Raw genomic sequence first — 55682 nt, 5'->3', positions numbered from 1 at the left:
TTGCTTGGTGGAAAATGCGATCCCTATGCAATAATAGCAATTATTTCATACAATAAGGTACGCTTCAAGAGAGTTTATGTAGAAAAAGCAAAAAGGATGGAAACAGAGATATACGAGGTTTAAAATGTCTATAGAATAAAATTAAAAGTCAAAGAATCTCCCGAATTGCCTTTTCAATTTTCTCCGTACTTGGCATCCACTCTTTTTCTAGAGCTGGGCTGAAGGGAACTGGTGTAGCTGGAGCTGTAACAAGCTTAACTGGAGCTTTTAAGCTCTCAAAAGCTTTACTAACGGCTAAGGCTGCTATATCCGTAGCAAAGCTGCACCTTGGATAGGCCTCATCCACTACAACAAGCTTTCCAGTTTTCTTTATGGAATTGAGAATAGTTTCGGCATCTAACGGTACAAGAGTTCTTGGATCGATGACCTCAACGCTTATTCCCTCCTCTTCAAGTTTGTTCGCAACTTCTAGGGCTCTGTGAACCATTAAAGCTGTTGCTACAACTGTGACGTCTTTTCCCTCTTTCTTAACATCAGCCTCACCAAGAGGAATTGAATAGGCTTCCTCTGGAACCGGCCCTTTAATTCCATAGAGCATCTTATGCTCGATGAAAATCACTGGATCATCATCTTCAATTGAAGATATTAGCAACCCCTTGGCATCATATGGAGTGGAGGGCATAACCACCTTTAATCCTGGGACATGGATGAAGAGCGCATGCAACGATTGAGAGTGTTGTGCTGCAGCGCTTGCTCCTGCTCCAGAGACTGTTCTAATCACTATTGGAATCTTGGCCTTTCCTCCAAACATGTACTTCATTTTAGCCGCTTGGTTGTAAATCTGATCATATGCTACCCCAAGAAAGTCTATGAACATTAGCTCCACAACAGGCCTTAACAAACCTGCCGCAGCGGCTCCTACTCCTGTTCCTATAAATCCGCTTTCTGCTATGGGTGTATCTTTAACTCTTTCCTCCCCATACTTATCAATGAGTCCCTTTGTAACACCAAAGATACCTCCATATCTTCCCACGTCTTCACCCATCACAACAACCTTTGGATCCTTGGACATTTCATAGTCTAGCGCTTCATTAAGGGCTTCTGCAAAGGTGATTTCCCTTACCACTGCCATACCAACACCCCCTTTGTTGGGGTTGAGAATACATCTTCAAGAACTTCTTCCGGTTTGGGCCATGGGCTTTCCTCAGCAAACCTTATGGACTCTTCAATTTCATTCTTAACTTTCTCTTTGATCCCCTCAAGTTCTTCTTTGCTTAAGAGGCCTTTCTCCAGAACGGTTCTCTCGAAAATCACTATGGGATCTTTGTTCTCTCTCCACCACTTTACCTCGTCTCTTGATCTATATATTTCAGGATCTCCCTCAAAGTGTCCCCTGAACCTGTAGGTTTTTGCCTCTATTAGAGTTGGTCCCTCTCCCCTCCTAGCTCTCTCTATTGCTTCTTTAGCAACCTCATAAACTGCAAAAACGTCTTGGCCATCTACACTAACTCCAGGAATTCCATAGGCTGCTGCCCTTTCAGCAACACTTTTTATCACTTGCTGCTTTGAGTAGGGAAGAGAAATTTGATAGAGGTTGTTTTCACATACAAATACAACCGGAAGTTTCCAAATCGCAGCAAGGTTTATTGCCTCGTGGAAGTTTTGCTGGTTAGATGCTCCATCTCCAAAGAACGCCACAGCGACACTGTCTAAACCATTTAGCTTTATCCCTAATGCTGCGCCTACCGCATGAGGAATTCCACCGCCGACTATACCATTTGCTCCTAGCTCGCCGACATCCAAATCAGCTATGTGCATTGATCCTCCTTTTCCTTTGCATATCCCAGTAGCTTTTCCAAATAACTCCGCCATTGAGGCCTTAATGTTGCCCCCTTTTGCAATAAAATGTCCATGCCCTCTGTGAGTACTCGTTATAAAATCGTCCTTTCTTAGGTGAGCCATTACTCCCGTTGCTACTGCCTCTTCTCCAATGTATAAGTGAACGAACCCTGGTATCTTGCCTTGAGCGAAAAGTTCTGCAACCCGCTCTTCATGTTCCCTTATCTTAACCATTGCTTCATATATCCACAACAGTTTTTCTTTTGGGATCTCAGCCATCTCCCTCCCCTCTAATCATTATAGATTTGAAGAAGAGCTTATTTTGTAAGGAGGTTATTGAACCACAACACAACTAAACATTGTGACTTTCTTAAAGAGGAAGTATATATACTTTTCTATTTTTATTCCAAAAGTTTATTAAGATCAAGTTAAAATAGCGATATGGTGATATCTATGTCAAGTGTAAATGTCATTATGCCAAAATTAGGTATGACCATGAAAAAAGGGACTATCATAGAGTGGAAAAAGAAGGTTGGAGAAAAAGTAGAGAAAGAGGAAATAATCGCTATAGTGGAGTCTGAGAAGTTAACCGGAGAAGTGAAAGCTCCAGCTTCTGGGGTTTTGGTGCAGATCCTTCATGATATCGGTGATGAAGTTTCTGTAGGTGAAGTTATAGCAATAATAGAAACCGAGGGGAGTTGAAGTGGTGAGGGAAGAAGTTAGAATGATCGCTGAGCAATATGATATAGATCTCTCAAAGATACAAGGCTCAGGACCCAACGGAGAGGTTACACTTGAAGATCTTGAGAAATACATAAAAGAGCACTTCTTTCCAAAAGTAAAAGAAGAAAAAAGAGTGTTTGGAATAAGAAAAGTCATAGCAGAGAGACTCTCAAAAAGCTACAGAGAGGCTGTTCACGTGACCCTAAATATGGAAACCGAGATGGACAATCTCATCGAGATGAGAAAAAAGCTTACTGAAAAACTCAACACAAAGCCCTCCTATACTGTTTTAATGCTCAAATGCATTGCAAAAGCCCTTAGGGACTTTATAGAGATTAATGCAACAATGGAAGAAGGAAAAATAGTAATTTACGAGAACATAAACATAAACGTGGCCGTAGATAGCCCAATAGGTTTAATAACTCCAGTGATCAGAGACGTCGATAAAAAATCACTTGAGGAGCTCCTACAGGATTATGCAGACATTGTTGAAAGAGCAAGGAAAGGCGCACTTAAGGAAAAAGATTTTGTCGGAGGAACATTTACTATTACAAATCTCGGAATGCTTGGAGTTGATTCCTTTACCCCGATCATCAACCCACCCCAGATTGCGATTCTGGGCCTTAACAGAATAGCCCAAAAACCGGTAGTTAAGAGCGGAGAGATCAAAATAGCAAATACAATGATGCTTTCCCTAACCTTTGACCACCGGGCCATAGATGGAGCACCAGCGGCAAAGTTTTTGGGAAGAGTCAAGTACTACATGGAAAATCCAGAGAAGGTGTTTGAGATTGGGTGAATGGAAAAGATATGTTATTGAAATGGGAATGGGGATAGATCAACATGGACAAGACCCCACAAAAGCTGCGATAAAAGCAGTAAAGGATGCAATAAGCAGGGTCTGTGCTGTTGGACTTGTGGAACTTTTCGATTTCAATCCCAAGAACATAAGAATAGAAAGCATCATCGGTGTTCCTTACCCTGAACGTGTGGCGATAGAGAAAGTGAAAGCTGCAATCCCCTTAGAATGCAAGAAGGATGTGAATATTATCGAAGGAGGTCTAAAAGGACCCGGTATAGCTTTAAAAGAATTTGGAGACAAAACAGATGAAATCCTAATCGCGGTAGCATTTATAACGATTTACATAAGGAGAGGAACCTGATGAGAAAAATTACAGTTGGAATTATAGCAAACCCTGAATCCGGTAGGGATATAAGGCGTTTGATAGCCCATGCAAGTGTATTCGACAATATGGAAAAAGTCAATATAGTGAAAAGGCTTCTGCTCATAATGCAAGAATTGGGTGTTGAGAAAGTTTTAGCAATGCCCGAAACCTTTGGAATAGTACCAGCTGCATTGCATGCTGTAGGGGAGCAAGTATCTTTGGAAGTGGAAATGCTTCCGATGAAGGTTTTTGGAGACTGGAGAGACACATTAAAAGCCACAGAACTCATGAGAGATAAAGTAGATGCCATAATTGTAATTGGAGGAGATGGGACCAATAGGGTGGTAGCAAAGGCCTCTGGAGAGACTCCTTTAATGCCTATATCCACAGGAACAAATAATGTATTTCCATACATGATAGAGGCCACAATAGCTGGAGCGGCGGTTTCAGCCATAGCAACCGGTATAGTTAAAGCCGAGGAGGGTACATACAAAACAAAAAGAATTGAGCTCTACGAGAATGGGGAACTTAGGGATATAGCATTAATCGATGCTGTCGCAACGTTGCACTCTTTTAAAGGCTCCAAAGCTGTTTGGAAGCCGGAATATCTAAAGGAAGTTGTGGCAAGTGTTTCCTCACCCTACAACATTGGACTAAGTTCAATCCCGGGAATGTTAAGAGAGATAACAGAAAGAGATGATTTAGGGATATATGTAGAGCTTGGTGAAGGGCGATCATTAAAAGCCCCTATAGCCCCAGGTGTATTTAGAAGCATAAGAGTCAAAGAAGTACGAACTCTGGAATTAAACGAAGAAATCGAACTAAAAACATCTCCATCTCTTTTAGCCCTTGATGGAGAAAGGGAGACCGAGATAAAAGGAAAAATAACAGCAAAAATAACGAGAAACGGTCCTCGGGTTATAGATTACAAAAAGACCCTGAAGATAGCAGCAGAGAGAGGCTTCTTTAGCGACTAATGCCACATTTTTTCTATTTTTTCGTTAATTACCCGTTCATTCAGCTGGGGAGGATATGTCAAGTTCCATTCCTTCTTTGAATACTTTTCTTCATAAAGGACCTTAGCTATCTTTAATTCTTCCTTTAAGGGATCATCAAAGGTAGGATTTTCCAGTAACGCCCTGGAATAACCCCATATTAATGCATTTACAACATCTTCCATTTTAATTCCCTTCACAAAAGTGGAGAGATTGGCAACCCTATATTTAACTGGATCAAAAGTGTGCCATTTTGGGATCTTAAGGAAAGAATAAAGTCTCAACAAATCAGAATTTACTAACACAGAACCATGTAGAAAAAGAACCCCCCATCTTATACTTGCAGCAGTCCCGGAAACTTTTCTTTCATTTACAACGACATCGTTAGTGTTCTTTAAATAACTCCTCAAGCCAAGCTTTTTCAATGCGAACAGAGTTCCCCTTAAAAGAACTCCATAAAGGTAATCCAATGGATAAGTTACATCCCTCCTAATTACCAGAGAGTAATTTAAACAACCACTATCATGGTAAACCGTTCCCCCACCCGTAAATCGACGTATTATTGGAATTCCAAATCTCTCAACATTTTGCCAATTAACATCCTCATCAACTTTTCTAAAACGGCCCAGAACAATTGAACTCCCGTTAGTCCATATCCTCAAGGTGTCATTAATAATATCTTTCCCCCTAACCCTTGCAAGGGCTTCTTCAAATGCTAAATTCAAGTATGGATTTGAAAATTCAGTAATCAAGACTCTCAACGGCATAATCATTTTTGGAAAGAAAAATAATTAAAAGTTTTGAAAAAACTAAACCTCTATGAGGGCTATTACCTGGCCTTGAGAAATTTCTTCGTTCTCATGAACCAATATCTTAAGCCTTCCACTAGCTGGAGCCTTTATCGTCTCGATTATCTTCTCTATCATAATCTCCGCTATCTCTTCTCCTTCCTCAACCAGATCTCCATCATGCTTGTACCACTGATTTATCACACCCTTTTTATCCTCCTGGCTAATCTGTGGAACTTTCACCTCTACTTCCATTGTCTCTCCTCCAATGCCAAATCAGATTATGGCCTTCACAGCATTAATTATCTTCTCCTTGTCTGGAAGAACGTATCTCTCCAAAACTCTGCTGTAGGGAACTGGAACGTCTGGGTAAGCTATCCTCACGGGAGGAGCCTCTAAAGATATCCCATTTTCAACAACTGTTGTAATAACTTCCCCACTCATTCCATAGCTTCTGTAGTCCTCATCCACTACAACTAAGCGCCCGGTCTTCTTTACTGAATCCAAAATGGTCTTCTTGTCCAAGGGAACCAAAGTCCTAAGATCAATCACCTCAGCACTTATACCATCTTTTTTAAGCTCTTCTGCAGCCCATAATGCCTCATAAACCATCTTTGCAACTGCCACAATGGTAACGTCGTCTCCTTCTCTAACTATCTTTGCTTCCCCAATAGGCACAGTATAAGGCTCTTCTGGAACTTCAACTGCTGCCTCAGCTGGAGAAGGCATCCATCCAAGGCCCATTAGTCCTTTGTGGAAGAAATACATTACAGGATTGTCATCCCTAATTGCAGAAATCATTAGTCCCTTTGCATCGTAAGAGTTTGAGGGAATTACTATTTTTAAGCCTGGGACGTGAGCAAAAAGTCCGTAAAGGCATTGTGAATGCTGTGCAGCATCACTATACCCGCCACCCATTGCGGTCATTATTACTACTGGCATTTTCACTTGTCCGCCAGACATGTAGTGGGCTTTGGCTATATGGTTGTAAATCTGATCCATGGCAACTCCAAAGAAGTCAACGAACATCAACTCAACTATTGGTCTCATTCCCTTAGATGCAGCTCCTAAGGCTGCTCCTATAAAGGCAGATTCACTTATTGGTGTATCTCTAACTCTTTCAGGTCCAAACTTCTCAAGAAGACCACTTGTTGCACCAAAGATGCCCCCATATGCTCCAATATCCTCGCCCATAACAAATACGTTTTCATCTCTCTCCATTTCTTGAGCTATAGCCTCAGATATGGCCTTATACATGGGAAGTTTTCTTGCCATTTCACTCACCCCCCGCAAAAACGCCCTTTAAAGCTTCTTCTGGTTCTGGATATGGGCTGTTTACAGCAAAATCAATAGCCTCTTGAACTTCCTTAATATTCTCTTCTTTGATCTTGTTGAGTTCCTCCTCTGTGGCAATACCCTTCTCCAAGAGCATCTTTTCAAAGTTCAGAAGGGGATCTTTTTGCTTAGCCAGCTCTAGATCTTCTTTGGGCCTATAGTGTTGAGGATCTCCTTCAAAGTGGCCTCTCAACCTATAAACTTTTATCTCAATTAGACTTGGCCCTTCTCCTCTTCTGGCTCTTTCAACGGCCTCTTTAGCCACCTCATACACAGCTATAACATCCATTCCATCTACACTAACCCCTGGAATTCCATACGCAGCTGCTCTTTCACTGTTCTTTGAAACTGCTGTAGACTTTTCTTTTGGAACTGATATTGCCCAGCTGTTGTCCTCTATTACAAAGATCACAGGAAGTTTCCAGATTGCCGCTAGGTTAAGGGCTTCATGAAAAGTCCCCTGATTCGCTGCACCATCTCCACCTACTGCAACCGCAACATAATCCTCGCCTTTCAGCTTTGCGGCTATTCCAACACCAACTGCTTGTGGAAAACTTGCTCCGACAATTCCACTACAACTAAAGTTGTATTCTGCATCAAAGAGATGCATGTGCCCTCCTTTACCACCTGATAGACCAGTGGCTTTTCCAAAAATCTCAGCGGTCATCTTCTTTAGGTCTACTCCTTTAGCTATCGCAAAGTGGTGGGCCCTATGGGTCCCTATAAGTGCATCCTCTGGCTTTAGGTGCATGCAAACTCCCACAGCAGCAGACTCTTGGCCTGAAGAAAGATGGAGTTCTCCTGGTATTGGGCCTGCAGAAATGTCAAATCGGGGGCTCTTCTCTTTATAATACCACTCTGCAAGTGTTTCCTCGTAAGTTCTAATCTTGTGCATTCTTTTGTATATCTCCAGCAAGGTTTCTTTAGGAATCTCCTCTAATTTCGCCATCCCACACACCTCTGTATACATTAACAAAACAAAAAAAGAAATAAACAAATCATTTATATAGAATTCATTTTGTAAATATATAATTTACGGTGCAAAAAAGTTTACAAATATCAGATAAATCTTCTAAATAATCTCTAACGTTATAAGATCTCCAACCTCTAAGTCTCCACCAATTAATTTAAGTCTATCCTCATTGCAATAAACACCTACGCCTTTAATCTCTCTTCCATTGGCAAATACTCTAAAATCAGTGGTAAAAATTCCCACGTTATTTTCGAGAAGGATATTAGCTCTCACTTTCTTTCCTAAAAGATCTCCTTCTAAATCCCCAAATATAGCTCCATAATGATAATGAGGCATTCCTCCTTCAATATTTCCAAAGGGAGTCATTTTCTTTCTTCCTCTCCTAAGTGGCTTCAGCCAGACATAATGTTCTTTCTTTTCAATAACCTCAAATTCATTGCCTTTGGCCATTGGAACCAATTTTCTTATGATAGGAAAGAATACAATCCCTCCCCTAGCCCTATATCTGTCTTGACACGGCCTAAATTCAAAATGTACATGTTTATCACTCCAAGGTGAAAAGAAACCGGAGAATCTTAACTCTCCAATCTCATCACCAAGAAAAACCTTTTCACCAAGTTTAACATTTGGATTCACATGGAGAACCTTCAGACAAAAATCTTCCACTTCGAATATCAAGAGATAATCCTCACCAACAGGAATGTGCCTCGGAGTTTTTATCCTCCTTATCTCAATTAATTTGCCTTCCTCAAAGGGAAAAAGAGCTTTTTCCTCAAAATAAACATCTACGGCAGTACCCAGTTTATGAGGGACATATGGAGTGTCGAAAAAAGAATATCTTACATTTGGAATTTCAAATGGAAGGCCGTTTACTCGAGCTATTTCCACTTATTTCACCTCTATGAATTCCCATCCTCTCTTGTGGATTTCGATACCCTCTGTTTTTATGTTTAACCCCTTTATAATTTCCATAAGCTCTTTCACAAATTTCCAGAATTTTTCGTCATTAACCATGACTCTGTAACTTTCAGGGAAAGCGTTTTTTAACATCTCTCTGAATTCTCTTCCAGCTGCGCCAAGATTAAGGACTTCAAAGAAGTAATAATCCACAAAACCTCTTGTCTCTTTAACTATGGCCTCTATATCAGTAAGTTCAGGGATTATTGGACTCACAAAGGCATAATTCTTGATTCCTTCATCTTTAAGCTTCTTAAGAGCATCAATTCTAAGCTTCTGTGAAGGTGTAAGTGGTTCTATTAGATGCTTTTCCTTTCCTTCAAAGCTATTTACTGTTAACCCAACTTCAATTTCATTAAAAAGCTTGAAGAGATCGATATCCCTCATAACAAGGGGGGATTTTGTAAGGATGCTGAGCTTATTCCTCTTATTCATCGCCTCAAGAGTCCTTCGTGTAAGCTTTAGCTCTTTTTCTATCGGTTGATAAGGATCACTTATGCTTGACATCATAACTTCTCCATAAACTCTCTTTCTTGCAAGCTCTGGTGCGTTAATCTTTGCCTCCACCCACGTGCCCCACTCCCCATAAGATTTCCATTTGCAGATGAACTTGGCATAACAGTATTTACAAGCAAATTGACAGCCAACGTATTGATTTATAGCATACTCTACTCCAGGAATTCTACTTTTGGTATAGATGTTCTTTGCCCTTGTTTTGATAACTTTCATCTGAACACCTCTATCAATTTGAGAACTCCAAAGAATATTGAAAAAAGTATTAGTCCAAGAAAGACCCTATAAATTGTCAAAAACTTCTCTTCTTCCTCAAATTTTCTGAGTTTAAGCAACATCCAGAACGCCCATATCCAAAGGCCTATTTGAGCAAGAATAAGAGGGAGATCATAAGAGTAGTAAGGAGGTGAAAAAACTGAAGGCACAAACAACATTATACTTAGAAAGAGACTGAGGAAAATTAAGACTGGAAGAGTTAAGACTGAAAGCGAGGGGTTAACCTCTCTGATAATTATAGAGTATGTAAGGAGAAGAGTTACCAGAATATGCATTCCATAAAACCCAAGAAACTTTCCACTAATTTCTCCTCTTGTCATCACTCCATACACAAACAGAAGAATTGTCCCACCAAGATATGATAAAATCCATGTGGTTAAATCTTTATAAAACCCATACGGAGCATCAAAGTTGGCAAAAGCTATAGCCCCAGGCTGTGTCATCATTAAAATTGCCAAAGTGAAAAACACGAGCCTCAGTTCTTTTCTCTCCATGACAACCCCAAACTTAAATAAGCCTTCGGGTTTATATCCTTTGATGTTTGGTAGTGAAATCTACTCAAAACGATTTTGGGAGGTTGACTTTGCAAGAGGAATAGCATTAGTCATGATGCTTATCTCAAATTTCATAACTGACCTCCAGTTCTTTCTTGGCTATTCGGACCACAAACTTTTCTGGAAATTCTTCGCATACGCAACCGCATTTCTATTTGTGTCAATTTCTGGTCTCTCTTTATGGATAAGCTATGCAAGGGGACGAAAAAACTATAAAAAGTATTTACTGAGATTCGGGAAGCTCTTTGGACTTGGGATCTTAATAACCCTCACCACATACATTCTTTTAGAGAGAGGAACGATATACTTTGGTATCCTTCACTTCCTCGGAGTTGCGAGCTTGCTAGTAATTCCATTCTACCGCTTAGGGTGGAAAAACCTTCTCATAGCACCGATATTTATACTGGGAAAAGAAATCACCCAGAGCATGACCACAACAACGCTCTTATTGCTCCCTCTAGGAATAATGCCTCAAAACTTTTTTACCCTAGATTACTTCCCAATTTTTCCCTGGTTTGGTGTCTTTTTACTTGGTACTGGAATAGGGGCTTTGTTTTATCCAAAAGGATACAGGAAAATAGAAATAAAAACCCCAAATAACCCCCTTATAGATTTCATATGCTTCATCGGGAGGAACACCCTAAAGATTTACATTCTTCACCAGCCAGTGTTCGTGGGATTGCTATTCCTAGTTTACGGAGGGCTACCAAACTTAGGGGTGTGAAAGTTGTGAAAACCTACGTTAAAAACACTTTGAAAATACTCAGTATACTCGCAGATGAGATAGTTGTAGGAATCTTCCTATTTCTAATTCTCCCTAGAGCCGGGATTAAGGTACCCTTAAAACCAGCACTGGCTGTAATAGGGTTTCTCATTTTCAAAGATGTTATCGCTGTCAAGTTTCTATGGGAGATTTTTGAGAAGAGAATTGAGGTCGGCCCTGAAGCCCTAGTTGGCAAAGAGGCTGTGGTTATAGAAGAGCTAAACCCCAAGGGTATAGTAAAAGTAGGAAATGAGCTATGGATGGCAGAGTGCATAAATGGAATGGCAAAGAAAAACGAGAGTGTGAGAATAGTCAAAGTGAAGGGCACTAAGCTTCTCGTGGAACACCAAGAGTAGTTAAAATCATTGCAATCTCTTCTGGGTTACGAGTGGTGAAGGCTACATCAAGACCCCTTTTGTGGATGGTGATACATCCCTCTGCGGGAAAGTTGAACCTTATTGGAGCCCAACACCCTATCCAGCCTTCTTTAACCTCAAAGCTCTCGATATCCTCAATTTTTATTGTTTTTCTAATTATAATCCCTAAAGTGCCACGAAGTCTTATTTCCCGCTCGTCTATCTCAATTTTAAACATAAGAAGATCAATAAGGATTAAAATAACAATCGTAGAAATCACGACCATTATCTCAAAGCCCTCTCCCGCAGTATAAGTACCCCAGAGTCCACCAAAAAGACCGACGAATCCAGGAACAGCTAAAAAGAGCATGAGCTTGCTAAATCGTCTTTCTTCATAGAGCATAGGGCATCAAAAAGAAAAAGGGTTAAAATTTAATAAAACTTTCCCATGTCTTAGTATCCTTAAGACCATGTCCCGTAGCTACCACAACTACTCTTTCGTCTTTATCGATTATTCCTTCTTCCCTCATCTGCCTTGCAAGGGCAAGGGCAGTTGAAGAGGATGGTTCAACAAAAAGACCTTCCTTTCCAAGCAATAAACCAGCATTCATAGCTTCTTCATTTGTTACGATACCTAGGTGTCCTTTACTCTCCTCTATAGCCCTTAGAACATTTTCTCCATCTACAGGTGCTTTAACGGCTATTGCTGATGCTACTGTAGGCTTCTTCTCCTTTCTTGGCTTAATAGGCATTTTCTCTTTCCAGGCCTTTACTATGGCATCATAACCTTCCACTTGGACTCCCGCAATCTTTGGCAACCTTTCAATAAGACCCACTTTGTAGAACTCCTTTGCAGCCTTCCAGATAGCCCTTAAATGAGTTCCCGCCCCAATAGGAACAACGATCCAATCAGGAGGATCAAAGCGAAGTTGATCAAAGATTTCAAATGCCGTACTCTTTTGACCCTCGACCCTATAATGATAATTGCCCGTTAAGTAATACTCTTCTTCCTTTGCCATCCTTTCACTCTCTGCAAGGGCCTCGTCATAGGTAGTTCCATGTATCTTTATTTTTGCCCCATAAACCACAGCTTGAACTAATTTACCTACTGGAGTTCCTTCTGGAACTACTATTGTCACCTCAACTCCTGCTTTAGAACCATAAGCAGAGATACTAGCAGCCATGTTGCCTGTGGAAGCAACCACAACTTTTCTTGCGTGAAATTCCAAAGCCTTTGTTATTTCAACACTTGAACCCCTGTCCTTAAAGGCACCAGTTGGATTCTCTCCTTCATTCTTTATGTAAAGTCTTCCAAAACCAAGTTTTTTCTCAAGGTTTTTTACCCTATAAAGCCTTGTACCGCCTTCATTTAAGCTCACAATCTTTCTTAGATTTGAAACTGGATAAAACATCCAATATTTCCATAATCTCGGAGCCTCCCTAAACCATGCATCATTATCCTCTATAAGCTCCCTTATTCCTTCGTAATCGTATTGAACATCAAGTGGAGCTCCACACTCTCTACATTTATAGACACCACTTGCCAGGGAATATTCTCTACCACATTTTGTGCATTTTAACATAGTTTCAAACATTTTAACCACCTCATATTTTACCAGATGAACTTTACATACTAGTCTTAGATGTCTGCATTCTGCCTTAAAGAGAGGCTTTTCTAAGGGATTATAAAGATTGAGCGCTAACAAACGTACGAGCATGCACTTTTATGTGCTCTCAGCTACATAAGAATAGAAATTTGTCTACCTGTACTTCAGCACATGAATATCCCTAACTACTCGATGCCTTTCTTCAAAGTCTGTGTATCTTGCCATAACCTCAAAACCAAGCTTTCCAAGCCATTTTCTTTCTTTTCTATAAATCCTGCCATCATTGAGCTTATAAGCTGGAAATACAAAAACAACCCTTCCATGTCTCTTTAGAACATCACCAAAACTATCAAAGACACTATAGTAAAACCTGTCAAGCTCATTTGCAAGTTTTATTGCTTCTCCCTTAGTGGGGTGATACTTTAAGGGTTTGCCCATATAAGGCTCGGTAACTATTGCATCAAATTTGACTCTAAAGCAATGCTTGAGCTTTCTTGCATCACAAACTTCGAGATGCGCACTCCTCTTAGTTCTAAATTCCTTTTTCAACCATTTTAAGTTCTCTTTGGCCCCATGGATTGCTTTGGGATTGGAATCACTCCCATAAGCATTAAGACCTTGAAGCAAGAACTCCTGCACTATTGTCCCTATACCACAGAATGGATCAAGAAAGTTACCTTGCCTGATTTCGGTTAGATTTACCATTATTCTAGCCAAACGTGGGGGTATTGAAAGAATCGCCCTCTGCACAGGCCTTTCAACATCGAGCTTTTTAAGCTCAAAGGGATCTGCTACAGCAATTGTCTCTCCCACATAGAGATTTCCCCCAAAGATAAAGACAAAGTCCTTAACTTCTGGAAAACCTTTTAAAACAAGTTCCGATGGCATTGCATAGACCTTAGCAGGTTTAAAGAACTTGGAAGAACCTTGAGATTTAAAATGTTTCTTTATCTCACTCCCAAGTTTTCTCCAAAGCTTCCAATCATCTTTTCCGTAAATGCTCACGGTAAAATGCTTGGCATATTCCAGATCCCGTATCGCTTCTTCCTCCTCTCCAATAATCTTCACAAGCTTTAAAGAGCCGCCAAGTCTATGAAAAAGTCGTTCTACGCTTTTACCACTATCAAAAACCATCCAATGTCTAGAACTTTCAATGATTTTAATCTTTAATCCAAATCTCTTTGTAAATGCCCAAAATTCGGCTTCACTGAGCTTTGGGTTCTTTCCATAAATGATTGCATACATGATGGGAACTTTATCGGCGCATTTAAAAATCTTTGGAAGAGGAATGCTTAAATTACTCTTCACTAATAAAATGTGGGATGCCCCATGAGTCTTGAAGAGCTTTACCGATATCTTCGGTGGAGAATGGATCCAGATGATGAAAGAGCAGTAATGAGGTTTTGGAGAATAGTTAAAGCTTTTGAAGTCTTAAAAGAGAAGAATTTACTCCCCACAAATCCAAGAGTCTTAGACATCTGTGCCGGCACAGGAATAGCGGGAGTTGCCATGGCAAAAGCAACGAATGCAAAAGCCCTGACTGTTCTTGATGCGAGAAGAGAGGATCTCAAAAAAGTCGAAAAATGGGTTGAGATAGCTGATTTAGACTTAAAACCTGAAGTCATCGTTGGAGATGCAAGAGAAGTCTCAAAACTCGTCGGTGAGCATGATATAGCTCTTCTCTGGGGCCTGACAATGCCACATTTTGATGCCTTTGATGCCGTAAAATTGTTCATAAATGTCGCCTTAACCCTAAGTGAGGATGGAGTCTTTCTTCTTGAGGAAGCTGACAGAGTTTATGGAATATTCTATCAAGTTGGATACAAAGATATGCTCGTTGAAACCAAAACAGAGGAATACGCTCTTATATCAGTTCACGAAGGTTACGATCCAATTAGAGGTGTTTTCAAAAGAACTTACTACAAGCTTCCCGGCTTTGAAAAAGTAACAGAACAAGAACATAGACTCTGGGACATTGCCTCTCAACTTGCACTTGGGAGCATCTTCTTTAGAGAACACCGACTTATTTCCAAAATGGAACATGGTGTAACAGGAGTCTCTAACATAATATACCTAAAAAACCCCAGAAAGAAAATAGCGAAGGAGCTGGAGGAAGGTTAAATGCTCTTTGAGATAGAAATTCCAACAAGGAAAGAGTTTGAACTTATTGATATAACCTCTCTGATAAATGAAAAAATAAAGGAAGCAAATGTTAAGGACGGAATTGCAGTTATTTTTACTAGACATACGACCACGGCACTCTTCATTAACGAAAACGAAAGTGGCTTAGTTACTGACATTAAAGAGTTTTTTGAAAAGCTAGTTCCAAAGGGACAAGGCTATCACCACGACAGAATAGACAATAACGCCCATTCTCACCTGAGGAGCATAATCTTAAACCCGAGCATTGCAATCCCCATAAAGGACGGAAGACTTTTGCTAGGAACATGGCAGAGCATAATTTTTACCGAGCTGGACGGTCCAAGGAGAAGGAGAATTTTTGTGAAGATATGTGAATGCTAAGCCTACTAGTTTTTGTTTTTATAATTTTCTTGGCTTGAATTATAGCTCCTTAATTATTAAAAATGACCATTTTTGACCACTATTTCCTTGTAATTTGAGCACCCCATTACTAATTGGTGATGTGAGATGGTTAGTTTCGAGAGTTTGAGAAAGTTTTGGGAGCAGGAGAGAAGACCCGAACTTCAGAGAGAACATGCAAAATACGAGGCAATGAACTTCCAAAGAAGAATGCTTTAGCGCTCATAAAAAATTAAGCCAGAGAAAAGGCTCTGGCATGACCTCATTTTTTATTTATCTCAAAGAGATCCAGAGAGGATATTTTGGGACGACGCCTCAATTATCTGCCAACTAGCCGGAAATCCCCCAATTCATCATGCCTAATCCAAAATAACGAACGAAAGTTTTATTATGTCAAAAATCGAACTGAATATAAGATAATATCACTCTAATAAATTATGTTCCTCTGATTACTGATCATTTCTAATCAGAAACCCTATATGGTTTGAGCAATAATAGATAGTAGTGGGATGAAGATGCCAGAAGACCAAGATGTGGAGAAGCTATCAGAAGAGGTCAAAACCCTAAGGAAGGCCCTTAATGAACTTATGAAGAGTTTTGAACTAGTTTCTAGTCTGGCTGAGAACTATCTCCGCCTAATAAACATATACGCTCAATACGGAGGACTAGGAATAGATGTAGTCGTCCCCCAACTACGACATGACCCCATTGCAAGAGAAATTGTGAAGATTCTTTTTGATCTAAAAAGTGCCAATATAAGCCAGATAGCCCAAGAATTAAAGAAAAGAAGAGGGAAAGCATCAAGAAATACTGTTAGAGAGAAACTCCACCACTTGATTGAGCTCAACATTGTCGAAGAAGCTAAAGGAGAGAGAGGAAACACTTATGCCCTTAAGAAAGAAGTGCTCAATAAGTGGTTTGATTTGATCGGAATCCCCATTAAGTTTGACCAAACAAAATAATTATTGAGGTGATTGATATGGAATTTGATGAAAAATTTGGAGAAGAAATAAAGAAAAAAATTGAAGAAGCCATGGAAAGTGAGATAGGAGCAAAGAAATTTATTGAACAAACCATCAGAGAACTCACACGAGAACTTAAAGAAGCAAAAAGTGAAGAAGATATAGAACTTATTGAAAGAAAAATCGAAGTTCTGGATGAGATGCTACGCGAAATGAAAGGTAAAAAGGGAAAAGAAGACGCAGAAGAACTAGAAGAAGTTCTCAGTACAGTCTCAGAGCATTTACCAAAAATAATGGACTCAATTTTTGGTCCCATAAAAGGACTTCTAAACGATGTATATGATCCAGAGAAGGCAGAAAAGTTTGGAAAGAATGTGGCCAACTTTTACAAAGAACTTGTGGGTGCGGGAATGGATCCAGATAAGGCCTTTGAACTTACAAAAGAATACATGGAGAGTATGAATGTTATTAAGACCCTAGTAGGGGCATTCATGAAAGAAAAAATGGGTAAACTCGAAGGGCTCAAAGAGCTCCAAAACCTTGGAAAGAAAAAAAGAAGAGATATAGAAGTTGAGGAGGAGTTTGAGGAGGAACTCTGATGGTTCTTTCGCTCTTTTTATCCTCTCTAAGGTTAATGTTGCTTCTACCTAAAATGCTGTGGCAGTTTGCAGGAATGAAAAGAGCAATTAATAAAGGCAAAAGAAAATTCAGAAAAAGCTTAATTAAAAATGGAATTCCCAAAGAGCTTGCAGAAGAACTTGTAAAAGACTATGCAGTTATGGACGAGTTATTAAACATTAAAGACCTTCTAAAAATTGCAAAGACTACTACTTCCTGGCATATTGAGCATAATATGCCAAAGCCTCCAAAAGCTCGTTAAATCCCTCATATGTGACCAAAGAAAGCATTATCGGTTTTTGTTCAAGTCTTTTCTTGATGAGTTCCCCAAGTTCTTCTACTTGTTCCCTTGGCACCAAGTCTATTTTGTTTACTACCACAATAATTGGTTTTTCATATCTAAACTTTAAGAGGTGATGAAGCTTTTCCATCCCTCTATGCAAGCCATATTGAGCGTCTATCATATGTATAACTACATCAGCTGAAATAATCTCGCTCAAAAGTTCTTTGAATTTCTCTTCACTCAAGACTTTTCCTCTCAATTCATGCTGGGGGTCATATAGTCCAGCTGTATCTATTAAAACCAATTCATCTACTCCACCAAATGGATTTTTCATGCTTTTTGGTATCTTAACTTTTCCAAAAGCCCTTCTAATGGCCGCCTTAGTTGTTCCAGGGACTGGCATAGTCTCAGAAATTTTTCTACCGAGAAGGGCATTCATAAGAGTAGACTTCCCAACATTCTCAGCACCAATAATCGCAACCTTTATCATATCTCACCACCAAATTATCCTCACGATGACTATATTATAAGGGTGATGGAAAAATGCCCAAACGAGTTAAGTTCGGTCATAACTATTATTATATCCTCAGCATCGATGAATTGAAAGATGGCAAATTTCGCGGGAAGAATATCATGATAGAAGGCATTATAGAGGATAAAGCAACTATAGAGTTTCTCCCAATGGAGCTTCCAAGTTATCGAACTACTTTTCACATAGGTGGTCTTAAGATAGAGTTTTCTGGAACACCAAATATAGGAAAAGGAGAGCTGGTTAAGATTTATGGACGATTCATCGGTGATGGAATAATCGCAAGGGCTATCGAAACAGAAAAAGCCCTGTATATAACGGAGGAGTAATAATGCTGGATACGTTCATCGAGGCAGGAAAATTGAAAAAACTCCCGAGAATGGGGTGGTTGCTTAGAGGAGTTCCACACCCAGAAAGTGTTGCAGAACATTGCTTTCGTGTTGCTCTTATAACACTATTCTTAGCAGATGAACTTAAGAAAAGAGGAGTTTCGATTAACGCAGAAAGAGCTCTTAAGATAGCTCTTCTTCATGATCTTGCGGAAGCGAAAATAACAGACCTACCTCTAGAGGCCCAACATTATGTGGATAAGAAAAAAGCTGAAAGAAAAGCAATGGTAGACATTCTTGGGGCCGAGAAAGTAGAATATTTCGAACTCTTTCGAGAGTATGAAGAAGAAAAAAGCCTTGAAGGAAGGCTTGTAAAGTTTGCTGATAAATTAGAAATGATTCTCCAGGCTTGGGAATATGAAAAGGCCGGAATTAAAGGATTAGATGAATTCTGGAATGCCTTAGAATATTTAGAACAGAGTGAATTCCACAAATATTTTGGAGAACTAATTGAAGAACTCAAAAAACTGAAAGGTTATTAATCTCAAAAGCTATTTTTCTTGGTGAGTATTGTGGCACTTGAAAAGCTTGGGGAAAATTTATATCTTTATCCCGGGAGTCCCTCCACACTAATAAAAATCGGTGAAAGAACTGTAATAACTGACCCAGGCCACGGGAGTAAGAGGCATAAGGAACTTAGAAGAGAACTCAGAAAACTTGGTGTAGAGATCGAATATATGCTCGCCACCCATGGACACGCAGATCATCTAGCAATTGCCCCAAAACTCAAAAAGCCCCTCTTCATTCATAGGTATGAATTCTCAATCGCCGAGAGTCCTCTTAATAGAGAACTACTAACTTTTGGGTCAAAAGCACCCAAGGGTTTTTTAGTGTATCAGTTTCCTCAAGAGGTGAAAGTTTATGGTGTTTTTGAATGGGGAGATGAACTCTTTGGACTCAGAACAATCGAACTTCCTGGACATTCTCCAGGAATGACCGGTTTCTTTGATGAGGAAAACGCGGTTCTCTATGCTGGAGATAGTTTCTTTGGAGAGAAAGTAATCCAGTCTGTTGGATTACCCTACCTAGTGGAGTCAGATCTCTTCAAAGAGTCCATAAAAAGACTTATGGAGTACGCTGAAGAAGGCCTCCTCCTGATTCCCTCACATGGAAAAGCTGTAAAGGGAGAAAATGCCACAAACCTTCTTGAGCTGAATCTCAAACGAGTTGAAGAGGGAGAAGAAAGAATCCTTGAACTCTTAAAAGAGCCAAAAAGTGTAAGTGAGCTTAGTTATGCCCTTGCAAAAGAGTTTGAAGCCAAGATAACTCCACAAATATTGGCCCTAAACCAAGTCCCTATAAGGGCAATGATAGCAAGTCTCTACAACAGAGATCTCATAGAACCTGTAGTAGAAAAGGATCTTAAGTGGAAAACCAAATCCTAATCTCCATTGGTAGAGCAAAGATAGTAATAAGGACAGAACTTGCACGTATAGTCTCTCCAGCCTTCTGGTGGAATGTCCCTTTCATAATACATTTTTATTTTATAGAATTGCTTTACTGTCTCTTTGAAGAGCTTTTCGTCATATGGGACTTCAAAGGCTTTGAAGTTTCTTCCCTTAACTATTGGAAATCTCGAAAAATCAATCCCTCCTAAAATTTTTTTGGGCTCTTCATGGAGTTTAACATAATAAAGATACCCATATTCACTCTCGGCCCATCTTAAGTAGACATTCAACTGGGCCAAGTGATACTCATATGGGATTCGAGGAAGAGAAGTTTTCCCCTTTATCTCAATGGGAAAATTCCTATAAGCATCTATCCTTCCATGGATTTCAAGTCCAAGCCTAGGAGACTTCAAGACAATGTGCTTTTCAAGTTCAAAGCCAAACCTCCGCTTAAGGACTTCCCCAAGAACATTGTGAGTATTAACTCCCTGTTCAAGTCTGACCCTGACAAACTCGGGCCATTTTTCTTTATATCCTTTAAGACGGAAATATATTCTTCTAGGGCATGTCATCGCTTCGCTAGCATAAAATTCTAGCAGTTCACTCATTCAAGCTCCCCCTAAATTTTAAAGGGCCTTGTTAAACGCGTCAGCTAATACCGACGTCATCATTAACTCAGACTGGGCAAGGCCCATCATCCGCTAATCAAAATAAGACTTAGAGGTTTAAAATATTTGAGGTAAAAAGAAAAATTAACTTCTACTTTTTAACAGAGAGCCCTTCTTTATTGAGTAGCTCAGTCCATAGGCAGGCCAGAGACCAGGCGGCATTGAGTAGTGGTGAAGGTTTCTAAGAATCTTTTCTGCATGTTCTCTACTGTCCGAAATTACTCTAAGTTTATCCTTTGTTAATTCGACTGTACCGTTTGGTAACTTCAGAATAACTCTATTCCCAACTATCTCTGGTTTAGCCCTCATTAAAAGAGCCCTCAAATCTCTATATGCGTCCTCTGTTATCCTTTGCTCAATGACGCTTTCTTTTCTCTTCGATTTTAAAATCTTGCTCAACCAAAAACTACTCGAAGATTCATCATCCATTGTTAAACTCTACCTCCGGTGAGGTTCTCAAATGATTATGAGGAACCCTTCTTTTTAAGCTTTTTCTATCGTTTTTTGCCGAAATGACCAATTTATATCCAAGTTTTGTTTTTCTTCTCTACCAGAAAACAAAATAAAGAAAACAATATAAACCCCCTTTCAAATTCCCTCTGATGCCAAAGAGAACTCAGCTTATAAAACCCAGGATAAGAGAGATACTAAGTAGAAAACTCCCTCCAGAGTTAGTTAACCTTCTCCCAAAACATTGGGTCCAGCTAGGAGACATTTTAATTCTCCCCCTCAGAGAAGAACTCCTCCCGTACAAAAAGGAAATAGCAGAAGCCTATGCAAAGGTCCTAGGTGTTAAAACCGTCTTAAGGAAGGGAAAAATAGGTGGAGAGTTTAGGGAGACAAACTATGAGATAATCTATGGGAATGATCCAGTGACAATACACAAGGAAAACGGTATTCTATACAAGTTCGACGCTTCCAAAGTTATGTTCTCTCCAGCCAATGTGAAAGAAAGGGTTAGGATGGCAAGCATAGCTAACCCAAACGAATTAGTGGTTGATATGTTCGCAGGAATCGGCCATTTAAGCTTACCAATAGCAAAACACTGTAGAGCTAGAGTGATAGCCATCGAAAAAAGCCCTTACACATTCCAGTTTTTAGTTGAGAACATTGAACTTAACAAAGTTCAGGACAGAATGACCGCATATAACATCGATAATCGTGAATTTAAGGGAGAGAATATAGCGGATAGAATCCTCATGGGATACGTTGTTAAAACTCACGAATTTATTCCAAAGGCTTTAGAGATAGCAAAAAATGAAGCAATAATCCACTACCATAACACAGTTCCAGAGAAATTGATGCCGAGAGAGCCGTTTGCAACTTTTCAGAAAATGGCCAATGAGCAGGGATACGAAACAGAACTCTTAGAAAGTAGAATACTAAAGCGTTATGCTCCAGGAGTTTGGCATGTTGTTTTAGACATTAAAGTGTTTAAGAAATAGAGCTCTCGTAAGTAGCAAATACCGTATAACACCCTTTCTCATCCTCTTCTATCGTGATGGATTTTAGTGAAATCCCATATCCATTAACGAGCTCTTTAACAACCTCTGGAACCTCTTCGAGGAATGCTTTCTTCTTAATTGTTATTTTCATAAACCCACCATCTCATCAAAAAACGTCAAGTTTTTAATGCTTTTCTATAAGGTTTCTTCGGTGAGAGAATGAAATACAGCTGGGAAGAATTTGCGAGAAAAATGGGTGTAGAGCCTCAAATTTTGGAAAATAGAGAGGCTAGATTATTAAAAAAATTCGTGGACGATTTAGTACCCCCCACTCATTGTATAGGGTGTCAAGGGCTAGATTTGAGTATAGAAAATCCCGTTCACCATCCGAGTTATGAGCTTACTCCAGCATGTAATCACGACTGTATCTTTTGTTACTCAAATGTTGCCCTAAAGTTGGGAAAGGCACCAAAATCAGGTTATTATGGATGGGAAAACCCATATGCGATTACAGTTTCCCAGTATGGAGAACCCCTCATAAGTCCGAAAATAATAGAAGTTAATAGGATGCTCCGTGAAAGATTTCCAAATGCGAGATTAGATTTACAAACAAATGGCTCACTATTAACGGAGGAACTATGGGAAAAGTTAGACTTTGATCTGGTGATGATTAGTTTGGATGCCGCTTCAAGAGAGAAGCATAAAATGATAACTAATGCTGATACCTTTGATAAGGTCGTGAATGCCCTTAGGATAGTGGGAAGGGATAAAAGCGTTCGTTCCATCGTAAGAACTATCTTCATGCCAGGTATAAACGATGAAGATATTCCAAAAATAGCAGAATTAGCAGCTTCTCTAGGCATAGATGAAATGATGCTTCAGCCTTTGACAGTTCATGAACTTAACGAAGAAAGATTAAAAAAAGCAGGACTTGACTTTGAAAAAGCAGAGAGCATAAAGGAATACCTAAAAACTGCCATGGAAGCAAAGAAATATATTGACGTTAGAATAAGTGGTTGCCAACTGACCATTTACAGAACTATGGATCCCCTTACACTCTTCAGCGCAAAGAGAATTGGGAGAGATGTTGCTCCAATAGTAAAAAGAAAGAGAACAGAAATTGAAGAAACATGTGATGGAGCAATCAGGTTCAAGGTACATGGAGTAAAGCTAAACGACATCGTATCAAGAATAAAGGCACTTGGCATCGACTATGAGTCCAGCAAGAGTTATATACGATTTTGGGATGGAAATGCGGAGATAATGATCTTCAAGACAGGAAAAGTTCTGATAAAAGGAGCTAATGAAGAAACAGCTAAAGAGATCCGCATAAAGTACTTCGGTGAATGACATGCTCAAATGTTCACTTTGCATATATGATGAAAGAACAGCAAAGATTAGAATCGTAGATGGAAAGGCTCTATGCAAAGAATGCATACACTATCTTGCTCATAGACCTGATAAAGATAAGATAAGGAGAGAACTAGAAGCACTAATGGCAAATGTAGATAGAGCCATAGTCGCTTTTTCTGGAGGAAAAGATAGCACTGTTGCTCTTTATCTTGCAAAAGAATTTTATAATGTTGAAGTTGAGGCTGTGATGGTTGATCATGGATTCATAGCAAAAGAGGCTATAGCAAATGCTAAAAGAATAGCCCAGTACTTGGATGTTCCTTTAACCATTCTCCGATATGATTACTCTGATATCTTTAAAGAAGCATTCCTCAAAGCTAAGTCCCCATGTAAGAAATGTTCATCCAGAACTATGAGAAGACTTAGAAAATATGCTCTAAAAAAGGGAATCAAGTATATAATCACGGGGCATGAACTTCCCTTTGGTCATCACCCCTATAGATTAATGAGCGATGGAATTATTCAGATTCGACTGTTAAGTCTTATGACAGAGAAAGAAAGATTTAAGATTCTTGAAAAACTCCCCTTTAAGTTTCCAGAGCTAGCGGGCTATACAACAAATTGCCTTGTTCTGGGGCCTGCTCTCAAGAGATATTATGAGAAACACGGTTACAGCTTTGAGATGCGGAGGATGGCGGCTTTAGTTAGGTTTGGACTCATAGACAAAGAAAAGGCCCTAAAGAAAGTAAATAAGCCTGAAATACCAGAAGAAATTGAGAAGGAGATATATACAAAGCTTGGATTAACTCATCCAAGTCTTGAAGAATGAGACTTTCATGGATGTAGAACACCATCAAAAAAAGCTTAATATATTCTTAAGACAAAATCTAGGCACTGGGAGAAACATGAAGGCAGAAGGGATTATATGGGTAAGTGTGACATTAATAATTATTTACCTAGCATGGAAAATAATAGCTCCTCTGTTATCAGCAATATTCTTTGCCGCTGTATTGTCCTATGCAGTCTTGCCACTTCACAAACGCCTTTCAAAAAGAATTGACCGTAAAAAAGCAGCCTTAACACTCACTATACTCTTAATAGCACTCTCCATACTAATAACAGTTGAAGTGGTGCTAATAATAAAAGACCTCGTCTTTTCCTTCTACAAAGATATAATGAACTTTGTTTCATGGAGTTTAAAGCTTGAGCTTCCCTTTGGAACCCATGATATCCTTCAAAAGATATACAATCAGCTGACCCCAAAATTAACGGAATACGTTCAGAGTTATGCTTTTTCAATCCCAAAGTACCTTCTTCAGTTGGCTATCTTTCTCACTGTATTTTACACATTTCTTGCAAACTCCGAAGAAATAAGACAACAAATACATGCTCTAATTCCAGGAGGGCATGAAGACTTAGGAAAGAAACTCTTAAGAAGAGCCGACGTTACCCTACAAGCCCTCATCCGAGCGTGGCTTCTCCTTAACATTGCTAAAGGGATTTTCATGACCCTTGGGTTTTGGGGATTTGGGATTACGGAGTTCTCAACAGCCCTGCTACTGGGATTACTAACCATACTCTTCAGCTTTATTCCCCTATTCGAGGGATGGATGATATGGCTTGTTGGAGCGTTATATATGATAAAAAATGGAATGATTCTCAAAGGAGTCCTCCTTTCAATATACGGTGCAACCCTAGTATCCCCTATACCAGATTTCACCATAAGACCAAAATTGGTTGCTAAAGAGGCAAAACTAGATGAAACAATGGTACTTGTAGGGATGATTGGTGGGGTATGGAGTTTTGGAATAAAGGGACTAATAATCGGCCCAATAGTGTTAAACTTAGTAGTAGCTCTATTAAAAGAATGGAAAAGAGTTAAAGCTCTGTAGAGTCTATAATATTTGCTCCCTTTTCTTTTAACTCTTTTAAGGCTTTTTCTTCGTCTTCTGCATTTATGCCCTTTATTGCGTCTTGGAGAAGATAAACTTCAAAGCCTTCCTTTAATGCATCTAAGGCTGTTGCTCTAACACAGTACTCAGTTGCAACCCCGCAGAGGTAGACTTTTTTAACCCCTCTCTCTTTAAGGATTTTAGCCAAGTCCGTCCCTTCAAAACCCGAATAGGCCTCTTTATCTGGTTCATCTGCTTTCGAGATTATTATCGCATCCTCGGGAAGTTCAACTACTATCTCTGCACCTTTAGTGTTTTGGACACAGTGCTTGGGCCATGGTCCACCCCTCTCCTTGAAACTCACATGATTGGGCGGATGCCAATCTCTGGTGGCAACTATTAGTGACCCCCTTTTCTTAAACCTCTTAACAAGATCCTCAATCTTTGGGATTATCTTGTCCCCTTCTGGCACTGGCAACGCTCCCCCAGGCATAAAATCCCTCTGCATATCAACTATTATCAAAGCCTCCATCTCTATTCCTCCAGTTTATCTTTAAATCTAGACATATCAATTCCCTTATCAACCCCATAAAGATATGCAAGAATCTTTTTGTCCAGCTCACCATATCTCTCAGAGAATTTCTCTAAATCCTCAAGAACCTCAAGGTGACTCCATCCTAACTGTTGAGCAATGTAATTTATCATCTCACCAAATACATCTTCATGGGTCTCTACTTCTTTAAGAGCCTCTTCATTAATTATAAGTTTCTCTCCTCTTTGTTCAATTATCCCTCTTTTTATCGCTTCATCAACGAGGTTTTTAGCCTCAATGTAATCCATAAGGCCAAGTTTGAGCACAAGCGTGCCGATTAACTCAGGCTTTGAGAATTCATTTGAACCCTTATAGAGAATAGCATGTCTCAAAGCTTCCACGGATTCCACCAATTATAAATAAGAACTCAAAAAATAAAAAGTTTTGCAAATTGACCTCCTTCCTGCCCTAATGGACGAAGTCTAATGATGTATCACGGACCAACTCCGCCTCCACCCCAGAAAAACATTTCAAATGGGAAATCAAAGAGTTCTGAGAGTCTCCCTCCAGGGGATTGTGGATAGAAAAGATAGGCTGTTCTGAGCTCTTTTACCTGCTTTCCTTCCACTTCATAGATATGAAGCTTTACCACTGGTAAAAATAGGTATCCTTGAGCGATTACCACTTGATCGACCCTCCTGACTATTAGGCCCTCCTTTTTTGAATCTAGGAGTTTGTAACCTTTTAACAACCCACTTGAAGGAGCACCAAGCTTTTGAATTCCTTCAATATCAAACCTGTAAAATTCATCAACTTTCATATCTTCAAAAACTTCTGTAGAAGTTAGATGGGTTCCAGTCATGGTGAATGAATACAGAGAGAGATAATAGTCCGTTGCCTTAAAAGCTGAAACGGACCAAACCAAAAGGCCTATGAGAAGCCAAGGGAGAAAACGCTTAAAAAATGGCCAAAGCCCACCTCTTATATCAGTAAATTTAAACTCCTTTTTTAGTAAATAATTTCTATTAAGATAAGCGCCATAGAGTATTATTCCCAAGCCACCAATATAATAAAATGCTATCGTGATGAGATAAGCCCCATATTCTGGACCATGTTCAAGGTACACCATTTTTCCCACCTCAGATAATAAAATCCTATAAAATTTAAAAACTTTTTCAACAATGTAAAAGTTTATATTTTAGTGGATTAAAATGGACTGGGGTGATATAAATGGAACAAAGGACCCACCGTTTAACTTCAAAAGACCTCGTTGGAAAAGTGAGAAAGATTGGAGAGGGATACGCAGAGGTTGAGCTTAAGGCCATAGAAGAAATGAGAGTAGATGAATACGGATTAATTCATGGGGGTTTTACATTTGGTCTTGCAGATTATGCAGCAATGCTTGCAGTTAACGAACCCACGGTAGTACTGGGAAAGGCAGAGGTAAAGTTCACCAAACCCGTTAAGATTGGGGATAACCTATTAGCTAAAGCAAAAGTTGTGGAAGATTTGGGCAAAAAGAAAATTGTTCACACTGAAGTTTTCAACCAAAGCAACGAGAAAGTACTAGAAGGAACATTTTACTGTTACGTCTTGGAAAAACATGTATTAGAGCAAAAATAAGAGAGGTCTGCTCTAGAACATTTGGTCAAATTAAGTTTTTTGTTTTTAAGATTGTCACCCTAGTTAATCTCTTTCATTGCCTTCTCAATTAAGTATAGAATTATCATCCTTTGAAACAGTGGAATAAATGGAATCCTTACGATCAGGCCTTTTAGTATCTCGTTTTCTTCATAAATCAGAATAGACTCCATTCCATCGCCAACGAGGATTCCTTTTACCTTGTAAGGTGTCTCACTCGAGAATAGGGCTCTCGCAAGTACTTCTTTAAAATTCTCCAGCCCATCACTTAAAATATCCTCAAGCTGTGTGCAAGTTACTTCTCCAAATCTACCTAGGACATTAGTATAACGTTTGTTTTTCTCTAAAAGAAGAATTTTTACATCCAATCCTTTATACTTCGCCTTTTCAAAAGCTTTCTTAAACTTTAAGGCTACTTTTATGTCCACAAAAGCCGTCACAAACTCTTTTTCGGATCTCTCTACCAAGTCCTCCACTTTAGTTTTTATGTTCCACTCCCCTTGGAGATACCAGATAGGTGACCATTCCTCTCTATGTTCCTTTTGATAGCTCTTCAACTTTATTATAACATCCTCTGCAGATTTAATGTATTCGTCTCTCAGCGAGGCGATTACCTTTTCAGGTTCAACTGCCTTAAAGTAGGTGGGATTTCCCTCGCTTATGTCCACAAAACCCTTCTTATGAAGTTCTTTTAAGACATCATAAACCCTTGGTCTCGGGACTTCACTTTCCTTGGCTATTTCACTTGCTTTTGACGGTCCAAGAATAGCCAAAGTAGCATAGACCCTAGCTTCGTATTCTTTAAGGCCCAGAAGCTTGAGCTTCTCAATAACTATCTCATCATCTACAGCCATTTTATTCACCTTTTAATCTTGTAACTCAATTAGTTACAACAATTTTATATATTTTTCCATAAAACCTATCCATGTGATAAGAGTGGGCAATATGAATGAGGAGAAATATGCAAAAAATCAAAAAGAAAGCTTGAAAATAAGAATCACAAGAAAGTTTGTTTCGTTTATTCTTCCTGACGTTCAAAAGCTCGTGCCTAGAAACACTCCATTAGTTGAGCCCTCTCCAACTTCTCCAATAGGCATGAGGGTTCCAGAAGTCATTGCTGTTAGCGGAAAGATTGGTTGGCATGCATTAAAACTCTTCACAGTTCTCCCCTACATTCTAAAGACAGCCTTTTATGCTCGGAGGTCTGTGAGAAGCATAAAGAAAAATCCTCCTAGTGCCAAGAAGAAGGCAGGTGGAAAGTTCTTCAAGGAATTAGAATTATATGCAAAAAAGCTAGGAATATCTGCCATTGGCTACACTGAAATCCCAAGAGAGTATGTTTTCAGAAACAGAGCCCTTCTTTTCAAGAATGCAATTGTCTTGATAATGGACATGGATAAAGAGAAAATAAACAAAGCCCCAGGCATAACGGCAGGTAAAGAAGTATGGAGAACCTATGCTGAACTCAGCAAGGCCGTTTACAAGCTGGCAGAGTTCATAAGAAAACACGGATACAACGCACAGCCCGATCCTCCTATCGGCGGCAGCACAAATTTTGTTTTACTTGCTCAAAAAGCTGGGCTCGGCTATATTGGAAAACATGGGCTCCTAATCTCCGAGAAAAATGGCCCATCTCAAAGAATCGCGGCTATATACACGGATTTAGAGCTCCCATTTACCGATTCCAACGTAGACAAGTACTCATGGATCCCAGAGTTCTGCAAAGTCTGCAATCGCTGTGTCTTTGCATGTCCGGCTAAAGCTATACATTTGGAACCTAAAATTCTGCCAAACGGACGTAGGAAGTACATAGACTATGAAAAGTGCGCGGTAGTCTTCTCTAGAACTCTTGGGTGTGGTGTTTGTATTAAGGAATGCACCTTCTTTAAGACCGACTTTGAGAAGATAAGAATAGCTTACGAAAAACTTTCGAACAAATACACTAGAAAAACCCTCAAAAAGACATAAATATACCCTCTTCTTTGTCAGCTAAATGCATAAACTTTTTAACTTTAATATCGAAATTCGATATCGTGATCCGATATGATGAGACGTCTCATTCTCGGGTTTATGGGTCTACATATTCTTCACCATGCAAGCAAAGAACCCATAAGTGGAAGCTTTATGATGAAAGAACTCAAGAAACATGGTTATAATGTCAGTCCTGGGACAATATATCCACTACTCCAAAAAATGGAGAGTTTAGGACTCTTAAAGAGTCATTGGGAAATACGAAATGGGAGACGTATCAGGTTCTATGAAATAACTCCTAAAGGTTTTCAGATGCTTGAGGAGGGAAAAAAGAGAATAAGAGAGCTTTGTACGGAGATTTTGGGTGATTCACATGAGTGATGAAAGAAAGAAAATTTTTGGAATAAGTTGGAACGTATTCATCCTCGGCCTTGTAAGCTTTTTAAATGACATGAGCAGTGAAATGATAGCACCAATAGTCCCCACGTATTTAACAGACGTTCTTGGGATTGGAAAGGCCGTGAGTGGTTCAATAATGGGACTCATAGAGAGTTTAAGTTCACTATTTAAAGTTCTTTTTGGCTACATAAGTGATGTTTTTAGGAAAAGAAAAGTATTTGTTGCTCTTGGTTACCTACTCTCAACAATATCAAAAGGTGCTTTAGCATTTACACGCTCATGGTGGGATTTTTTAACTCTCAGAGTTCTTGATAGGGTTGGAAAAGGCATAAGAACGGCCCCTAGGGATGCCCTTATAGCTGAATCAAGTGAAAAAGGGAAAAGTGGAAGATCATTTGGTTTCCACAGAATGATGGATACTCTTGGAGCCGTGGCTGGACCATTAGTTGCAATAGGTTTGCTAGCTCTCTTAAAGAATTACCCAATACGAGTAGCATACCAATATGTATTTTTGCTTTCAGCCATTCCAGGTGTTGTAGGTATCTTGCTAGTAGTGTTTTTGGTTAAAGATAAGGGTGAAGAGGTTAAGAAAAAGATAAAAGGAATCTCTGCTCTTAAAAGCCGAAATCTACGGATGTTCTTAGGAATAGTTGCTCTTGGGGCTCTTGGGAGATACAGCTATGCATTCACACTTTGGAAGGCTAAGGAACTGGGCTATTCTGTTGTCCAAGGTCTTGGCTTTTATGCAATCTTCAATGCAATTTATGCTTTCTCAGCATACCCCATAGGATACTACTCAGATAAGGTCAGTAAAAAAAGTATCATAACTCTCGGCTTCGGAGTAGCAGCCCTAGCTTCACTATTATTTGCATATTCAAAAAGCCTACCTATGCTTTTGGCAGCATTCATCTTTTATGGCATTTATATAGCCATTGAAGACACAATCCCACGAGCATATATGGCAGATCTTGCAAAGGATTTCGAAAAAGGAACAGTTATCGGAGCATATCATACGGTTTTTGGAATATTCGTATTTCCTGCATCAATAATAGTAGGTTATCTTTGGCAAGAGTACTCCCTTAAGATAGGCTTCCTCTACGCAGCAATCATTAATCTTCTTGCTATGATATTAATGATGACTTTTGTACAAGATTAAACTTGTCATTTTTCTATTATTTTCATCCCCAATAAAAATAAATGACAATAATTCTTCCTGTTTTCAAGAGAGCGTTGTCAGAAAGACTAAAAAGGAAATACGCAAAGAAAAATAGGAGGTCAAAGAATGAAAAGAATTTTAATCATTGGCACCGGTGGTACAATTGCAAGTACAAAGACTGAAGCAGGCTATAAAAGTGTCTTCAGTGTGGACGAGATTCTCAATCTAGCCGGAATAAAATTAAAAAATGGATATAAAATAGACAGAACCAATATTCTGAACCTAGACAGCACTTTAATACAACCTGAAGATTGGGAACTTATAGCTAAAGAAGTTTTCAAAGCTCTTGATGAATACGATGGGATAGTTATAACCCACGGAACTGATACTCTAGGCTATACAGCTTCAATGCTAAGTTTCATGTTAAGAAACGTTAACAAGCCGGTTGTGTTAACCGGTTCTATGTTGCCAATTACAGAAAAGGGGAGTGACGCCCCCAGGAATCTCAAAGCTGCCATAAAGTTTGCAATGGAAGAGGTTGCAGGAGTTTTCGTTGCTTTCATGGACAAAATAATGCTTGGATGCAGAGCCTCTAAGGTTAGGGCTTTGGGACTAAACGCTTTCATGAGTATAAACTATCCCGATGTTGCCTATATAAAGGGAGAAAAAATTTTGTATAACATCCCTAAAGAAAAATTCAGACCAAATGGTGAGCCTCAACTGGATATAAAATACGACCCACGGGTTGTGTTTTTAAGAATCATTCCTGGACTAGGCGAGGATGTTATAGAGGCTATCATTAACACAGGATATAGAGGGATAGTTCTAGAAGGATACGGGGCTGGAGGCATTCCGTATAGAAAGAGAAATCTACTGGATAAAATAAAAGAAATTGCCCCAAAAATCCCAGTAGTGATGACAACCCAAGCCATCCACGATGGGGTTGATATGACAAGATACGAAGTAGGACGAAAGGCATTAGCGACTGGGATCATCCCTGCAAAAGATATGACAAAGGAAGCAACTGTTACAAAACTTATGTGGGCGCTTGGACACACGAAAGATGTGGAAGAAGTAAGAAAAATAATGCACACGAACTACGTAAATGAAATAGAAGGTTAAGCCTTTTCTAGCATCTCCACTATTTCTGGGGTTATCGCGAGAGGTTTTTTCACCTCATACACGTCTGCAACTTCCCAAATAACATCTCCTTTGTTAATTGCTTTGACATAGCGCTCTGCAAGCTCTTGAGCTTTCTCAAGAGAATCAGCCTCAATGATCCTCCTTACATACCATTTTCTTGAGCCATATCTAAGTTTAAACTCGGCCATGTACATGGTTACCACCCATAAGAAGTTGTTTCAAAAATATAAAAAACTTAAGCCCTAAGTTTTCTTTAACTTTATCACTTGTTTTGCAAATTCCTCAAGAACTTCCTTTCTTTTGCCCTCAAAGAACTTTATTGAACCTGCAAAGCTGTGACCACCACCCTCAATCCCAGCATCTGGTAGTTTTTCCTGAAGTACTTTTATTATGAGATTTAAATCAAAATTATAAACCTGCATCCCGTCACTTGCTCTAACTACTGCAAAGTCTGGCCCATATGCAAGGGTTAAAATCGGGCTATCCTCACCATGCTGCTCTTTGAAATAGTCATGGATTAGTCCACTGAGCTTTCCTGGAGCAGGATACTCAAACTTCGGAGCGTACAGCTCAATATCTATTGTGTTAAACCTTATTCCATTTGGTAGCACAATGCTCTTAACATGAGGTAATGACGCTTTCAATGCTTTTTCCTGCTTTTCCACTACCTCTGGGTAGATAGAGTCTATTAACTTTCTATGCCTTTGTAGATTACCCGTGAGAAGAAGTATTTCATCTATGATACCGTGTCCATCCATAAATTTCCAGTAGTATGATTCATGATCAATGACTTCTGCTATCTTCTTGAGGTCCTCTTCTTCGAGACCTTTTACCTCTTTCGCAATTTTCAAGTATTGCTCAAACTCTGGAGCATCGCTCCTATCTCCAGTTCCAGCTATTGCTGGAAGATGACGAATTCTCTCCTCAACTGGAGGATATATAAAGCGTGCTAATTCAGTGGCAAGCATTCCCGCTGTTAATTCATAATAACCCCTCTTCACTAGGTGGGGGTTCACATGAACATCTACATATTCATCAACAGCCGCCTTATCTTCACTTATGAATTCTCTCGGATCATGATGATCAACGACAACTATTGGGACCCCATAAGCCTTTATACGCTTGTATGCGGGAATATCCTCTACTGTTCCTCCGTTATCTACTATAACAAGAAGTGGAAGTGGATCGCCAAACCTCTCATGGTCCTCAATCATGAAAATTATGTCTTTAAGCACATCTTCAAGTTCATAAAAGGGAGCCCTGCTCGGCCTTCTCTTAAAGAACTTCCATTTTGCTTGGGGATCTGGTGAAAATTCCTCCAGAAGAGGTACGATAGCATATTCAAGTGCAAGGCCAGCAGTATATCCATCTGTGTCAGCATGATGTCTCACAATTATTGGCCTTCCCTCAAAAACGGCCTTTCTGATTATAAACGCGGCTTGCATAATCTTGGGTTTTAACTTCTCTAAAACTTCACTTTTAATAAGAAAGCCAACGTCTTCAGGTTGTGCCCTTTTGTTAAGCTCTTCTTCAATCTTCTTTTTAACCTCTGCTGCATCAGGGCCCCAAAGGCGAGACATATCGCTGGTCTCTATTTGAATTTCTCCTGCATGGAAGGAAACCTTTCCAATTATCTCAACTATGTCTCCCACTTCAATATTTGGATACGCTCTCACTCCAGGAGCCTCGAAGGCAGCTGCCCACGTTACACCCGTTCCATCGGTTATCGTGAAAACCGTTGGACCTCCAGTAACCTGAATTTGAGTCACTTTGCCTCTAATCCTAATAGTTTTTCCGGCCATTTCCTTGGTTAACTCTCCAATCTCTGTAATTGGAAGCTCTTTTCTTACATAGACCTCTTTATAGTGTCTTAAAGCAGACTCTATGAGATCCACCTCTTTTTTCTCTGGCCTCACATCCAAAACTTGGGTTAGTATCTCCTCTCCTGGTTTGTACTCTCGTCTGCCGAGAAGATCTTTTTTCTTTATTAAACCTGTTATATGCGGATTAAGACCTACAAAGACTCCAAAACGTTCCACTCTCTCAATAACACCCTTGTAAACCTTCCCAACTTCCACATCTTCATAGTCACAGGTCTTGTCTAGAATATAAACTACTTTATATCTCCTTTCACACTCAGAACATACCCAAGAAGACTCCATCCCAGGTTCCCAAGGCTCTTTAATTTTCCCACAGATATCACACGCTAAAACTCTTCCTGTTCCCCCGCATGTAGGGCATGTATCATAGACAGGTACAACACCTTTTCCATGACATTCAGGACATGGAATTTCATCCACTTCATCCTCTACTCCGAAGTACTCAAGATTACGATAACCTTTAAGCTTATCCCCCACTTTGAAATCCGCAGATACATATCCCCACCCATTACAAATTTCACACTCTTTCTCACCGCTCTTTACTTTCCCGCTTCCATAGCATTCGGGACAATCTTTAACCACCATCTCTCACACCTCTCACAAACTTAGAAGGGACTATTCAATGAGACCAACCGAAACTTATAACTCTTTCCTTAATCTTCCTTGGCAAACAATACCCAAAAAGTTATCATGGAAAGCGCATAGAGGCCCCCGGTTATGAAAAAGGGCATTGTTAAAGAGAGATCAAATATTCTTCCCCCAATAAGTTGGCCTATACCGAAAGTAGCTGTCCAAGATAGGTTCCTCAAGGCCAAAGCTGTTGCCCTCTCTTCTTTGGTAAAGAAACGCATCATGAAGGCATCCCATATTGGGTTAACAATGTTCATAAAAATCGTTCTAATAGTATATATGAATGCGGCCACAGGGAAAGTTGGAGAAAAAGGCATCATCAATATCAAAGCAGTTGCACTGCCATTAAAGCCCACTATTGTCTTTACACTTCCAAACTTATCTGCTATCATCGGAAGGGTAAATGTTCCAATTCCCATTATAAACTGTTGAAGTGCAAAAAGTCCACCAATACTTTCCAAGCTAGTCCCAAATCGCTTGTTGAACCATAAGCCCATATAAGGAATCGTAACTCCAGCACCAAGGCCTATTAAAGCCGATGGAAGGGAGAATTTAAGAATCTTGACCATAAGTTCTCTCTCGAGCTTAAGTCTCTTTTCCTCTCTTCCCAAAACTGGTGAAACAAGGAAAATAAAGATTCCTTGGATTGGGATTAATAAAGCAACGAATAAAAGAGTCATCTTATAAGGGTTCGGACCATCTAGGAGCTTTGGTAACAAGCCACCCAGATACATACCTAATGCTGCCCCAATTGTTCCCAACGCAGCATTTAAACTAAAAAGATAATGTCTTTTCTCCTCACTTACCTCTTCACTCAAGAGAGACATTAATGCAGGCCCTTCTAATGCCATGCCAATACCAAATATTGCTGACGCTAGGGCAAAAGCCCAAAATTGGGGCACAAAAACCTGGAGGAGCCTACCAATAAAAAATAGGCCCACTGCTACTAAAATTGTCCTTCTATACCCTAACTTAACGCTTATTTGTCCCGAAGCTAAAAGCAAGGAGGCTTGGAATATTGTTGAAATGGAAAAGAGAACACCAATTTTAGAAAAGTTCATTCCAAGGGAGGAGTAATAAAAAGGAAGTATAAACCACGCTATATTTCCACCTAACCAGCCCATAAAGGAATAAACTATGACAAGTTTTGCATCTCTGCTAAAACCACGATAGTTCTGAATCGACATCATGATTGCTCCTATTTATCCGTTTATAAATCTATCGAAACGCTTAAACTTTGTTATATCTAGCAAAGAAGAGATAAAAAATCAGAGTAGCAGTAACGTAAAGAGTTGCCGTTGTATAGAAAGGATAACTTAGAGAGAGGGAGAAAAGAATACCTCCAATGTAGTTCCCTAATCCTCTCATAAATGTTGAAAATGCCCGTCTAATACCTGCAGCTGTTGCTTTTTCCTCTGTTGTGAAGAAACCCATCATAAAAGCATCATTTATTGGCCAGACTATGTTCATTAGAATTGATCTTATAATATAGATAGCGGCAGCGAGCAAGAAAAGATCTATCGATGGGAAGACACCAAATAGGAAGGCTGCAATACTTTGAAAAACTGCGATTGTTTTTACTGGCCCAATCCTATCCACAAGTTTTGGAAGAACAAATGAACCAAAACCCATAACAAGTTGCTGAGCAAAGAAGACTCCACTTATAACGGCCAGTGTTTGCCCAAAACGAAGATTAAAATAGAGACTCATATAAGGGATTGTTATCCCTGCACCTAAACCAATCATAGCCGAAGGGAGTGAGAATTTGAGAATTTTTACTACAAGTTCTTTTCTCCAATTTATACGTGGATTTTTTACTGGAACATCGCTAATTATCATAAGAACTGGAATTACAAGAGCAAATTGAAGCAATGCCAGTGCTATAACAAGCCTATATGCGAGTTCCGAAGTTATGCCAAAAGTTTCTATAAGAAAATTGGGAGCAAAGCCCGCAATAAGAACTCCCACTGCATTCAAGATCGTCCCAATGCCAAAACTTATTGAAAATGCATGATGTCTAAGTTTTTCCCCTACCTCTTCACTTAATAAAGCATAGAAATTGGGTTGCCTTATCCCCATATTAGCACCAACCAAGAAAAAGCCTAATGCGAGAACGTAGAAATTAATAGCCAAAACTTGGAGTATCCTTCCCAAAAGGCCCAGAAATGCTCCAAGGATCAGGGTCTTCTTATATCCCAATTTTAGAGACACTTGGCCAGCAAACAAAAAGAAGACCCCACCAACAAAAGTCTGAATTGAGAAGAAGATTCCCATCTGATCCATCCCATATCCCAAAACGCTGAGATAAAAGGGCATTATAAAAATCGAGAATTGAAGAAACAATTGCCCTGCTGCATTAGCAGCTATTAGGAGCTTTGCGTCTCTGTTGTACCCTCCAAGCATGGTTGAATTATAAATCGTAGCGTTTATAAATTTATCGAAATGGAATTCGGAAGATTTAAATACTCTCTTAAAATGGTTTTAATGGTTAAAATCAGTCGATAAATACCCCCATAGAGGTCCAATCAGAGGGGCTAAAATAAGCCATCAACCCTTTTATTTCCTTTACTATTTCTAAAACGATAGTAATTCTTCTAAAATCTTAAAAACAGTTAATAAAACCGTTATGAAAAATACTACTTTAAGCTTCTTTGGGCCGATTTTTATTGCAGTTTTAGCGCCAATCCATGACCCTATAATGATGGGAAAAGCTAACAGAATACCAAAGGAATAATTAACACTGTCTTGGGAAGCATAATTCAAAAACGCAATGAAATTATTGGTGAAAATGATAATCTTAGCGACAGCATTTGCCTCTAGCATATCCAGAGAGAGAAACAAGTGAATTGCAGAAATTAGTATAAGGGTGGATGCTATTCCCAAGACCCCAATATAAAACCCAATTGTTAATCCCACTACTGCCTGCCACAGATTGCCCTTAAGTCTTGGAGCTTTCTCCTCCTCTCCACTTAAAGTAAAATACGCACCAATCAGGAGAAATCCTGCTACAACGATCTTAGCAGGTTTTTCTGGGATAGCAAGCAAAAAGAAACTTCCTAAATAAGAGCCCAAAATGGAAGAGAATGTCAATATATAAACAGGCCTCATATTTTTTAATACTCCATTCTTAAGATAAATTATCGAAGAAACAAGAGTTAAGATAGCTATCACCATTTTTAATGTCCCCACAGCCATTTTAGTAGGCACCTCTAAAAGAGTAAGAATAAACAACGTGATTAAACTCCCACCGCTCATCAAAGACCCCACAAACCCTCCAAAAAGTGCAAGCAATAAGAATGCTATTCCCTCCATTCAAACTCGCCATTGTTTTTATTCTGCTAGAAGGATAAAAAGATTTATATGAGTACCACTAATTCACATAAAGCGATGATGAATGAATCCAATGCTGAAAGGATGATTGACCCCAAATAGCTGAGCGTGAGAATTTGGAGCATGTATGGTGAAGTGAATGATAATAATAACTGGAAACAAGTATGAAAACATTCTAAGAGAGAAAAACTCTGAAAAAATACTCTTTCCTGAATACGGAAAAAATAGAGACGCCCTCCAAGCCTTTGTTGCAAGTCTTAAAGGAGATGAAATAATAGTAACCGCAAGCTTGGAACTTATTGACCTCATTCTAAGAAAGTTTAGAGGAGAAGAACACATTCTAATATACTCCAACAGTGAAAAGGCCCTCAACTTTAAAATAGCTTACCAATTGAGGAAATACCTAGACTTCGACTTGAGAGGAGGGGAAATAAAAGAAAATGAACTAGTAAGTATTCTCTTGTGCGAGGGTAAAACTGATTCAAAATTCTTCAAAGCAAGCTACAAAAAGGTTTTTGGATTCCGAGAAAGCCAAAAAGTCCCAGAAAATCTTAAGTTTATTGAAAAACTCTTTGAAAGAGATAACTATGAACTCATTAAGAAAGAAAACAGTTATCTAGCAATCATCCCAAGTGAAGGCAACGCTGGCGTAATCAGAAATTTAGGAAACTTTCTCAGAGCAATGGATGTTTTCAATTTCCATGTGGAAAAAATAGGAGTAGCAATAGATATAGACGAAAGTGAAAAAGCAGTGTTGGAATCAATAAAAGGAAAACTTTCTACTTTTGGCTATGAAGCCACTCAAGAAGGCTTTAAAGTTGAGAAAACATCAATAATCCCCCTCTTAATCGGGGCAAAAATAGACCTTGGACCATGTGTGGAGTGGCAAAAACCTGCTGTTGAGGATTTTATGTTAGCAATTCTTGAAGAGGACCAGACTTTCAAAAAACTGGAAAGAGCGATTAATATACTATGCATAGACTTAAAACGAAAATTAAAGCCAAAGGAAGTTATTTATCTTACAATGGCTGCAAAAAAGTTCTGGGGAAATCTCGAAGGATTCTACGAGATGAGCATAATGAGAACTCCTAGGTGGAAAGTTGAAAAAGTGTTAAAGAAGAGCGGACTTTATGAAAATATGAAGGCCTTATTGCCATCTTTCTAGGAGATAGTCCTTTTCTCTTAGGAAGATTTCTGCTCTCTTCAATACAAGCTTTTCTGCTTCTTCCGTTGTCATGTCTTTGGTCTTCTTAACGAAATCTGCAGTTTTAGCAAAATACAGCGGCATTAAAGGCTCCACATTTTGTAGAATGCCATTCTTATAGGCTATTGCTCCATCAAAAAGAACATGGCTCCAGAGAACATCATCAAAATCAAAGGTTTCTAACGCCTTTTTAACTTCTTTAAATGTTTCCTCTGAAAGGGCCTTCTTTAGAATTTCCTCATTCTCCACGAAAAGTTCTCTTGATTTCTTTTCTAGCAGTTCAAGTGTAACATTAACATGTTCTGGCTCTACAATCTCCATTTTACTAAAAACTGGGACTTCCTTTAGCTCTTTTACGTTTTTCCACTTCTCTTCATACTTCTGCATCAACATGAAAAGTGTTCCAACAACTTGGTTAAACATTGGGCCTAGAGAGGCTGCCGGATCTTTAGGATCATGTATCTTAACACCCAGAGCAGTTTGGATTATTCTAAATCCCTCTGCTATTGCGGTAGTTGTTAAGAATATATCCACTCCAAATCTTGCTACATCCCTCTTCCAAACTTCTTCATCTTTGAGATAAACATCGATAATCTCCGCACTGATTCCAAAGTCTCCTCCTATTGGTTGCCTAACGTTATAACCGTAGAGAGATGCTGTCATTGGGTAAGCTATATTGTTTGTGATTGTCCCATCGTACTTATGCCTTAAATAAAGGGGAGCAACAAAATGATAACCCTCCTCCAGAGGTTTAGCAAATTTATAAATCCACTCTGGAGTAATACTCCTTAAATCACTATCTACAAATACTATAGCATCTGCTCCCTCATCCTTTGCTATTTCAAGTACTTCCTTCATCGCACTACCTTTTCCGGGAATTGGCCACTTATAAATAGTACTTCTTACCTCCACGCCCTCAGGAACCCTAGTTTTCATAACAACTTCTCTGGTTCCATCAGTGCTGCCACCATCCGAATTGACAATCAAGCCCCCACCAAAGTACTTTTTTAACCCTTCCGCGGCCTGTTTAACTACATATTGGATCGTGTCGGCGTTGTTATAACTTGGGATTCCTACGATGACCTTCATATTTCATCACCAAAATACAACCATTTACAGTGGTTTAAAATGAAAAATGCTTAAATATCTTTTGGTATGTAATGAGTATGAGGGGCCCCCATGGGAAAGTTGAAAGTTGGGATAATAGGATGTGGGAACATTTTTAACTTGGCTCACAAAAATGCATTAAAAAATCTGAAAGAGATAAAAGTAACCGCATGCATGGATATCAAAGGAAAAAAAGCCAAAGAGGCTGCAAAAGAGTTTAACACAAAGTTTTATACTAATCTAGACGAGTTTCTTGACCTGGATCTGGATGTAGTTGAAATATTGACCCCAACTTATACTCATGCCGAATTGGCTATAAAAGCATTAAAAAGCGGAAAACATGTTATTGTCGAAAAACCAATTGCTCTTACAAGCAAACAGGCAGAAAAGATGGTTAAAACTGCTGAAAAAGAAGGCCTACATCTTTTAGTTGGACATACAAGACGCTTCGACAAACGATGGATACAAATAAAAGAAGTCATTAAAAAAAGGAATGTCCTTCCAATGCAAATAAGGAAAGCAGAGGTTCAGAGGTTACCTTTTCCTGAGACTGCATGGTACTGGAAACCCAATAAAGGTGGAGGAGTGGCAATAGATTTAGGAGTCCATGTTACAGATTTCCTCCGCTGGTATTTTGAAAGTGAACCCATCAAGATTCTTGGAATTGGAAAAGCCATAAGGAAAGAAGCTAAAGTAAACAATACGTATGATCACTTCCTGATGATGATACAATTCGAAGGGAATAAAACTGGACTGGCAGAAGTAAGCTGGGCATATTCTTATCCAGCTCGATATGGAGTTTTCTACCACCACCTAGACGTATTAGGAAAAAACGGAAGGATAAGGTATACTCCTTTAGACACCCCTGTAGTAGGGGTTGTAAAAAGCCACTTTGAAATGCCACGCTTCTCACCATTACTTTCAGCCTTTCCGGAGGCATTTGAAACAGAATTAAGGCATTTCTTTAGAGTAATATTAGGTCAAGAAGAACCTGTGATAACAGCAAATGATGCATTAATAGCACTTCAAATGGCAGAAACTGCAATAGAATCCGCAAAAAAAGGAGACTCCCTAGAGTTTAAGGGGGTGGTAGAATGATAAATGTCGGAATAATTAGTTATGCTCACCCCCATGCATTGAGATATGGAACTACATTTGCCTCTAATCCCAAGTCAAGACTTTATGCAATTTCTGGAGATGGCTCGAACAGTGATGTAGCAAAAGCTGAATCAGAGAAGCTCAAGGCAAAGTTCTACTCAAGCCATGAACAGCTCCTAAGAGATAAGAAAGTTGACGCAGTTTATATAGCAATTGAGACCTACAGGCACAAAGAAATTGCCATAAAGGCTGCAGAAGAAGGCAAACACATACTTCTTGAAAAACCCATTGCTTTGACCTTGAAAGATGCCGACGATATCATTAAAGCAACGAAAAAAGCGGGTGTAAAGCTAATGGTACCTTTCAACCCGAGATTTACAATTCCTCTTAGAAAAGCCAAAAACATGATAGAGGCAGGTGAAATCGGTGATCTTGAATACATATATGCAATTTCAGAATACGTTAAACCACCAACATTCTTAGAAGGACTCGATATGAGCTGGTTCTTAGATGTAAATAAAGCAGGTGGCGGGGGCTTTATGGACACTGCACCCCATGGGATAGACTCCCTGCTATGGCTCACAAAAAGTGAGCCAAAAAGAGTATATGCTGAGATAGGTTCAAAAATATATGGTTTCCCTGTGGACGATATAGGTACTGTAGTCCTGGAATTCAAGAATGGAGTTATTTCAGTTCTCAACGCTGGGTGGGGCAACCCCAGAGGGTATTCTTATGGCTTGGAAATTAAGTATTATATCTTAGGAAAGGAAGGATTTCTAGATATTAGAACCGCCTATCCAGATTTTACAGTCTACCAAGACAGGGCAGAGAAAATTTACTGGGAAAGAGCAGATGTTAACACCATTGTGGACTCCTTTTTGGAATCCATAATAAAGGATAAGGAGCCCCCTATAACGGGAGAAATGGCCAAGAAAAACTTAGAAATAGTTTTAGCAGCATATGAATCATCAAGAACCGGCAAAACAATTAAATTGTAACTTCTCTATTCAAACTTTTTTAGATGCAACTACAAAAAGTGGTTTATATCATAAGATTTATATATTTTGAGTTAGCAACAATATGGTGAACACTTCAGAGGTGATAGGCCATGAGCCGAAAGATGAGTTTTGGAGGAGTTTTAATTTTAGTTCTTTTGGGAGCAATAGTAAGTGGGTGCATTGGGGGAGAAAAGACCACTACACCAACTACTACTGAGCAAGTTACATTGACTTGGCTTTCAACACAACTGAACCCCCCAGAAGAGAGAGCTTTTGTGCAAGAGCAGTTGCTCACAGAATTTAAAGATCAAACTGGAATTGAGGTAAACTTTATACCCATAAGTTATTCCGATATGGCCACAAGACTTGAGGCTGAAGAACAGACTGGAGAAGTCACAATTAATCTTATCGCCGATCTCCACGGTGGACTCGACTTCTTTGCATCAAAGGGTTGGCTTGAAGATCTAAGTGGAAAAACCCTTGAAGGAAGAACCTTCATAAGCACCTTTGAGAAATACGCAACAATTGGAGGAAAGAAGGTTTACATACCATGGATGAGCGCTACCTATGTCATGGTTGTTAACAAAAAGGCTTTTGAATACCTCCCAGACGGCCTTACCCAGGAGGATGTAATGAAAGGAACCGAGAAATGGACATATGATGCTCTTCTTGAGTGGGCTAAGAACCTAAAAGAAGCTACAGGACAACCACAGCTTGGATTCCCTGCTGGACCAAAAGGACTCCTACACAGATTCCTTCATGGATATATCTATCCAAGCTTTACTGGATACCAAGCAAAGAACTTTGACAGTCCAGAGGCTGTGGAAATGTGGAAGTATCTCAGAGATCTTTGGCAATACGTCAACCCAGCAAGCACCACATGGGACGCCATGGGTGAACCACTCCTTAGAGGAGAAGTTTTAATTGCATGGGACCACACTGCAAGAATTAAGAACGCAATCGAGACTAATCCAGACCAATTTGTAGTGGTTCCAGTTCCAAGAGGACCAAAAGGAAGAGGATTCATCCTTGTAGTCGCTGGGTTAGCAATTCCAAAAGGTGCACCAAATGCTGAGGAAGCTTGGAAACTTATTGATTACCTCACAAAACCAGAGACCCAGGTGAAGATCCTCGAGAACGTTGGATTCTTCCCAACAGTCCAAGAAGCCACTGGAGCGATCCCATCAGGGCCCCTTAAGATCCTCGCAGAGGGTGTTGCAGCACAATCAGCCACACCCGATGCCGTTGTGGCTATGATACCTAACCTCGGTGAAAAAGGAGGACAGTTCACAAACGCCTATAGAACCGCCTTTGAAAGGATAGTGCTTAAAGGCGAAGACCCAGAAGCGGTCGTCAAGGAACTTGGTCCACAAGTTCGCAAGCTCTTCGAGGAAATGGGACAAGAAATACCATGAGGGAGGTGCCATGAAGATAAAATCATCTTACCTTCCTTATTTTTTAGTTTTACCGGCATTTGCATACCTATTGTTTTTTGTAGGGTATCCTCTTGTTCAAGCCTTGTATATTGCGTTTACCCAAAACGGACAACTTTCTCTCGCAACTGTTAGAAAAACTTTTGCCGATCCCTACTTCTGGGAGGCCCTAAAATATACTATTGCTCTTGCGGGTGTGATTGTCCCAAGCCAAGTTGGATTGGCCTTAATTTTAGCTTTAGGTGTTAATAGAGTGTTTAAAGGTAAGGATTTTACAATTTACGCTCTCACAATTCCTCTTACTATAAGTGATGTTGCCGCCGGTTTGATATGGTATTCCATGCTCTCTCCAAGCGGGTTTTTAAACAAACTTCTCCTAAATATTGGCATTATCAACAACCCTATATATTTTTTCGGTTATCAATACAGACATATGGAGTTTCTAGCTATTGTTTTAGCTGAACTCTGGAGAGCAACTTCAATAGTCTTTGTTATAATCTTTGCCGGACTTCAAATGATAAGCCAAGAGTACATAGAAGCAGCAGAAGTATTTGGAGCAGATTATTGGACACGGTTAAAGAAGATAGTGATACCCCTCCTAAAACCAAGCATTCAAAGTGCTTTAATAATCAGAACACTTTTTGCAATGCAAATATTTGGTATTGTATGGATACTCGCAGGAAGAGATATTCCTATACTAGCCGGAGAAGGGTTTTATAGGCTAACAGAGCTCAAAGAGTATGATGTGGCATCAATCTATGCTCTAGTAATTGCCGGGCTGTCAATTCTCCTTGGAGCACTCTATATTAAGTTCATGAAAGCTGAATACTTGGAGGTGAAAAGATGAACGAGGAAACCAAGTTTATGCTCAAAAAAATAGCATTTTACACATTTATTTTCACAGTAGTGGCATGGATAATCATTCCAATAATAATCTCGACTCTCTACGGATTTTCCATTAAAGAAGATTACTACAATCCCGAAAAGATACTCCCAACAACCTTCACAGTTAAATATGTCAAAACCCTCCTTATAACCCTAGGAGCGCTAGATGGTATAAAAAATAGCGTTATTGTGGCAGTTATGACAATCGCTATAAGCTTTATCCTTGGGATTCCCGCTGGATATGCGGTTGCAAAGTTCATCTTTCCAGGAAAAGATACAATAAAGCTCTCAATAGTAGCTCTAAGGATGTTCCCAATTCCTGTAATGGCAATCCCTCTGGTGATTTTATACATACGACTTAACCTTATCGATACACTATTTGGAGTAGCCCTAGCTCATACAGCAATGGCACTCCCATTTGTAGTATTGATAACCTCAAGCATCTTTGCTGGAGTATCAAAAGAACTTGAAGAGGCCGCTATGGTATTTGGGCTAACAAGACTGGGCTCATTTTTCAAGATTACTTTACCCTTAGCTTTACCAGGACTGGCAGCTGCAGCAATGTTTACCTTTGTTATGTCTTGGAATGAAGTATTTGTAGCTTCAATCTTAACACTATCCCAGAGAACTCTCCCAGCACAGATATTATCCATAATGGCTGGAGCAAGTGGAGGAGCAGCACCAGATTATTACAAGTTCGCAGCTGCATTCATCATGATACTCCCAGCCATCACATTCATATTCTTTGCAAGAAAGTACTTGGTCACCATGTGGGGTATAACACTCAAATGAGGTGTGAAAGATGGTGGAAGTTAGGCTTGAAAATCTCAAGAAATATTTTGATAACGGGAAGGTTAAAGCAGTGGATGGTATTGATCTAACTATAAAAGATGGAGAATTCCTTGTACTCCTTGGCCCAAGTGGATGTGGGAAAACTACGACACTTAGAATGATAGCTGGTCTGGAAATCCCAACTGGTGGCAAAATATGGTTTGGGGACAAGGATGTGACTTATTTCTCTCCAAAAGATAGGAACATCTCTATGGTTTTTCAGAGTTATGCAGTATGGCCCCATATGACAGTTTATGACAACATAGCATTCCCATTAAAAATCAAGAAATACCCCAAAGCAGAGATAGATAAGAAAGTAAAATGGGTCGCAGAGCTACTCCAAATAGAAACTCTTCTCGATAGGTACCCAGCCCAGCTTAGTGGTGGACAGAGACAGAGGGTAGCTGTTGCTAGAGCAATAGTGGTTGAGCCAGCCGTTTTACTAATGGATGAGCCCCTCTCAAATTTAGACGCAAAGCTTAGAGTTGCCATGAGAGCTGAAATTAAAAAACTCCAAACAAAACTCAAGGTAACAACAATATACGTCACTCATGACCAGGTAGAGGCAATGACAATGGGAGACAGGATAGCAGTAATGAATCAAGGCAAGATTTTACAAGTAGGGCCTCCAACAGAAGTCTATCTGAAACCAAACTCAGTGTTTGTGGGTACTTTTATAGGAGCCCCAGAAATGAATCTACTTGAAGTAAGTATCAAGGAAAAGGATAAAAACCTCGTCCTTGAAGGAGAAGGATTTGAAATATCTCTTTCTGAGGACTTTAGAGAACTTCTTAAAGATTATATCGACAAAACCGTTCTCTTTGGAATAAGGCCCGAGCACATGACAGTTGAAGGTGTTTCAACCCTTGAACATGTTAAAAAGATCACTACAATAGAAGGTCTTGTAGACTTTGTTGAGGCATTAGGAACTGACACCATAGTTCATGCCAACATAGGAGAAGGGAGTCTTATAAAAGTAAAACTTCCTGGCCATATACCATTAGAGATTGGTAGCAAAGTTAAAATAGTAATTGATTTAGAAAACATTCATGTGTTTGATAAAAATACTGAAAAAGCCATAATTTGAGGGACGTTGAGATGGAGGAAGGCGAGCTCAAAGCACTATTAAAAGAGCTGGGACTTAACAAATACGAGGTAAATGCCTACATTACTCTAATCAAACAGGGGCCTCTCACAGCAGGCGAGCTCGCCTCCCTCTCCAAAGTCCCTCAACCTCGAATATACGATATTGTGAGAAGTCTTATGAGTAAAGGATTTGTCGCAATTACAAGCGAACGCCCGAAAAAAGTGGTTCCCATTGATCCAGAAGAGGTCCTCGGGGCTATGGAGCAAAACTACCTAAAAAAAGTAGAGATGGCAAAAAAAGAGCTTAAAGCAATGTATACTCCCTATGAAAGCCATAGAGAAGTTGTCGTTGTAAAAAACAAAACAACATTAGAAAATTACATAAAGGAAGCAATAACAAATACGAAATACCATCTTTCCCTAGCTATCCCCAGTTTGTTAGTAAAAAAAATAGCTACCATGCTAAAGACAAAAAGTAGAGAAGCCACAATCGATCTTTTTGTTTACGGCACAGGTCAAATCCCCAAAGTAGCTGATAAAATAAGAAGCAGAGAAGTCGAAGATCCAATAATTGTGATACAAGACAAGAACCTTGGTATTTACGCTCCCCCAGAAGCCTTCAAATCAAAAGTGCAGACCATAAAGGGATATGCCCTGATAATAAGAGATAAAAATCTCCTTTTTATGTTAGACAGGTATTTTTACCATGCCCTTTGGCCCACTGGAAATCCAATTTACAAAAAACGGGGGAAGGTAAAATTCCCAAAAAGCTACATACATATCCGTTCCGTCGTAGAGGATATAAGAGAATATAATCTCCTTGGTAAGGAAATCAAGATAGTCGGAAAATTCGTAAAAAGTAGAAAACCAGTTGAACTAACTGGAAGAATAGTAGATTTCTTTGAAAGCGAAGGAAAAGTTATCTCAAATATCACTATTGAAACAGAAAATGGGGAAAGATATGTAATTGGAGGATGGAATGCCTCCCTTGAGGATATCGAAGCAGATTTAATGATCCTTAAAGGCTAAATTATTAACGAAACTAAGTCTCTTATTGCTCTTTCTGGATCTTTAGCCTTTGTGACCCCACTAGCTAGAAGAACTCCAACTGTTCCAAGTTCCAAAGCTTTCTTTACATCTTCTCCTGTTGAAATTCCTGCCCCCGTTAGAACCTTAACATTAGGATTAACTTTTTTCACAAGCTCTACAGTGTCAGTAATAACTTCAGGCTTAGCTTTACTTACTGGAATTCCAGTTCCTATAAGTTCAGGAGGCTCTACTGCAACGTAATGGGGGCTTAAAGCTGCAACTGCTGCAGAAACCTTTGGATTATTGCTACACACCATTGTGAGAAGACCAACTTCTTCAGCTCTTCTTATTGCTGCTTCAAGATCTGCTAAGATCATTCTATTCTCTGAATGGTTCAACAGAGTTCCAACAGCTCCAGCTTCTTTAATAGATTCCGGTAAAACATGCCCAGTATGACTGCCTGGTTTCACAGGATCTATATGTTGGGCAAAAACAGGGATCTCAACCTCTTGAGCAATCCTATATAGATCAGCCAATTGGGGGGCAACTACGATTGTTATTCCAGTTTCTTTGTAAACTTTCTCAGCTGCCTTAGCTATTTTTAATGCCCTCTCTCCCGTGGCCTCAATATAAGTCTTAAAATTTATGGCAATAATTGGTTCCTTCAACATCTACAACCACCTCTTAAATTCTAAATCAGATAATTAAAAAATTAAATCACCCAATCAACACTTAAGAGTCTGCTGTATTCCCCAAGAACTCTTCTTAGATACTCCTTTGCTGTTGCGACTTTCTCTTTCTTGAAGCGTTCGGCCCATCTTTCGTTTCCAAACTCCTCTGCGCCCTTTGCGATCAAGTCTATAACCCTCATTGAATCCCAGAAAACCGGTTCATATCCAGCCTTCTTTGCAAAGTTTATGAGCTTTCGTATCATTTTCTTAGCATGCTCCTCCATTTCGACATTTTTTCCATAAGCTTCCATAAAGAGGGCTTTTAATATTGGCTTTGCCCAACCACGATGGAATCTACACCAGCCTATATTGTCATACCAGTATTCATAAAGAGCACTTGCCACAATTTTATTTGCCAGTTCCTCGGGTTCAAGGAAAACTCCAAATTGATAAAACGTCCAGTATCTACCTTGAATTGGCAGTGGTATGTAGTTTCCTATGGCCCAGTACATGGTTGGCACAATTTCTCCATTAGATCCAAGTGGAGTATAAACCCCATAGTCCTTAAAGCTCTCTCCATAGCTAAGTCGGTCTTTGAACCTTTCATCAAACACTTCGCCCGCTCTTCTTATTCCTTCTCCAATTATCTTTGCCACCTCTGTCTCAGCAAAAGCCACTCTATGAGCCAGCTCTGCTACAAGCTTTGCATTCTTTTCACTAACTTCAACTGGTTTTAGCAATAAGGACTCCTTGTCAAAATCTGGCTTATCACTCAATCCAACCTCTTCAGGCTGTAACAAGCCTTTGTAAACAAGCTCCAAGACCCAAGCCGCAGTACCTCCAAAGCTTATAGCATCAAATCCCATAGCATCAACCGCGTGAACACTTATATCACTTGCATAAATAGCTATACTCCCGCTTAGTGGACCATTGGCTTCGTAAGGCTCATATTCTACATGATGGCCTTTTCTAAACTTCTTACATACTACAGGACATGGTTCTCCACAATTGGTCCAGTTTTTAGTTTCAATAGCCTCTTTGTTAAATGGTTCCCAATAGTACTTCATAATATTCTCATGTATCTTAATACGATCCTCTTTTGGGATATACGGCATCTGCCAGTTTAAAATGGGGACAAAATCTCCCTCTGCTGGATAGTTCCCTCCAAAAGTCCCACCAGTCTTAAGTTTTGGATTATACTTGTACTTGACTGTTTTCTCTGATATAACTTCATTCATGGGTTTTTTATGCACGCCCTCAACTATTTGTTTTGTGACTTTTATACTCCCTATATCTTCCTTTGGAAACTTTTTCTTAGCTTTTCCTCCAAAGATTATAGCAACTACATTATGAGCCCTCATTAAAACACTGCCTGTGCCTCCTCTAGCTGCCCAATCATCACTACCTACGACTCTTTCCCCTTTTCTGAGAGTTTGAGAAAACACAGCCCCCATATTGCTATTTAGAGAAGCAGGTCCAACACAGGCGATTCTATATTCCATTCCATTAAACTTATCCGCAAAGTTATCAATTAAATATTGAGTGAATGCATAAACCCCCTCTTCTTCTTTGTAACCTCTCCAAATTTCAATGAGTTTCTCAAGTTCTATTTCATGAAACTCAACTCCCAATCTTTCCCCATCATTGGTGAGGAGTATTACTGTAGGCTTTTCTCCCTTTCCTTCAATAACTACAAAATCAATTCCTACTTTTTGGAACTGATAAGCAGCTCCACCCATTGTAGATGGAAATAAACCCCCATAGAGAGGCGATTTATAAACGAAAACTAGTCTATGAGTACCAGGAAGAATAGATCCAGCGAATGGGCCCTTTCCAAAGACCATGACGTTATTAGGGTCGTATGGATCATCGAGTTCATAAGTTCTATAAACCTCATCATGAAGATATAGTGCGTAATCAATGATACCATAAACATCCTCTCGCTCGAACTTTTCAATTTCTACATTTTTTCCGTCTAGGTTGATCTTAAGGACTGAAAATTCCATGCTAACCCCCTCCATACCACTCTGAGTGTTATGTAAAAGGGCAAATTATTTAAGATTTTTGGGTACAGAAATGTGACTTTCTCTCAAGCTTCGTCCTTTAGGGTGAAAAGAGTGCAAACTACTTATTCAAAAAAGGAGATTTCTTAAAAAAGGAAGAAAGAATTTCACACTGGCTCAAATCTATCCCTAAGCTTTTCTAGAACACTAGGTAGGGTTGTGTATTCCATATCCTCAAGTGGGAGACGGTGTGGCTCAAACGGCCCATGTCTTCTTATGTAATCAGCAACTTCTAAAGCCTTGTTCCTTGCATGTTCAAAGGCCACGTCTTCAAACAGATCAACAGGCCCTATTAACTTACCATCTTTGTTGATCTGCCATCCTAAAGCCACCACTCTTGGAGGCCCATCAAATCTTGATGGAGTTGCATACTTGAGAGGAACAGGCATTATTGGACCGTTGTGGCTTCCTCTCATCCAACCACTTACGAGATGTGGGAATGCAAACGGCTCCAAAACTTCTCCAAGAGCTGGTAGACCACTTTGGGCTCTAACTATTGCCACTGGGTCATCTTTTCCTACGTATTCCCCCGCAATTTCATAAAGCTTCTCAGTGCTTATAACTGCAACCGGCTCATCTTCTGGAAGTTTGTGACCCTTCTTTGGATAAACACGCTTTATAACATATCTTGATTTTGCACCAATTAATGCTAAGATATCATACAGCTCCTCGGGTGAATTGAGTATAACTTTTTTATGTTCTTTGATATCCCAAACCTCAAACCTAAAGCCCATGTGCATGTTAGGATCAATAACAAGACCTGCTGTGTTGAAAGGATCCCCAAACATCCTGAAGATTGGTAAATTGAATGCTCCAGGTTCAGTTTTGTCCATATGGAATGTGACTATCGGCTCACTCTTTCTTAGGGTGATCTCCATTTCAGCTACTCCAGGACCCATTCCTCTGATGTTCCCACTAAATGCGTCCTTAAGTAGATCCTGCCCAGCACCATAAAGGCCAAGTTCCTTAGCTATCTCTGTAGCTTCCTTAAAGATATGCCAAGCCAAGCTATGGATTTTCTCATTATCCACTCCATGGTTATGTGTCATAATAAGCTGAAGATCGTCTCCACAATAAGTCGCATAGAAATCGAGTACCATGCCTTCTTCTTTTGCTTGTTTCAAAAGTTCGTTAGCCTTCTCTATAAGGGCTGGATGAACCTTGCAGTGGCCTGGCCATCCCCCGATGTCTGCTTTTATCACACTAATGGTTATTTTTTCACCAATCGCCATATCTCATCACCACTAATACGTTCATTTTCGAGTTTATAAAATTTTACTACTGTAAAATATATCACTCTAGATGATACTACTTTAATTAAAAATAAAAGATTCAACAGATATCAGTCCACCCAAATTCCTCTTTTGCTACTTTAATAAGTTCCTTAAGTTCATTTTTCTTTATGTTTACACTACTAACTGCCCCGACTACTGCTATTATGCCGTGAACCTCTTCTTGTACTTGAATAACCTCATCACCTATCTTTGTCACCTTAAGCTCTCTTCTGGCAATTTCCTCTTCTGTAATTTTAAATTTATCCTCCCCAATCTTTATATGTTTAACCTCCGGCATTGACGTCCCTCAAAATAACTACGTTCTCTAATTTGATAAACTTTATCCCAAATTAGATATAAACCGTTCTCTCTAAAGGATAAGGTTTTCATGAGAAAAATCAAAAGTTGAAGTTTATATCCTTCATAAGCTGATCGTAGAGCTCTTCTTTGTACACATCAGGGTACCGCATGAGATACTCATAATGTTTTTTGATAATGTTAAAGTGATGCCTCTCCATGTCAGCAAGCATGTTCAAAATGACCCTCGTTCTTTCATTAGCTGCATAACTAGCGAGTTCATTGTAAAGCTTTTCACTCACAAGTTCAGCCCGCATGGCTATTTCGTAAACCTCATCTAGGTTTATCTCCGGCTTTTTAATAGCCTCAGCCATTTTCTCTGCAATGACCTTGAACTCACTCATGACCTCAATCTCAATTTTCTTACCTTCCTCTCCACTTTCCTTAAATTTCTCGACCATTTTTTCTATTATCTCTCTATGTTTATCCTCCTCTTTTGCCAAGAAAAGAAGTTCATCCCTTATTATGTCACTCTTTACAAGAGATGCCATTTTCTCATACGTTTCTTTCGCTTTTATTTCTGCATTTACAGCAATCGCAAAAACTTCCCTATCCGTTATCTCCATTAAAGACCACCATGTCTAGATTACCTCCAAAGTTATTAACATTTTCGGAATAAAATTGAGTATTTTGAAAGATCCACTCAGATAAAACTTTGCAGTTTGATCAAATAAAGCCTTATATAGTTCTGTACATAATTACATAATGGTGACCATAAATGGATAAGCTCGTTCAACATAGGATTTTTGATGCCATATACCAAATTGGCAAAGACGGCGTTCCTGAGTTCAAAACTTACACAGCCGGAGAATGGAGTTTTGGAGAGGACTTTTATGAAGTTAAAAGCCCAATAAATGGAAAAGTAATAGCAAGAGTTTCAAAGCTCAGCAAGGATCAAGTTGAAAGGATTATCGAAAAGGTCTATGACAAAGGCCGTGAGGAAATAAGGAGCTACCCTGGAGAAAAGAGGATAGAAAGCTTTTTGAAAACAGCTCAACTTATGAGAGAAGCCTTTGATGACTTTGTAAATGTTCTCATTATAAATGCTGGAAAACCAAAAGCAAACGCCGTTGGTGAGACAAAAGCTACCATTGAGAGACTGGAAAAAACGACCTTTGAATCAAGGCGTATGCTTGGTGACTACATTCCCGGAGATTGGAGTGAAGAAACCCTTGAAAGTGAAGGAATTGTGAAAAGAGAACCTTATGGAGTAATCTTGGCTATAAGCACATTTAACTACCCACTATTCATATCTGCAACAAAAATCATACCTGGACTCTTTAGTGGAAATGCTGTGATACTGAAACCCGCTTCAATAGATCCACTAGCGGCAATTCTTTTCATAAGAGTTCTTGAATTGAGTGGTTTTCCAAAAGAAAGCTTTGCCCTCCTAACGATTCCCGGAAAACTAATGGATGTAGTTGTAAAAGACAAACGCATAAGGGCCATAACATTCACAGGAAGTACTGAAGTGGGAGAACATATCATAAAAACGGGAGGAATAAAGGCATATCACCTAGAACTTGGTGGGAAAGATCCAGCAATAGTCCTGGATGATGCTGATTTAGAATTAGCAAGTGAAAAAATAATCAAGGGGATGGTAAGCTACTCCGGACAGAGGTGCGATGCTATAAGACTTATCCTGGCCCAAGAGGAAATTTATGACGAGCTCAAGACCAAAATAATAGAGAAACTCAAAAAAATAGAACCAAAAAATCCACTTGAAGATGAAAATGCCATAATGGGGCCCCTTATTGATGAAAAGGCTGCAGATTACATTGAAGAAGTTTACAAGGATGCCATTGGAAAAGGGGCAAAACCACTAACCCAATTCAAGAGAAAAGAAAACTATGTATGGCCCATTCTTCTAGAAGCTGATAAAAAGATAGTTAAAGACCTAAGGGCCTTTCAAGAAGATGTCTTTGGGCCATTAACGCTCATCATTAAAGTCAAAGACGAAGATGAAGCTGTTGAGATTGCAAACTCCTCCCGCTTTGGATTAGATGCCTCAGTGTTTAGCGAATGCGAGAAGAGAGCAAGGAAAGTTGCACGAAAGCTTGAGGTCGGAAGTGTTTTCATAAATGAATACCCAAGGCATGGAATTGGTTATTATCCTTTTGGAGGCATGAAAGATAGTGGTATTGGGAGAGAAGGAATAGGCTACTCTGTAGAACAACTAACAACCACAAAGACAATAGTTCATAACTTTAAGGGCTATGGTGTTTGGGAGTATATTTGAGTATAAGACTCTTTTTCAGTGTTCTGCTTTTTTTCTTTTTCCTTCTCCCTAGCAATTTCGCTAATTAGTTCCTTTAACTCGCTCTCCGCTTTAAGTTTTCTATAAAAATTATATTCCTTTGCTACAAACATATAATGCTCTTTTTCATCGTTTGCAAGCCCCATAAATATTCTTTTATACTCCAAGTTCTCAGAATGTTTTTCTAATATCAGATACATCTCTTCTGCTAATTTTTCTGACTCCATTGCAATTTTAAGAATATCGAGATAATCTTTTACCGTCTTCAGTTTCCTTTCAAATAGTTTCCTCCATATATCAGATTCTGTAATCTTCGGCTCTTCATTTGGGAACAGCGTTTTGAATATTCTTTTAACCTTTTCATCATGGGAACGTTCTGTATCAATAAATTGTTTAAAGTACTCCTTCTGATATTGAGTAGGAACGTTCTCATAAAGGAACATGTATAATTTTGTTGCTTCTTTTTCACAGCTAATTGCATAGGCTAAAATATCTTTAAGAGATAAACTCGCAATTCGTTTTAACCTCTCTCTAATCTGCTCTTTTATATCTACCTCCCTCATAAACTCCTCTATTGGAGAGCTCATGGAATTCACCAAATGAAATATCTTTCAGTAAATTAATAAGGATTACGGCTAGAGTCTCGACGTTACGAGCCCCTCCACTCCTAAAGGGTAAAAGTTTCAAGACCATAAAGAACCGTACTACCACTAACGTTCCCGCTAAATTTATAAATTCGAACTTATTAATGTTTAATACCGAACTTAAGAGGTGAATGACATGAGTGAAGAAATTGTTTTCAAAGTTTTGAAAGAAGCTGGAAAACCTCTGAGACCTGGAGATATAGCTAAAATTGCTGGGCTAGATAAAAAAGAAGTTAGTGAAGCAATCAAAAAGCTTAAAAAAGAAGGAAAGATCATATCTCCAAAGAGATGCTACTATGCCCCAGCTGAGTGAGTCTTCCGTTTATTTTATTAACTCAAACCTCTTCTATATCTTTTGGGGGTTGAAATGGAGGAAATGTTAAAAGAAGCAAGTAATTTTTATGAGGACGAATATAGCGACTCAGTATTATATGCTTTCCTCAGCAGAGGAGAGAAGGATCCAAAGTTAAAAGAAGAGTTTTTAAGATTATCCCAGATAGAGTCAAACCATGCAAAGTTCTGGTACGACTTCCTAGTTAGAAGGAAGATTGCACCAAAAAAGGTCAAAATCAGCAGATTTAAGCTTTTCTATGTGAAATTTCTCAGAAAATTGCTAGGTCCAGGCACAATGGTTTCACTTCTCGAAATGGGTGAGAACTCTGCCATTCAAAAGTACTTCAAATTTCTTACAAAATACAAACTCAATGATGAAGAAAAAAAGATAGTCTCAAGCATAATTCTAGATGAGCTCGAGCATGAGCGCTTTTTCTATGAAAGCAAAAAACGTTTTCACGTTGAGCACGTAAGGGACTTTGTCCTCGGAATGAACGATGGACTTGTTGAGCTTTTAGGAGCAGTTACAGGACTTTCAGCAGTTTACCTCTATAATCCCAAGATAGTAGGGATAAGCGGGCTAATAGTAGGGGTTGCTGGAGCCCTTTCTATGGGGATAGGAGCTTTTATTTCAGTCCGTTCTCAAAGACAGGTAAATGAAAGCGTAAGACAGAGACTGGAAGTTCTTTTCAAAGTTTCCCCAGAAAGGGCTAAGGAGGAACTTATGACAAAGTTGCTCGAAAGTGGAATGCCAAAAAATATTGCAATGGAAGTCGCGGAAAAACTCTCTTCAAATGAAAATGCAATCATCAACCTT

The 55682-nt window shown here is 39.3% G+C and carries 66 protein-coding genes and 1 pseudogene (2 of these 67 running past the window's edge); 35 read left to right on the top strand and 32 right to left on the bottom strand.

What is annotated here, in order from left to right; all coding sequences use genetic code 11:
- Positions 1–123, top strand: partial view of a PPC domain-containing DNA-binding protein gene (locus tag EP1X_RS07245; protein WP_055283139.1) — the final stretch only. 300 nt of this gene lie to the left of the window's left edge; 123 of the gene's 423 nt are visible here — the last part of the coding sequence; its start codon lies beyond the left edge, outside the window; the stop codon is at positions 121–123.
- 25 nt (positions 124–148) lie between these two features.
- Here the strand turns inward: EP1X_RS07245 and EP1X_RS07240 are convergent, their stop codons facing one another.
- Positions 149–1132, bottom strand: a complete 984-nt coding sequence (locus EP1X_RS07240) for an alpha-ketoacid dehydrogenase subunit beta (protein WP_055283137.1) — start codon at positions 1130–1132, stop codon at positions 149–151.
- On the bottom strand, positions 1120–2118 hold the full coding sequence (locus tag EP1X_RS07235; RefSeq protein WP_055283135.1) for a thiamine pyrophosphate-dependent dehydrogenase E1 component subunit alpha: 999 nt from the start codon (positions 2116–2118) through the stop codon (positions 1120–1122). The genes EP1X_RS07240 and EP1X_RS07235 overlap by 13 nt, the downstream gene beginning before the upstream one ends.
- A 174-nt stretch (positions 2119–2292) precedes the next feature.
- Here EP1X_RS07235 and EP1X_RS07230 point away from each other — a divergent pair, with 174 nt between their 5' ends.
- The 4 genes from EP1X_RS07230 to EP1X_RS07215 are packed head-to-tail and all read left to right on the top strand — an operon-like array spanning position 2293 to position 4705.
- Positions 2293–2541, top strand: a complete 249-nt coding sequence (locus EP1X_RS07230; protein WP_055283132.1) for a biotin/lipoyl-containing protein — start codon at positions 2293–2295, stop codon at positions 2539–2541.
- Between the two features lies 1 nt (position 2542).
- Entirely contained in the window at positions 2543–3361 is an 819-nt protein-coding gene (locus EP1X_RS07225; protein WP_055283130.1) for a dihydrolipoamide acetyltransferase family protein, read from the top strand.
- Positions 3354–3725 (top strand): Lin0512 family protein, encoded by a 372-nt coding sequence (locus EP1X_RS07220; RefSeq protein WP_172672608.1) that lies wholly within the window; start codon positions 3354–3356, stop codon positions 3723–3725. Before EP1X_RS07225 ends, EP1X_RS07220 begins: the two co-directional genes overlap by 8 nt.
- Complete coding sequence (locus EP1X_RS07215) at positions 3725–4705, top strand: NAD(+)/NADH kinase (protein WP_055283128.1); 981 nt, start codon at positions 3725–3727, stop codon at positions 4703–4705. Before EP1X_RS07220 ends, EP1X_RS07215 begins: the two co-directional genes overlap by 1 nt.
- Here EP1X_RS07215 and EP1X_RS07210 read toward each other — a convergent pair.
- The 7 genes from EP1X_RS07210 to EP1X_RS07180 all read right to left on the bottom strand — a co-directional run bounded on the left by EP1X_RS07210 (position 4702) and on the right by EP1X_RS07180 (position 10059).
- Positions 4702–5490, bottom strand: a complete 789-nt coding sequence (locus EP1X_RS07210; protein WP_055283126.1) for a biotin/lipoate A/B protein ligase family protein — start codon at positions 5488–5490, stop codon at positions 4702–4704. The two genes, EP1X_RS07215 and EP1X_RS07210, sit on opposite strands and share 4 nt — an antisense overlap.
- Before the next feature lie 42 nt (positions 5491–5532).
- Entirely contained in the window at positions 5533–5766 is a 234-nt protein-coding gene (locus tag EP1X_RS07205) for a lipoyl domain-containing protein (protein WP_055283121.1), read from the bottom strand.
- 21 nt (positions 5767–5787) lie between these two features.
- The gene (locus EP1X_RS07200) at positions 5788–6786 is read right to left on the bottom strand and encodes an alpha-ketoacid dehydrogenase subunit beta (protein WP_055283115.1); all 999 of its coding nucleotides are present in this window, start codon (positions 6784–6786) and stop codon (positions 5788–5790) included.
- A gap of 1 nt (position 6787) precedes the next feature.
- Positions 6788–7795 carry a thiamine pyrophosphate-dependent dehydrogenase E1 component subunit alpha gene (locus EP1X_RS07195; RefSeq protein WP_055283114.1) on the bottom strand — a complete coding sequence of 336 codons (1008 nt, stop codon included), beginning with the start codon at positions 7793–7795 and terminating at the stop codon, positions 6788–6790.
- A 123-nt stretch (positions 7796–7918) separates the two neighbouring features.
- Positions 7919–8707 (bottom strand): hypothetical protein, encoded by a 789-nt coding sequence (locus tag EP1X_RS07190; RefSeq protein WP_055283112.1) that lies wholly within the window; start codon positions 8705–8707, stop codon positions 7919–7921.
- On the bottom strand, positions 8708–9505 hold the full coding sequence (locus tag EP1X_RS07185; protein WP_055283110.1) for a radical SAM protein: 798 nt from the start codon (positions 9503–9505) through the stop codon (positions 8708–8710).
- Entirely contained in the window at positions 9502–10059 is a 558-nt protein-coding gene (locus EP1X_RS07180; RefSeq protein ID WP_055283108.1) for a hypothetical protein, read from the bottom strand. Before EP1X_RS07180 ends, EP1X_RS07185 begins: the two co-directional genes overlap by 4 nt.
- 43 nt (positions 10060–10102) lie before the next feature.
- Here EP1X_RS07180 and EP1X_RS07175 point away from each other — a divergent pair, with 43 nt between their 5' ends.
- Both EP1X_RS07175 and EP1X_RS07170 read left to right on the top strand, forming a co-directional pair.
- Complete coding sequence (locus EP1X_RS07175) at positions 10103–10843, top strand: heparan-alpha-glucosaminide N-acetyltransferase (protein WP_055283157.1); 741 nt, start codon at positions 10103–10105, stop codon at positions 10841–10843.
- A 5-nt stretch (positions 10844–10848) separates the two neighbouring features.
- The gene (locus EP1X_RS07170) at positions 10849–11238 is read left to right on the top strand and encodes an NfeD family protein (RefSeq protein ID WP_055283156.1); all 390 of its coding nucleotides are present in this window, start codon (positions 10849–10851) and stop codon (positions 11236–11238) included.
- On the opposite strand, the gene EP1X_RS07165 is transcribed toward EP1X_RS07170, so the two are convergent.
- The 3 genes from EP1X_RS07165 to EP1X_RS07155 form a co-directional block, all read right to left on the bottom strand.
- Positions 11210–11641: a hypothetical protein gene (locus EP1X_RS07165; RefSeq protein WP_055283106.1), complete on the bottom strand. Its 432-nt coding sequence runs from the start codon at positions 11639–11641 to the stop codon at positions 11210–11212. The two genes, EP1X_RS07170 and EP1X_RS07165, sit on opposite strands and share 29 nt — an antisense overlap.
- Positions 11642–11663: 22 nt before the next feature.
- A complete protein-coding gene (gene thrC, locus EP1X_RS07160; protein ID WP_055283105.1) occupies positions 11664–12833 on the bottom strand; it encodes a threonine synthase in 1170 nt (389 codons plus the stop codon).
- Positions 12834–12998: 165 nt separating this feature from the next.
- Positions 12999–14090, bottom strand: coding sequence for a TRM11 family methyltransferase (locus EP1X_RS07155; protein ID WP_055283154.1), 1092 nt, complete (start codon positions 14088–14090; stop codon positions 12999–13001).
- Between the two features lie 84 nt (positions 14091–14174).
- Between EP1X_RS07155 and EP1X_RS07150 the strand changes: the two genes are divergently transcribed.
- From EP1X_RS07150 to EP1X_RS07130, 5 genes are all read left to right on the top strand, one after another.
- Positions 14175–14966, top strand: coding sequence for a class I SAM-dependent methyltransferase (locus EP1X_RS07150; protein WP_055283103.1), 792 nt, complete (start codon positions 14175–14177; stop codon positions 14964–14966).
- On the top strand, positions 14967–15368 hold the full coding sequence (locus EP1X_RS07145; protein ID WP_055283102.1) for a secondary thiamine-phosphate synthase enzyme YjbQ: 402 nt from the start codon (positions 14967–14969) through the stop codon (positions 15366–15368).
- Between the two features lie 533 nt (positions 15369–15901).
- Complete coding sequence (locus EP1X_RS07140) at positions 15902–16348, top strand: BlaI/MecI/CopY family transcriptional regulator (protein WP_055283100.1); 447 nt, start codon at positions 15902–15904, stop codon at positions 16346–16348.
- Between the two features lie 17 nt (positions 16349–16365).
- Positions 16366–16947 carry a hypothetical protein gene (locus EP1X_RS07135; RefSeq protein WP_055283098.1) on the top strand — a complete coding sequence of 194 codons (582 nt, stop codon included), beginning with the start codon at positions 16366–16368 and terminating at the stop codon, positions 16945–16947.
- Complete coding sequence (locus tag EP1X_RS07130; protein ID WP_055283096.1) at positions 16947–17228, top strand: hypothetical protein; 282 nt, start codon at positions 16947–16949, stop codon at positions 17226–17228. The genes EP1X_RS07135 and EP1X_RS07130 overlap by 1 nt, the downstream gene beginning before the upstream one ends.
- Here the strand turns inward: EP1X_RS07130 and EP1X_RS07125 are convergent.
- Positions 17176–17739 carry an Era-like GTP-binding protein gene (locus EP1X_RS07125; protein ID WP_055283094.1) on the bottom strand — a complete coding sequence of 188 codons (564 nt, stop codon included), beginning with the start codon at positions 17737–17739 and terminating at the stop codon, positions 17176–17178. The genes EP1X_RS07130 and EP1X_RS07125 overlap by 53 nt on opposite strands.
- Before the next feature lie 53 nt (positions 17740–17792).
- Here EP1X_RS07125 and EP1X_RS07120 point away from each other — a divergent pair, with 53 nt between their 5' ends.
- The 3 genes from EP1X_RS07120 to EP1X_RS07110 are packed head-to-tail and all read left to right on the top strand — an operon-like array spanning position 17793 to position 19552.
- The gene (locus EP1X_RS07120) at positions 17793–18107 is read left to right on the top strand and encodes a hypothetical protein (protein WP_055283092.1); all 315 of its coding nucleotides are present in this window, start codon (positions 17793–17795) and stop codon (positions 18105–18107) included.
- Positions 18108–18109: 2 nt separating this feature from the next.
- Complete coding sequence (locus EP1X_RS07115; protein WP_055283090.1) at positions 18110–18649, top strand: HD family hydrolase; 540 nt, start codon at positions 18110–18112, stop codon at positions 18647–18649.
- A 30-nt stretch (positions 18650–18679) separates the two neighbouring features.
- Positions 18680–19552, top strand: coding sequence for an MBL fold metallo-hydrolase (locus EP1X_RS07110; RefSeq protein WP_055283088.1), 873 nt, complete (start codon positions 18680–18682; stop codon positions 19550–19552).
- On the opposite strand, the gene cas4 is transcribed toward EP1X_RS07110, so the two are convergent.
- Both cas4 and EP1X_RS07100 read right to left on the bottom strand, forming a co-directional pair.
- Complete coding sequence (gene cas4, locus EP1X_RS07105; protein ID WP_055283086.1) at positions 19549–20163, bottom strand: CRISPR-associated protein Cas4; 615 nt, start codon at positions 20161–20163, stop codon at positions 19549–19551. The genes EP1X_RS07110 and cas4 overlap by 4 nt on opposite strands.
- A 144-nt stretch (positions 20164–20307) precedes the next feature.
- Positions 20308–20652 carry a hypothetical protein gene (locus EP1X_RS07100; protein ID WP_055283083.1) on the bottom strand — a complete coding sequence of 115 codons (345 nt, stop codon included), beginning with the start codon at positions 20650–20652 and terminating at the stop codon, positions 20308–20310.
- A 173-nt stretch (positions 20653–20825) separates the two neighbouring features.
- On the opposite strand from EP1X_RS07100, the gene EP1X_RS07095 reads away from it, so the two are divergent.
- Positions 20826–21668 (top strand): class I SAM-dependent methyltransferase family protein, encoded by an 843-nt coding sequence (locus tag EP1X_RS07095; protein WP_055283081.1) that lies wholly within the window; start codon positions 20826–20828, stop codon positions 21666–21668.
- Here EP1X_RS07095 and EP1X_RS10145 read toward each other — a convergent pair.
- Complete coding sequence (locus EP1X_RS10145; RefSeq protein ID WP_172672607.1) at positions 21658–21819, bottom strand: hypothetical protein; 162 nt, start codon at positions 21817–21819, stop codon at positions 21658–21660. The genes EP1X_RS07095 and EP1X_RS10145 overlap by 11 nt on opposite strands.
- A 68-nt stretch (positions 21820–21887) precedes the next feature.
- Between EP1X_RS10145 and EP1X_RS07090 the strand changes: the two are divergent.
- The 3 genes and pseudogenes from EP1X_RS07090 to EP1X_RS07080 all read left to right on the top strand — a co-directional run.
- Positions 21888–22781: pseudogene (locus EP1X_RS07090) on the top strand (radical SAM protein); the annotation flags it as partial.
- Between the two features lie 238 nt (positions 22782–23019).
- Positions 23020–23850, top strand: a complete 831-nt coding sequence (locus tag EP1X_RS07085; protein ID WP_055283076.1) for a 7-cyano-7-deazaguanine synthase — start codon at positions 23020–23022, stop codon at positions 23848–23850.
- Between the two features lie 76 nt (positions 23851–23926).
- Positions 23927–24913, top strand: coding sequence for an AI-2E family transporter (locus tag EP1X_RS07080; RefSeq protein WP_055283152.1), 987 nt, complete (start codon positions 23927–23929; stop codon positions 24911–24913).
- Here the strand turns inward: EP1X_RS07080 and EP1X_RS07075 are convergent.
- The 3 genes from EP1X_RS07075 to EP1X_RS07065 all read right to left on the bottom strand — a co-directional run bounded on the left by EP1X_RS07075 (position 24900) and on the right by EP1X_RS07065 (position 26574).
- Positions 24900–25445 (bottom strand): nicotinamidase, encoded by a 546-nt coding sequence (locus EP1X_RS07075; RefSeq protein WP_055283074.1) that lies wholly within the window; start codon positions 25443–25445, stop codon positions 24900–24902. The two genes, EP1X_RS07080 and EP1X_RS07075, sit on opposite strands and share 14 nt — an antisense overlap.
- Before the next feature lie 2 nt (positions 25446–25447).
- Complete coding sequence (locus tag EP1X_RS07070) at positions 25448–25855, bottom strand: DUF2240 family protein (RefSeq protein WP_055283072.1); 408 nt, start codon at positions 25853–25855, stop codon at positions 25448–25450.
- A gap of 83 nt (positions 25856–25938) precedes the next feature.
- Positions 25939–26574, bottom strand: a complete 636-nt coding sequence (locus EP1X_RS07065) for a hypothetical protein (RefSeq protein WP_055283070.1) — start codon at positions 26572–26574, stop codon at positions 25939–25941.
- A gap of 101 nt (positions 26575–26675) precedes the next feature.
- Here EP1X_RS07065 and EP1X_RS07060 point away from each other — a divergent pair, with 101 nt between their 5' ends.
- Entirely contained in the window at positions 26676–27068 is a 393-nt protein-coding gene (locus EP1X_RS07060; protein ID WP_055283068.1) for a PaaI family thioesterase, read from the top strand.
- Between the two features lie 59 nt (positions 27069–27127).
- Here the strand turns inward: EP1X_RS07060 and EP1X_RS07055 are convergent, their stop codons facing one another.
- Positions 27128–27940, bottom strand: coding sequence for a TrmB family transcriptional regulator (locus EP1X_RS07055; RefSeq protein WP_055283066.1), 813 nt, complete (start codon positions 27938–27940; stop codon positions 27128–27130).
- Positions 27941–28031: 91 nt separating this feature from the next.
- Between EP1X_RS07055 and EP1X_RS07050 the strand changes: the two genes are divergently transcribed.
- The 4 genes from EP1X_RS07050 (at position 28032) to EP1X_RS07035 (ending at position 31734) form a co-directional block, all read left to right on the top strand.
- The gene (locus EP1X_RS07050; RefSeq protein ID WP_055283064.1) at positions 28032–29054 is read left to right on the top strand and encodes a 4Fe-4S dicluster domain-containing protein; all 1023 of its coding nucleotides are present in this window, start codon (positions 28032–28034) and stop codon (positions 29052–29054) included.
- A 75-nt stretch (positions 29055–29129) separates the two neighbouring features.
- Positions 29130–29438, top strand: a complete 309-nt coding sequence (locus EP1X_RS07045; protein WP_055283062.1) for a PadR family transcriptional regulator — start codon at positions 29130–29132, stop codon at positions 29436–29438.
- The gene (locus tag EP1X_RS07040) at positions 29431–30612 is read left to right on the top strand and encodes an MFS transporter (RefSeq protein WP_055283060.1); all 1182 of its coding nucleotides are present in this window, start codon (positions 29431–29433) and stop codon (positions 30610–30612) included. Before EP1X_RS07045 ends, EP1X_RS07040 begins: the two co-directional genes overlap by 8 nt.
- A 126-nt stretch (positions 30613–30738) precedes the next feature.
- On the top strand, positions 30739–31734 hold the full coding sequence (locus EP1X_RS07035; protein WP_055283058.1) for an asparaginase: 996 nt from the start codon (positions 30739–30741) through the stop codon (positions 31732–31734).
- On the opposite strand, the gene EP1X_RS07030 is transcribed toward EP1X_RS07035, so the two are convergent.
- From EP1X_RS07030 to EP1X_RS07010, 5 genes are all read right to left on the bottom strand, one after another.
- On the bottom strand, positions 31731–31949 hold the full coding sequence (locus tag EP1X_RS07030) for a hypothetical protein (protein ID WP_055283056.1): 219 nt from the start codon (positions 31947–31949) through the stop codon (positions 31731–31733). The two genes, EP1X_RS07035 and EP1X_RS07030, sit on opposite strands and share 4 nt — an antisense overlap.
- Before the next feature lie 48 nt (positions 31950–31997).
- The gene (locus EP1X_RS07025) at positions 31998–34220 is read right to left on the bottom strand and encodes a DHH family phosphoesterase (RefSeq protein WP_055283054.1); all 2223 of its coding nucleotides are present in this window, start codon (positions 34218–34220) and stop codon (positions 31998–32000) included.
- 68 nt (positions 34221–34288) lie between these two features.
- Positions 34289–35452, bottom strand: a complete 1164-nt coding sequence (locus EP1X_RS07020) for an MFS transporter (protein ID WP_055283052.1) — start codon at positions 35450–35452, stop codon at positions 34289–34291.
- A 43-nt stretch (positions 35453–35495) separates the two neighbouring features.
- Positions 35496–36668, bottom strand: a complete 1173-nt coding sequence (locus EP1X_RS07015) for an MFS transporter (protein WP_055283050.1) — start codon at positions 36666–36668, stop codon at positions 35496–35498.
- A 171-nt stretch (positions 36669–36839) separates the two neighbouring features.
- The gene (locus EP1X_RS07010; RefSeq protein ID WP_055283048.1) at positions 36840–37577 is read right to left on the bottom strand and encodes a sulfite exporter TauE/SafE family protein; all 738 of its coding nucleotides are present in this window, start codon (positions 37575–37577) and stop codon (positions 36840–36842) included.
- A 157-nt stretch (positions 37578–37734) separates the two neighbouring features.
- Between EP1X_RS07010 and EP1X_RS07005 the strand changes: the two genes are divergently transcribed.
- The gene (locus EP1X_RS07005) at positions 37735–38760 is read left to right on the top strand and encodes a DUF3226 domain-containing protein (protein WP_055283047.1); all 1026 of its coding nucleotides are present in this window, start codon (positions 37735–37737) and stop codon (positions 38758–38760) included.
- Here the strand turns inward: EP1X_RS07005 and EP1X_RS07000 are convergent.
- On the bottom strand, positions 38743–39888 hold the full coding sequence (locus EP1X_RS07000) for a glycosyltransferase (RefSeq protein WP_055283045.1): 1146 nt from the start codon (positions 39886–39888) through the stop codon (positions 38743–38745). The genes EP1X_RS07005 and EP1X_RS07000 overlap by 18 nt on opposite strands.
- A 90-nt stretch (positions 39889–39978) precedes the next feature.
- Between EP1X_RS07000 and EP1X_RS06995 the strand changes: the two genes are divergently transcribed.
- From EP1X_RS06995 to EP1X_RS06965, 7 genes are all read left to right on the top strand, one after another.
- Positions 39979–41004, top strand: coding sequence for a Gfo/Idh/MocA family protein (locus EP1X_RS06995; protein ID WP_055283043.1), 1026 nt, complete (start codon positions 39979–39981; stop codon positions 41002–41004).
- Positions 41001–42002 (top strand): Gfo/Idh/MocA family protein, encoded by a 1002-nt coding sequence (locus tag EP1X_RS06990; protein ID WP_055283041.1) that lies wholly within the window; start codon positions 41001–41003, stop codon positions 42000–42002. The genes EP1X_RS06995 and EP1X_RS06990 overlap by 4 nt, the downstream gene beginning before the upstream one ends.
- Positions 42003–42112: 110 nt before the next feature.
- Entirely contained in the window at positions 42113–43417 is a 1305-nt protein-coding gene (locus EP1X_RS06985) for an ABC transporter substrate-binding protein (protein WP_055283039.1), read from the top strand.
- A gap of 10 nt (positions 43418–43427) precedes the next feature.
- Positions 43428–44282, top strand: a complete 855-nt coding sequence (locus EP1X_RS06980; RefSeq protein WP_055283036.1) for a carbohydrate ABC transporter permease — start codon at positions 43428–43430, stop codon at positions 44280–44282.
- Entirely contained in the window at positions 44279–45112 is an 834-nt protein-coding gene (locus EP1X_RS06975; protein ID WP_055283034.1) for a carbohydrate ABC transporter permease, read from the top strand. Before EP1X_RS06980 ends, EP1X_RS06975 begins: the two co-directional genes overlap by 4 nt.
- Before the next feature lie 10 nt (positions 45113–45122).
- Positions 45123–46238 (top strand): ABC transporter ATP-binding protein, encoded by a 1116-nt coding sequence (locus EP1X_RS06970; protein ID WP_055283032.1) that lies wholly within the window; start codon positions 45123–45125, stop codon positions 46236–46238.
- 11 nt (positions 46239–46249) lie between these two features.
- Positions 46250–47266, top strand: a complete 1017-nt coding sequence (locus EP1X_RS06965) for a TrmB family transcriptional regulator (protein WP_055283030.1) — start codon at positions 46250–46252, stop codon at positions 47264–47266.
- On the opposite strand, the gene tpiA is transcribed toward EP1X_RS06965, so the two are convergent.
- From tpiA to EP1X_RS06940, 5 genes are all read right to left on the bottom strand, one after another.
- Positions 47263–47937, bottom strand: coding sequence for a triose-phosphate isomerase (tpiA, locus tag EP1X_RS06960; protein ID WP_055283028.1), 675 nt, complete (start codon positions 47935–47937; stop codon positions 47263–47265). The two genes, EP1X_RS06965 and tpiA, sit on opposite strands and share 4 nt — an antisense overlap.
- Before the next feature lie 41 nt (positions 47938–47978).
- The gene (gene gor / locus EP1X_RS06955; RefSeq protein ID WP_055283026.1) at positions 47979–49943 is read right to left on the bottom strand and encodes a glyceraldehyde-3-phosphate:ferredoxin oxidoreductase; all 1965 of its coding nucleotides are present in this window, start codon (positions 49941–49943) and stop codon (positions 47979–47981) included.
- Positions 49944–50107: 164 nt separating this feature from the next.
- Positions 50108–51232 (bottom strand): fructose-1,6-bisphosphate aldolase/phosphatase, encoded by a 1125-nt coding sequence (gene fbp, locus EP1X_RS06950; protein WP_055283025.1) that lies wholly within the window; start codon positions 51230–51232, stop codon positions 50108–50110.
- Positions 51233–51332: 100 nt separating this feature from the next.
- Positions 51333–51572: a hypothetical protein gene (locus EP1X_RS06945; RefSeq protein ID WP_055283023.1), complete on the bottom strand. Its 240-nt coding sequence runs from the start codon at positions 51570–51572 to the stop codon at positions 51333–51335.
- Positions 51573–51672: 100 nt separating this feature from the next.
- On the bottom strand, positions 51673–52197 hold the full coding sequence (locus EP1X_RS06940) for a ferritin family protein (RefSeq protein ID WP_055283021.1): 525 nt from the start codon (positions 52195–52197) through the stop codon (positions 51673–51675).
- 152 nt (positions 52198–52349) lie between these two features.
- Here EP1X_RS06940 and gapN point away from each other — a divergent pair, with 152 nt between their 5' ends.
- Complete coding sequence (gene gapN / locus EP1X_RS06935) at positions 52350–53870, top strand: NADP-dependent glyceraldehyde-3-phosphate dehydrogenase (RefSeq protein WP_055283018.1); 1521 nt, start codon at positions 52350–52352, stop codon at positions 53868–53870.
- Here gapN and EP1X_RS06930 read toward each other — a convergent pair.
- The gene (locus tag EP1X_RS06930; protein ID WP_055283017.1) at positions 53846–54475 is read right to left on the bottom strand and encodes a ferritin family protein; all 630 of its coding nucleotides are present in this window, start codon (positions 54473–54475) and stop codon (positions 53846–53848) included. The genes gapN and EP1X_RS06930 overlap by 25 nt on opposite strands.
- Before the next feature lie 193 nt (positions 54476–54668).
- Here EP1X_RS06930 and EP1X_RS06925 point away from each other — a divergent pair, with 193 nt between their 5' ends.
- Both EP1X_RS06925 and EP1X_RS06920 read left to right on the top strand, forming a co-directional pair.
- Positions 54669–54845, top strand: a complete 177-nt coding sequence (locus tag EP1X_RS06925; protein ID WP_055283015.1) for a hypothetical protein — start codon at positions 54669–54671, stop codon at positions 54843–54845.
- 54 nt (positions 54846–54899) lie between these two features.
- Positions 54900–55682, top strand: partial view of a VIT1/CCC1 transporter family protein gene (locus tag EP1X_RS06920; RefSeq protein ID WP_055283013.1) — the 5' portion only. The gene runs 306 nt beyond the window's last position; only the first 783 of its 1089 coding nucleotides appear in the window; it begins with the start codon at positions 54900–54902; the stop codon falls past the right edge of the window.

The organism is Thermococcus sp. EP1 (genome assembly GCF_001317345.1).
In the GTDB taxonomy this organism is placed as follows: Archaea; Methanobacteriota_B; Thermococci; order Thermococcales; family Thermococcaceae; genus Thermococcus_A.
This window is presented reverse-complemented; position numbering and strand designations above follow the sequence as displayed.

Coding starts and splice junctions, on each gene's coding strand:
- EP1X_RS07240 (WP_055283137.1), bottom strand. CDS start 1,132: ATGGCAGTGGTAAGGGAAATCACCTTTGCAGAAGCCCTTAATGAAGCG.
- EP1X_RS07235 (WP_055283135.1), bottom strand. CDS start 2,118: ATGGCTGAGATCCCAAAAGAAAAACTGTTGTGGATATATGAAGCAATG.
- EP1X_RS07230 (WP_055283132.1), top strand. CDS start 2,293: ATGTCAAGTGTAAATGTCATTATGCCAAAATTAGGTATGACCATGAAA.
- EP1X_RS07215 (WP_055283128.1), top strand. CDS start 3,725: ATGAGAAAAATTACAGTTGGAATTATAGCAAACCCTGAATCCGGTAGG.
- EP1X_RS07210 (WP_055283126.1), bottom strand. CDS start 5,490: ATGCCGTTGAGAGTCTTGATTACTGAATTTTCAAATCCATACTTGAAT.
- EP1X_RS07205 (WP_055283121.1), bottom strand. CDS start 5,766: ATGGAAGTAGAGGTGAAAGTTCCACAGATTAGCCAGGAGGATAAAAAG.
- EP1X_RS07200 (WP_055283115.1), bottom strand. CDS start 6,786: ATGGCAAGAAAACTTCCCATGTATAAGGCCATATCTGAGGCTATAGCT.
- EP1X_RS07195 (WP_055283114.1), bottom strand. CDS start 7,795: ATGGCGAAATTAGAGGAGATTCCTAAAGAAACCTTGCTGGAGATATAC.
- EP1X_RS07185 (WP_055283110.1), bottom strand. CDS start 9,505: ATGAAAGTTATCAAAACAAGGGCAAAGAACATCTATACCAAAAGTAGA.
- EP1X_RS07180 (WP_055283108.1), bottom strand. CDS start 10,059: ATGGAGAGAAAAGAACTGAGGCTCGTGTTTTTCACTTTGGCAATTTTA.
- EP1X_RS07175 (WP_055283157.1), top strand. CDS start 10,103: ATGTTTGGTAGTGAAATCTACTCAAAACGATTTTGGGAGGTTGACTTT.
- EP1X_RS07165 (WP_055283106.1), bottom strand. CDS start 11,641: ATGCTCTATGAAGAAAGACGATTTAGCAAGCTCATGCTCTTTTTAGCT.
- thrC (WP_055283105.1), bottom strand. CDS start 12,833: ATGTTTGAAACTATGTTAAAATGCACAAAATGTGGTAGAGAATATTCC.
- EP1X_RS07155 (WP_055283154.1), bottom strand. CDS start 14,090: ATGTATGCAATCATTTATGGAAAGAACCCAAAGCTCAGTGAAGCCGAA.
- EP1X_RS07150 (WP_055283103.1), top strand. CDS start 14,175: ATGAGTCTTGAAGAGCTTTACCGATATCTTCGGTGGAGAATGGATCCA.
- EP1X_RS07145 (WP_055283102.1), top strand. CDS start 14,967: ATGCTCTTTGAGATAGAAATTCCAACAAGGAAAGAGTTTGAACTTATT.
- EP1X_RS07140 (WP_055283100.1), top strand. CDS start 15,902: ATGCCAGAAGACCAAGATGTGGAGAAGCTATCAGAAGAGGTCAAAACC.
- EP1X_RS07135 (WP_055283098.1), top strand. CDS start 16,366: ATGGAATTTGATGAAAAATTTGGAGAAGAAATAAAGAAAAAAATTGAA.
- EP1X_RS07130 (WP_055283096.1), top strand. CDS start 16,947: ATGGTTCTTTCGCTCTTTTTATCCTCTCTAAGGTTAATGTTGCTTCTA.
- EP1X_RS07125 (WP_055283094.1), bottom strand. CDS start 17,739: ATGATAAAGGTTGCGATTATTGGTGCTGAGAATGTTGGGAAGTCTACT.
- EP1X_RS07120 (WP_055283092.1), top strand. CDS start 17,793: ATGCCCAAACGAGTTAAGTTCGGTCATAACTATTATTATATCCTCAGC.
- EP1X_RS07115 (WP_055283090.1), top strand. CDS start 18,110: ATGCTGGATACGTTCATCGAGGCAGGAAAATTGAAAAAACTCCCGAGA.
- cas4 (WP_055283086.1), bottom strand. CDS start 20,163: ATGAGTGAACTGCTAGAATTTTATGCTAGCGAAGCGATGACATGCCCT.
- EP1X_RS07100 (WP_055283083.1), bottom strand. CDS start 20,652: ATGGATGATGAATCTTCGAGTAGTTTTTGGTTGAGCAAGATTTTAAAA.
- EP1X_RS07095 (WP_055283081.1), top strand. CDS start 20,826: ATGCCAAAGAGAACTCAGCTTATAAAACCCAGGATAAGAGAGATACTA.
- EP1X_RS10145 (WP_172672607.1), bottom strand. CDS start 21,819: ATGAAAATAACAATTAAGAAGAAAGCATTCCTCGAAGAGGTTCCAGAG.
- EP1X_RS07085 (WP_055283076.1), top strand. CDS start 23,020: ATGCTCAAATGTTCACTTTGCATATATGATGAAAGAACAGCAAAGATT.
- EP1X_RS07080 (WP_055283152.1), top strand. CDS start 23,927: ATGAAGGCAGAAGGGATTATATGGGTAAGTGTGACATTAATAATTATT.
- EP1X_RS07075 (WP_055283074.1), bottom strand. CDS start 25,445: ATGGAGGCTTTGATAATAGTTGATATGCAGAGGGATTTTATGCCTGGG.
- EP1X_RS07065 (WP_055283070.1), bottom strand. CDS start 26,574: ATGGTGTACCTTGAACATGGTCCAGAATATGGGGCTTATCTCATCACG.
- EP1X_RS07060 (WP_055283068.1), top strand. CDS start 26,676: ATGGAACAAAGGACCCACCGTTTAACTTCAAAAGACCTCGTTGGAAAA.
- EP1X_RS07055 (WP_055283066.1), bottom strand. CDS start 27,940: ATGGCTGTAGATGATGAGATAGTTATTGAGAAGCTCAAGCTTCTGGGC.
- EP1X_RS07050 (WP_055283064.1), top strand. CDS start 28,032: ATGAATGAGGAGAAATATGCAAAAAATCAAAAAGAAAGCTTGAAAATA.
- EP1X_RS07045 (WP_055283062.1), top strand. CDS start 29,130: ATGATGAGACGTCTCATTCTCGGGTTTATGGGTCTACATATTCTTCAC.
- EP1X_RS07040 (WP_055283060.1), top strand. CDS start 29,431: ATGAGTGATGAAAGAAAGAAAATTTTTGGAATAAGTTGGAACGTATTC.
- EP1X_RS07035 (WP_055283058.1), top strand. CDS start 30,739: ATGAAAAGAATTTTAATCATTGGCACCGGTGGTACAATTGCAAGTACA.
- EP1X_RS07030 (WP_055283056.1), bottom strand. CDS start 31,949: ATGTACATGGCCGAGTTTAAACTTAGATATGGCTCAAGAAAATGGTAT.
- EP1X_RS07025 (WP_055283054.1), bottom strand. CDS start 34,220: ATGGTGGTTAAAGATTGTCCCGAATGCTATGGAAGCGGGAAAGTAAAG.
- EP1X_RS07020 (WP_055283052.1), bottom strand. CDS start 35,452: ATGTCGATTCAGAACTATCGTGGTTTTAGCAGAGATGCAAAACTTGTC.
- EP1X_RS07015 (WP_055283050.1), bottom strand. CDS start 36,668: ATGCTTGGAGGGTACAACAGAGACGCAAAGCTCCTAATAGCTGCTAAT.
- EP1X_RS07010 (WP_055283048.1), bottom strand. CDS start 37,577: ATGGAGGGAATAGCATTCTTATTGCTTGCACTTTTTGGAGGGTTTGTG.
- EP1X_RS07005 (WP_055283047.1), top strand. CDS start 37,735: ATGATAATAATAACTGGAAACAAGTATGAAAACATTCTAAGAGAGAAA.
- EP1X_RS07000 (WP_055283045.1), bottom strand. CDS start 39,888: ATGAAGGTCATCGTAGGAATCCCAAGTTATAACAACGCCGACACGATC.
- EP1X_RS06995 (WP_055283043.1), top strand. CDS start 39,979: ATGGGAAAGTTGAAAGTTGGGATAATAGGATGTGGGAACATTTTTAAC.
- EP1X_RS06990 (WP_055283041.1), top strand. CDS start 41,001: ATGATAAATGTCGGAATAATTAGTTATGCTCACCCCCATGCATTGAGA.
- EP1X_RS06985 (WP_055283039.1), top strand. CDS start 42,113: ATGAGCCGAAAGATGAGTTTTGGAGGAGTTTTAATTTTAGTTCTTTTG.
- EP1X_RS06980 (WP_055283036.1), top strand. CDS start 43,428: ATGAAGATAAAATCATCTTACCTTCCTTATTTTTTAGTTTTACCGGCA.
- EP1X_RS06975 (WP_055283034.1), top strand. CDS start 44,279: ATGAACGAGGAAACCAAGTTTATGCTCAAAAAAATAGCATTTTACACA.
- EP1X_RS06970 (WP_055283032.1), top strand. CDS start 45,123: ATGGTGGAAGTTAGGCTTGAAAATCTCAAGAAATATTTTGATAACGGG.
- EP1X_RS06965 (WP_055283030.1), top strand. CDS start 46,250: ATGGAGGAAGGCGAGCTCAAAGCACTATTAAAAGAGCTGGGACTTAAC.
- tpiA (WP_055283028.1), bottom strand. CDS start 47,937: ATGTTGAAGGAACCAATTATTGCCATAAATTTTAAGACTTATATTGAG.
- gor (WP_055283026.1), bottom strand. CDS start 49,943: ATGGAATTTTCAGTCCTTAAGATCAACCTAGACGGAAAAAATGTAGAA.
- fbp (WP_055283025.1), bottom strand. CDS start 51,232: ATGGCGATTGGTGAAAAAATAACCATTAGTGTGATAAAAGCAGACATC.
- EP1X_RS06945 (WP_055283023.1), bottom strand. CDS start 51,572: ATGCCGGAGGTTAAACATATAAAGATTGGGGAGGATAAATTTAAAATT.
- EP1X_RS06940 (WP_055283021.1), bottom strand. CDS start 52,197: ATGGAGATAACGGATAGGGAAGTTTTTGCGATTGCTGTAAATGCAGAA.
- gapN (WP_055283018.1), top strand. CDS start 52,350: ATGGATAAGCTCGTTCAACATAGGATTTTTGATGCCATATACCAAATT.
- EP1X_RS06930 (WP_055283017.1), bottom strand. CDS start 54,475: ATGAGCTCTCCAATAGAGGAGTTTATGAGGGAGGTAGATATAAAAGAG.
- EP1X_RS06925 (WP_055283015.1), top strand. CDS start 54,669: ATGAGTGAAGAAATTGTTTTCAAAGTTTTGAAAGAAGCTGGAAAACCT.